This window comes from Virgibacillus senegalensis, assembly GCF_000821245.2.
GTDB classification, from domain to species: Bacteria; Bacillota; Bacilli; order Bacillales; family Amphibacillaceae; genus Sediminibacillus; species Sediminibacillus senegalensis.
The window spans coordinates 950,710-1,007,319 of record NZ_LN611424.1; the positions used below are offsets into that span (position 1 = coordinate 950,710).

At 44.1% G+C, this 56,610-nt stretch carries 53 protein-coding genes and 2 pseudogenes (1 of these 55 only partly in view); 43 read left to right on the forward strand and 12 right to left on the reverse strand.

The window, feature by feature from the left end; all coding sequences use genetic code 11:
• The 10 genes from BN1067_RS08710 to dhaM form a co-directional block, all read left to right on the forward strand.
• Nucleotides 1-431, forward strand: partial view of an LLM class flavin-dependent oxidoreductase gene (locus tag BN1067_RS08710; RefSeq protein WP_053218481.1) — the 3' portion only. The gene continues 949 nt to the left of window position 1, outside the view; the window shows 431 of its 1,380 coding nt (coding positions 950-1,380); its start codon lies beyond the left edge, outside the window; it ends in the stop codon at nucleotides 429-431.
• A gap of 118 nt (nucleotides 432-549) precedes the next feature.
• Nucleotides 550-1,695 (forward strand): trans-sulfuration enzyme family protein, encoded by a 1,146-nt coding sequence (locus tag BN1067_RS08715; RefSeq protein ID WP_053218482.1) that lies wholly within the window; start codon nucleotides 550-552, stop codon nucleotides 1,693-1,695.
• Nucleotides 1,696-1,717: 22 nt separating this feature from the next.
• On the forward strand, nucleotides 1,718-2,107 hold the full coding sequence (locus tag BN1067_RS08720) for a hypothetical protein (protein WP_053218483.1): 390 nt from the start codon (nucleotides 1,718-1,720) through the stop codon (nucleotides 2,105-2,107).
• A gap of 437 nt (nucleotides 2,108-2,544) precedes the next feature.
• Entirely contained in the window at nucleotides 2,545-3,093 is a 549-nt protein-coding gene (locus BN1067_RS08725; protein ID WP_053218484.1) for a glycerol-3-phosphate responsive antiterminator, read from the forward strand.
• 104 nt (nucleotides 3,094-3,197) lie between these two features.
• Complete coding sequence (locus BN1067_RS08730; protein ID WP_053218485.1) at nucleotides 3,198-4,037, forward strand: MIP/aquaporin family protein; 840 nt, start codon at nucleotides 3,198-3,200, stop codon at nucleotides 4,035-4,037.
• A 263-nt stretch (nucleotides 4,038-4,300) separates the two neighbouring features.
• The gene (locus BN1067_RS08735) at nucleotides 4,301-5,131 is read left to right on the forward strand and encodes an MIP/aquaporin family protein (protein ID WP_053218486.1); all 831 of its coding nucleotides are present in this window, start codon (nucleotides 4,301-4,303) and stop codon (nucleotides 5,129-5,131) included.
• Nucleotides 5,132-5,144: 13 nt separating this feature from the next.
• Nucleotides 5,145-6,638 carry a glycerol kinase GlpK gene (gene glpK / locus BN1067_RS08740; RefSeq protein ID WP_053218487.1) on the forward strand — a complete coding sequence of 498 codons (1,494 nt, stop codon included), beginning with the start codon at nucleotides 5,145-5,147 and terminating at the stop codon, nucleotides 6,636-6,638.
• Nucleotides 6,639-6,875: 237 nt separating this feature from the next.
• Nucleotides 6,876-7,871, forward strand: coding sequence for a dihydroxyacetone kinase subunit DhaK (gene dhaK / locus BN1067_RS08745; RefSeq protein ID WP_053218488.1), 996 nt, complete (start codon nucleotides 6,876-6,878; stop codon nucleotides 7,869-7,871).
• 19 nt (nucleotides 7,872-7,890) lie between these two features.
• Nucleotides 7,891-8,511 carry a dihydroxyacetone kinase subunit DhaL gene (gene dhaL, locus BN1067_RS08750; RefSeq protein ID WP_053218489.1) on the forward strand — a complete coding sequence of 207 codons (621 nt, stop codon included), beginning with the start codon at nucleotides 7,891-7,893 and terminating at the stop codon, nucleotides 8,509-8,511.
• A 6-nt stretch (nucleotides 8,512-8,517) separates the two neighbouring features.
• Nucleotides 8,518-8,892, forward strand: coding sequence for a dihydroxyacetone kinase phosphoryl donor subunit DhaM (dhaM, locus tag BN1067_RS08755; RefSeq protein WP_053218490.1), 375 nt, complete (start codon nucleotides 8,518-8,520; stop codon nucleotides 8,890-8,892).
• A 276-nt stretch (nucleotides 8,893-9,168) separates the two neighbouring features.
• Here dhaM and BN1067_RS08760 read toward each other — a convergent pair whose 3' ends face one another.
• On the reverse strand, nucleotides 9,169-10,014 hold the full coding sequence (locus BN1067_RS08760; RefSeq protein WP_053218491.1) for a C40 family peptidase: 846 nt from the start codon (nucleotides 10,012-10,014) through the stop codon (nucleotides 9,169-9,171).
• Between the two features lie 360 nt (nucleotides 10,015-10,374).
• Between BN1067_RS08760 and gloA2 the strand changes: the two genes are divergently transcribed.
• Both gloA2 and BN1067_RS08770 read left to right on the forward strand, forming a co-directional pair.
• Nucleotides 10,375-10,758 (forward strand): SMU1112c/YaeR family gloxylase I-like metalloprotein, encoded by a 384-nt coding sequence (gloA2, locus tag BN1067_RS08765; RefSeq protein WP_053218492.1) that lies wholly within the window; start codon nucleotides 10,375-10,377, stop codon nucleotides 10,756-10,758.
• A gap of 120 nt (nucleotides 10,759-10,878) precedes the next feature.
• The gene (locus tag BN1067_RS08770; protein ID WP_234400656.1) at nucleotides 10,879-11,331 is read left to right on the forward strand and encodes a hypothetical protein; all 453 of its coding nucleotides are present in this window, start codon (nucleotides 10,879-10,881) and stop codon (nucleotides 11,329-11,331) included.
• Between the two features lie 45 nt (nucleotides 11,332-11,376).
• Here BN1067_RS08770 and BN1067_RS08775 read toward each other — a convergent pair whose 3' ends face one another.
• Nucleotides 11,377-11,844 carry a nucleoside deaminase gene (locus BN1067_RS08775; RefSeq protein WP_053218493.1) on the reverse strand — a complete coding sequence of 156 codons (468 nt, stop codon included), beginning with the start codon at nucleotides 11,842-11,844 and terminating at the stop codon, nucleotides 11,377-11,379.
• Nucleotides 11,845-12,019: 175 nt separating this feature from the next.
• On the opposite strand from BN1067_RS08775, the gene BN1067_RS08780 reads away from it, so the two are divergent.
• Nucleotides 12,020-12,826, forward strand: a complete 807-nt coding sequence (locus tag BN1067_RS08780; protein WP_053218494.1) for an alpha/beta fold hydrolase — start codon at nucleotides 12,020-12,022, stop codon at nucleotides 12,824-12,826.
• Nucleotides 12,827-12,978: 152 nt separating this feature from the next.
• Here BN1067_RS08780 and BN1067_RS08785 read toward each other — a convergent pair whose 3' ends face one another.
• On the reverse strand, nucleotides 12,979-13,836 hold the full coding sequence (locus BN1067_RS08785; RefSeq protein ID WP_053218495.1) for a MurR/RpiR family transcriptional regulator: 858 nt from the start codon (nucleotides 13,834-13,836) through the stop codon (nucleotides 12,979-12,981).
• Between the two features lie 245 nt (nucleotides 13,837-14,081).
• On the opposite strand from BN1067_RS08785, the gene gntK reads away from it, so the two are divergent.
• The 8 genes from gntK to BN1067_RS08825 all read left to right on the forward strand — a co-directional run bounded on the left by gntK (nucleotide 14,082) and on the right by BN1067_RS08825 (nucleotide 23,145).
• Nucleotides 14,082-15,638: a gluconokinase gene (gene gntK, locus BN1067_RS08790; RefSeq protein WP_053218496.1), complete on the forward strand. Its 1,557-nt coding sequence runs from the start codon at nucleotides 14,082-14,084 to the stop codon at nucleotides 15,636-15,638.
• Nucleotides 15,639-15,766: 128 nt separating this feature from the next.
• Nucleotides 15,767-17,116, forward strand: a complete 1,350-nt coding sequence (locus BN1067_RS08795; RefSeq protein ID WP_053218497.1) for a GntP family permease — start codon at nucleotides 15,767-15,769, stop codon at nucleotides 17,114-17,116.
• A gap of 28 nt (nucleotides 17,117-17,144) precedes the next feature.
• Nucleotides 17,145-18,041 (forward strand): phosphogluconate dehydrogenase (NAD(+)-dependent, decarboxylating), encoded by an 897-nt coding sequence (gnd, locus tag BN1067_RS08800; RefSeq protein WP_053218498.1) that lies wholly within the window; start codon nucleotides 17,145-17,147, stop codon nucleotides 18,039-18,041.
• Nucleotides 18,042-18,069: 28 nt separating this feature from the next.
• Complete coding sequence (locus tag BN1067_RS08805; RefSeq protein ID WP_234400657.1) at nucleotides 18,070-18,708, forward strand: bifunctional 4-hydroxy-2-oxoglutarate aldolase/2-dehydro-3-deoxy-phosphogluconate aldolase; 639 nt, start codon at nucleotides 18,070-18,072, stop codon at nucleotides 18,706-18,708.
• Between the two features lie 24 nt (nucleotides 18,709-18,732).
• Nucleotides 18,733-19,743 (forward strand): 2-dehydro-3-deoxygalactonokinase, encoded by a 1,011-nt coding sequence (locus tag BN1067_RS08810; protein ID WP_053218499.1) that lies wholly within the window; start codon nucleotides 18,733-18,735, stop codon nucleotides 19,741-19,743.
• 16 nt (nucleotides 19,744-19,759) lie between these two features.
• Nucleotides 19,760-20,908 carry a galactonate dehydratase gene (dgoD, locus tag BN1067_RS08815; protein ID WP_053218500.1) on the forward strand — a complete coding sequence of 383 codons (1,149 nt, stop codon included), beginning with the start codon at nucleotides 19,760-19,762 and terminating at the stop codon, nucleotides 20,906-20,908.
• Between the two features lie 435 nt (nucleotides 20,909-21,343).
• The gene (locus BN1067_RS08820) at nucleotides 21,344-21,997 is read left to right on the forward strand and encodes a ThuA domain-containing protein (RefSeq protein WP_053218501.1); all 654 of its coding nucleotides are present in this window, start codon (nucleotides 21,344-21,346) and stop codon (nucleotides 21,995-21,997) included.
• Between the two features lie 20 nt (nucleotides 21,998-22,017).
• Nucleotides 22,018-23,145: a Gfo/Idh/MocA family protein gene (locus BN1067_RS08825; protein WP_053218539.1), complete on the forward strand. Its 1,128-nt coding sequence runs from the start codon at nucleotides 22,018-22,020 to the stop codon at nucleotides 23,143-23,145.
• Nucleotides 23,146-23,328: 183 nt separating this feature from the next.
• On the opposite strand, the gene BN1067_RS08830 is transcribed toward BN1067_RS08825, so the two are convergent.
• A complete protein-coding gene (locus BN1067_RS08830) occupies nucleotides 23,329-24,519 on the reverse strand; it encodes an ROK family transcriptional regulator (protein ID WP_053218502.1) in 1,191 nt (396 codons plus the stop codon).
• Nucleotides 24,520-24,665: 146 nt separating this feature from the next.
• Here BN1067_RS08830 and BN1067_RS08835 point away from each other — a divergent pair, with 146 nt between their 5' ends.
• The 3 genes from BN1067_RS08835 (at nucleotide 24,666) to BN1067_RS08845 (ending at nucleotide 28,017) form a co-directional block, all read left to right on the forward strand.
• Nucleotides 24,666-25,967 (forward strand): extracellular solute-binding protein, encoded by a 1,302-nt coding sequence (locus BN1067_RS08835; RefSeq protein ID WP_053218503.1) that lies wholly within the window; start codon nucleotides 24,666-24,668, stop codon nucleotides 25,965-25,967.
• Between the two features lie 328 nt (nucleotides 25,968-26,295).
• A complete protein-coding gene (locus BN1067_RS08840; RefSeq protein ID WP_053218504.1) occupies nucleotides 26,296-27,174 on the forward strand; it encodes a carbohydrate ABC transporter permease in 879 nt (292 codons plus the stop codon).
• Between the two features lie 21 nt (nucleotides 27,175-27,195).
• Nucleotides 27,196-28,017 (forward strand): carbohydrate ABC transporter permease, encoded by an 822-nt coding sequence (locus tag BN1067_RS08845; RefSeq protein ID WP_053218505.1) that lies wholly within the window; start codon nucleotides 27,196-27,198, stop codon nucleotides 28,015-28,017.
• Between the two features lie 969 nt (nucleotides 28,018-28,986).
• On the opposite strand, the gene BN1067_RS08850 is transcribed toward BN1067_RS08845, so the two are convergent.
• On the reverse strand, nucleotides 28,987-29,589 hold the full coding sequence (locus BN1067_RS08850) for a YesL family protein (RefSeq protein WP_053218506.1): 603 nt from the start codon (nucleotides 29,587-29,589) through the stop codon (nucleotides 28,987-28,989).
• Nucleotides 29,590-29,864: 275 nt separating this feature from the next.
• Here BN1067_RS08850 and xylA point away from each other — a divergent pair, with 275 nt between their 5' ends.
• The 6 genes from xylA to BN1067_RS08880 all read left to right on the forward strand — a co-directional run bounded on the left by xylA (nucleotide 29,865) and on the right by BN1067_RS08880 (nucleotide 36,244).
• On the forward strand, nucleotides 29,865-31,190 hold the full coding sequence (xylA, locus tag BN1067_RS08855; protein WP_053218507.1) for a xylose isomerase: 1,326 nt from the start codon (nucleotides 29,865-29,867) through the stop codon (nucleotides 31,188-31,190).
• A 39-nt stretch (nucleotides 31,191-31,229) separates the two neighbouring features.
• Entirely contained in the window at nucleotides 31,230-32,729 is a 1,500-nt protein-coding gene (gene xylB / locus BN1067_RS08860; protein WP_053218508.1) for a xylulokinase, read from the forward strand.
• A 280-nt stretch (nucleotides 32,730-33,009) separates the two neighbouring features.
• Nucleotides 33,010-33,192 (forward strand): cold-shock protein, encoded by a 183-nt coding sequence (locus tag BN1067_RS08865; RefSeq protein WP_053218509.1) that lies wholly within the window; start codon nucleotides 33,010-33,012, stop codon nucleotides 33,190-33,192.
• Between the two features lie 232 nt (nucleotides 33,193-33,424).
• Entirely contained in the window at nucleotides 33,425-34,945 is a 1,521-nt protein-coding gene (gene adh / locus BN1067_RS08870) for an aldehyde dehydrogenase (RefSeq protein WP_053218510.1), read from the forward strand.
• Between the two features lie 30 nt (nucleotides 34,946-34,975).
• Entirely contained in the window at nucleotides 34,976-35,332 is a 357-nt protein-coding gene (locus BN1067_RS08875) for a DUF779 domain-containing protein (protein ID WP_053218511.1), read from the forward strand.
• 177 nt (nucleotides 35,333-35,509) lie between these two features.
• Nucleotides 35,510-36,244: a SurA N-terminal domain-containing protein gene (locus tag BN1067_RS08880; protein ID WP_053218512.1), complete on the forward strand. Its 735-nt coding sequence runs from the start codon at nucleotides 35,510-35,512 to the stop codon at nucleotides 36,242-36,244.
• Nucleotides 36,245-36,302: 58 nt separating this feature from the next.
• Here the strand turns inward: BN1067_RS08880 and BN1067_RS08885 are convergent, their stop codons facing one another.
• The 4 genes from BN1067_RS08885 to BN1067_RS08900 form a co-directional block, all read right to left on the reverse strand.
• Nucleotides 36,303-37,055, reverse strand: a complete 753-nt coding sequence (locus BN1067_RS08885; protein WP_053218513.1) for a 5-oxoprolinase subunit PxpA — start codon at nucleotides 37,053-37,055, stop codon at nucleotides 36,303-36,305.
• Nucleotides 37,052-38,020, reverse strand: a complete 969-nt coding sequence (locus BN1067_RS08890) for a 5-oxoprolinase subunit C family protein (protein ID WP_053218514.1) — start codon at nucleotides 38,018-38,020, stop codon at nucleotides 37,052-37,054. The genes BN1067_RS08885 and BN1067_RS08890 overlap by 4 nt, the downstream gene beginning before the upstream one ends.
• The gene (gene pxpB, locus BN1067_RS08895; protein WP_053218515.1) at nucleotides 38,011-38,727 is read right to left on the reverse strand and encodes a 5-oxoprolinase subunit PxpB; all 717 of its coding nucleotides are present in this window, start codon (nucleotides 38,725-38,727) and stop codon (nucleotides 38,011-38,013) included. Before pxpB ends, BN1067_RS08890 begins: the two co-directional genes overlap by 10 nt.
• Nucleotides 38,728-38,840: 113 nt before the next feature.
• The gene (locus BN1067_RS08900; RefSeq protein WP_053218540.1) at nucleotides 38,841-39,878 is read right to left on the reverse strand and encodes an aromatic acid exporter family protein; all 1,038 of its coding nucleotides are present in this window, start codon (nucleotides 39,876-39,878) and stop codon (nucleotides 38,841-38,843) included.
• Between the two features lie 364 nt (nucleotides 39,879-40,242).
• Here BN1067_RS08900 and BN1067_RS08905 point away from each other — a divergent pair, with 364 nt between their 5' ends.
• Nucleotides 40,243-40,698, forward strand: a complete 456-nt coding sequence (locus tag BN1067_RS08905; RefSeq protein ID WP_053218516.1) for an IDEAL domain-containing protein — start codon at nucleotides 40,243-40,245, stop codon at nucleotides 40,696-40,698.
• Nucleotides 40,699-40,888: 190 nt separating this feature from the next.
• On the opposite strand, the pseudogene BN1067_RS20170 reads toward BN1067_RS08905, so the two are convergent.
• Nucleotides 40,889-41,164 (reverse strand): annotated as a pseudogene (locus BN1067_RS20170) (Lrp/AsnC family transcriptional regulator); the annotation flags it as partial.
• A gap of 287 nt (nucleotides 41,165-41,451) precedes the next feature.
• On the opposite strand from BN1067_RS20170, the gene BN1067_RS20615 reads away from it, so the two are divergent.
• The 5 genes from BN1067_RS20615 (at nucleotide 41,452) to BN1067_RS08935 (ending at nucleotide 44,963) form a co-directional block, all read left to right on the forward strand.
• Nucleotides 41,452-41,748: a gamma-glutamyltransferase gene (locus tag BN1067_RS20615; RefSeq protein ID WP_407701365.1), complete on the forward strand. Its 297-nt coding sequence runs from the start codon at nucleotides 41,452-41,454 to the stop codon at nucleotides 41,746-41,748.
• A gap of 37 nt (nucleotides 41,749-41,785) precedes the next feature.
• Nucleotides 41,786-42,373, forward strand: coding sequence for a chromate transporter (locus tag BN1067_RS08920; RefSeq protein ID WP_053218518.1), 588 nt, complete (start codon nucleotides 41,786-41,788; stop codon nucleotides 42,371-42,373).
• The gene (locus BN1067_RS08925) at nucleotides 42,370-42,900 is read left to right on the forward strand and encodes a chromate transporter (RefSeq protein ID WP_053218519.1); all 531 of its coding nucleotides are present in this window, start codon (nucleotides 42,370-42,372) and stop codon (nucleotides 42,898-42,900) included. Before BN1067_RS08920 ends, BN1067_RS08925 begins: the two co-directional genes overlap by 4 nt.
• 311 nt (nucleotides 42,901-43,211) lie before the next feature.
• Nucleotides 43,212-44,003 carry an SDR family oxidoreductase gene (locus tag BN1067_RS08930; RefSeq protein WP_053218520.1) on the forward strand — a complete coding sequence of 264 codons (792 nt, stop codon included), beginning with the start codon at nucleotides 43,212-43,214 and terminating at the stop codon, nucleotides 44,001-44,003.
• A gap of 96 nt (nucleotides 44,004-44,099) precedes the next feature.
• Complete coding sequence (locus BN1067_RS08935) at nucleotides 44,100-44,963, forward strand: aldo/keto reductase (protein WP_053218521.1); 864 nt, start codon at nucleotides 44,100-44,102, stop codon at nucleotides 44,961-44,963.
• 179 nt (nucleotides 44,964-45,142) lie between these two features.
• Here BN1067_RS08935 and BN1067_RS08940 read toward each other — a convergent pair whose 3' ends face one another.
• Nucleotides 45,143-46,765 carry an SLC13 family permease gene (locus tag BN1067_RS08940; protein ID WP_053218522.1) on the reverse strand — a complete coding sequence of 541 codons (1,623 nt, stop codon included), beginning with the start codon at nucleotides 46,763-46,765 and terminating at the stop codon, nucleotides 45,143-45,145.
• A gap of 255 nt (nucleotides 46,766-47,020) precedes the next feature.
• Here BN1067_RS08940 and BN1067_RS08945 point away from each other — a divergent pair, with 255 nt between their 5' ends.
• From BN1067_RS08945 to BN1067_RS08975, 7 genes are all read left to right on the forward strand, one after another.
• Nucleotides 47,021-48,019, forward strand: a complete 999-nt coding sequence (locus BN1067_RS08945; protein WP_053218523.1) for a sugar-binding protein — start codon at nucleotides 47,021-47,023, stop codon at nucleotides 48,017-48,019.
• Nucleotides 48,016-49,497 (forward strand): sensor histidine kinase, encoded by a 1,482-nt coding sequence (locus BN1067_RS08950; protein WP_053218524.1) that lies wholly within the window; start codon nucleotides 48,016-48,018, stop codon nucleotides 49,495-49,497. The genes BN1067_RS08945 and BN1067_RS08950 overlap by 4 nt, the downstream gene beginning before the upstream one ends.
• Complete coding sequence (locus tag BN1067_RS08955) at nucleotides 49,469-50,899, forward strand: response regulator (RefSeq protein ID WP_110943394.1); 1,431 nt, start codon at nucleotides 49,469-49,471, stop codon at nucleotides 50,897-50,899. The genes BN1067_RS08950 and BN1067_RS08955 overlap by 29 nt, the downstream gene beginning before the upstream one ends.
• A gap of 148 nt (nucleotides 50,900-51,047) precedes the next feature.
• Entirely contained in the window at nucleotides 51,048-52,337 is a 1,290-nt protein-coding gene (locus tag BN1067_RS08960) for an ABC transporter substrate-binding protein (RefSeq protein ID WP_053218541.1), read from the forward strand.
• 167 nt (nucleotides 52,338-52,504) lie between these two features.
• On the forward strand, nucleotides 52,505-53,500 hold the full coding sequence (locus BN1067_RS08965) for a carbohydrate ABC transporter permease (protein ID WP_110943395.1): 996 nt from the start codon (nucleotides 52,505-52,507) through the stop codon (nucleotides 53,498-53,500).
• A 50-nt stretch (nucleotides 53,501-53,550) separates the two neighbouring features.
• The gene (locus BN1067_RS08970) at nucleotides 53,551-54,321 is read left to right on the forward strand and encodes a carbohydrate ABC transporter permease (protein ID WP_407701366.1); all 771 of its coding nucleotides are present in this window, start codon (nucleotides 53,551-53,553) and stop codon (nucleotides 54,319-54,321) included.
• Nucleotides 54,322-54,384: 63 nt separating this feature from the next.
• The gene (locus BN1067_RS08975; RefSeq protein WP_324777886.1) at nucleotides 54,385-55,368 is read left to right on the forward strand and encodes a Gfo/Idh/MocA family protein; all 984 of its coding nucleotides are present in this window, start codon (nucleotides 54,385-54,387) and stop codon (nucleotides 55,366-55,368) included.
• 137 nt (nucleotides 55,369-55,505) lie between these two features.
• Here BN1067_RS08975 and BN1067_RS08985 read toward each other — a convergent pair.
• Nucleotides 55,506-56,610, reverse strand: a pseudogene (locus BN1067_RS08985) (transposase); the annotation flags it as partial.

The following is a 56,610-nucleotide window of genomic DNA, read 5'->3' on the forward strand; positions in this document are numbered from 1 at the left end:
CCGGCATCGACCTTTCAGAATACGCACCTGATGAAAGCTTGCGTTATGTGGAAAACAATGCGATTCAATCGGCGGTCGAGAATTTTACAAGAATTGATCCGGATAAACAATGGACCATGGAGGAAATTAAGGAGTTTATCGGGATTGGCGGTCTTGGGGCTTATACAGTCGGTTCTCCTGAACAGGTAGCCGATACAATGGAAGAATGGGTCCAGGAAGCAGGCGTGGATGGTTTCAATATTGCCTACGCTATTACTCCGGGAACATTCCAGGATTTCATAGATTTGGTTGTGCCGATTTTACAGCAACGTGGATTAGTACGAACCAGTTATCAAGGTGACAGTTTGCGAGATAATTTGTTCGGATCAGGTTCCCGTCTTCCAGAAAATCATCCGGGGAAAAAATACAGCTGGGGAACTCAAACAGTGTAATCCGGGAGAGGTGGAGGAAGCCTCTCCTGTTTCTTTTTAAAAATGGTTGCGCTTTTCGGTCGTGATGCGTTAGATTAGGTATAATTATGTGAAGGTTGGTAAAAGGAGAGCAAATTATATGGGCAAACACTTTGATACGAAATCTGTACATCTTTCTAGCATTCAGGATAAAAAAATTAATAGCAAGTCTACGCCAATTTACCAGACGTCAGCGTTTAAGTTCAAAAATCTGGAGGAGTTAGAAAGCTTTTATCAAGGGAAGAACGACTATTTATATACTCGAGTAGGGAATCCGAATACGGACGAGTTGGGAACGGCTGTTGCACAGCTGGAAGGAGCTCCAAGCGGTGTGGCTGCTGCCTCCGGAACAGCAGCAATATTGGCAGGAATCCTCAGCGTGGCCAAACAAGGAGACCACATCATTGCCGCGACCGACATTTACGGAGGTACATACCAATTGCTGGCTAATGAATTGCCGGATTTAGGCATAGAAGTTTCGTTTGTCGATTTTGCCGAAGGAGAGGAAATCGCGGGACACATTAAAGGCAATACAAAAATGATTTACTCCGAATCGGTATCGAATCCATTACTGCGTAAGGAAGATTTACAAGCACTCTCTGTACTGGCTAATGATGCGCAGCTTGTTTTGATGATCGATAATACGTTTGCCACTCCTTACTTATCCCGACCATATGAATACGGTGCAGATTTGGTTGTCCACAGTGCTACCAAGTATATCGGAGGTCATAGCGACATTACAGCCGGTGTACTGGTCGGTCATGAAGAATTGATTGAGAGGGCGAAACAAAAAGTGGTCAATCTCGGGAGCAGTTTAAGTCCCTTTGAGGCGTGGCTTACGTGCCGGGGCTTGAAGACGCTAAGTGTCAGGATGGAGCGGCATGTAGCCAATGCGCAACGACTTGCCGATGAATTGCGTAAGCATGACGCGGTAGAAAAAGTATATTATCCGGAAGATGTTTCACCACTGGGAAATGGAGCAATCGTGACAATTGATATTACCGGAACATGTGATGTGGATGTTTTCTTTCAATCGCTTGGTTGGATTAAAATCGTTCCTACTCTGGCTGGTGTGGAGACGTCTGTCTCTTATCCACTGGCAACTTCTCACCGCGCTCTCCCTGAAGAAACCCGGGAGAGATTGGGTATTACGGAAGGACTGATCCGGATATCTGTAGGTATTGAAGCGGCAGATGATATCATTGCTGGCTTCAACGAGGCGCTGAAGCAGTCTAAGCGCAGATGAAGGCAGGATGGGAGGCGGGAATATGAAAGAATTTATTCTACTGCTCGCTGAAATGGTTAATAGCATCCATGATGCGCTGTTCGAGCGTTTTGGTTTGACGATGACCGATAAACAGCTGCATTTTTGGGTCATTGGCATAATCGGTATTGTTGCCTTTTTTGTTGTCTACTTCTTCTTTAAGTTGATTGCTCAAATGAAGTGGAGTATTACGATTCTTTCTTTTATCTATACCTTCACGATGATGATTGTGTTGGTTTTTGCAATTGAAATACAGCAGGCTCTGACAGGTGGGGACATGGAGTTTGCTGATGCAGTAGTCGGACTTTGGGGGTTTATTGTGTTTTTCCTTATCTATGCTGTGCTTGCTTTGATTATCCTTGCTATTGTAAAGTTCATGCGTCGAAAGAAATAAATTCTCCTCATGAAGCTGTCCTACGTAAAAAGCGGTAGGACAGCTTTTTTTAGGAATTTTTCTCTTTTTGTTTATGCGTATGGTATCTCTCCATAAAAAAACCATGCTGCGATAACACCTGTCATATCTTTAACCAAGTCAAGCTGCCCACAGTACGTTCAATCCCATGGTAGAACCTCCTGAAGAAAGCTTACCAATGTATCATGCAAATCACTTGATTGAATCCAAATAAGCAAAGCATATAAGATAGGAAGCAGCGAAATCAAAACTCTTTTCATCGTCCTCACACTTCTCTTGAAGGCCTTTTAACTCTTCCCGCCGGGTTAAGCTGGAAAACCTTCATTTGTAGAAGGAAAAACGGATATATTAACCTTTAGTTCGGCGGTATGATAGAATGAATAACTATCAGTAAAATAACGGAATTAGGTGATAATAAAATGACGGAACTCCAAGGAATTTTACCGGCAATCCGCGATATGAAAGATTTTGAAAAACTGCTTGAAAGTAATTATCCGTACGTAATCTTTTTGGAAACGAGAATTTCGCAGCTTGTCTCGTTAATGAAGTATGCGAAAAGAAAGCAGAAAAAAGTGTTTGTCCATGCCGATTTAATCCAAGGATTAAAAACAGACGAAGCGGGCATCGAATTTTTAGTTCGAAATTTAAAACCAGACGGGATCATTACTACAAGAGGGAACGTTATTTCATTTGCTAAAAAACATAATGTTTTAGCTGTCCAACGTTTGTTTGCCCTGGACTCCCATGCATTGGAGAGTAATATTAAAATCATTAATAAAGTGAAACCGGATTATATCGAGGTGCTTCCCGGGATTGTTCCCAAGTTAATCGGAGAAATTTTTGAACGGACAGGCATTCCGGTAATTGCCGGTGGACTGATACGCAGTCAGGAAGATGTAGCCAATGCATATGAAGGTGGAGCAAGAGCGGTAACGACTTCCCGATCTGCTTTATGGAATTTAAGCTGAAGTTTTACCAGCGATCAGCAATTCTCTAAAAGCAGCTGGGTAAAAGGTTTGAAGTTTCCGATTTATGTTAATTAGATTTAAAAAATCGGAAGGAGTGCGTTTTCATGTCAGAGTTTTTAGCTGAAATCATAGGAACGATGATACTGATTATTCTCGGGAACGGTGTAGTTGGCGGAGTCGTTTTGAAAGGAACAAAATCAGAAGGTGCAGGCTGGGTGGTCATTACAATTGGATGGGGACTCGGCGTGGCAATGGGGGTTTATGCGGTAGGGAATGTGTCCGGAGCCCATATCAACCCTGCCGTTACCCTTGGCTTTGCGTCAATTGGCGAGTTTCCTTGGGAGAAAGTGCCGTTGTATATTTCGGCCCAGCTGATTGGGGCAATAATTGGTGCAGGGATTGTCTTTTGTAACTATTTACCTCATTGGAAAGCGACGGATGACCCAGGCGCAAAGCTCGCGGTATTTTCGACAGATCCGGCGATTCGCAGTCCCTTTTCGAACCTTATCAGTGAAATAATTGGCACTTTTGTTCTGGTAATGGGACTGCTTTTTATCGGGGCCAATGAATTTACGGAAGGGTTGAATCCGATGATTGTAGGGCTGTTGATTGTGGCAATTGGTATGTCATTGGGAGGAGCGACCGGTTACGCCATCAACCCTGCCCGTGACCTGGGACCGCGGATTGCCCATGCATTGCTTCCGATTCCAGGAAAGGGGTCTTCTGATTGGGGCTATTCCTGGATTCCATTAGTCGGCCCGCTAATAGGCGGAGTTTATGGTGCCTTGTTTTATCGGGCATTGTTTACAGGTAATTATTCTATATTATTCTGGGTGATCAGTGCCATCATGGTTCTTCTGTTGATCGCAGCTGCCAGCAAAGAGGTGAAACACGGCCACTCCACTGCAGAAGAATTGGAGGAAAAAATGGTAGGTGATGAGTGAGGAAAACAGCGTCATCATAAAGATGGGGGAAAGCAGTCCTATCATGCAGCAAAGAAAATGCTTACAAAAATAGTGAAAAAGTCATTGACAGCGTTTGCATCTGGGTGTATGGTTAAGTTAACAAGTTAAACGATGTGATGGAGATTCGGAGACCCACACTACAATGGTACTTCTTGGGAGAAGTGCGTCAATTGGAGTGTGGGTCTTTTCCATACGAAAAACACATCGTTTACTAGGTTAATAAAGGTAAAGGGGTGCTTTAAATGTCCGAATTTTTAGCAGAACTGATTGGTACAATGATTTTAATTATTTTCGGCGGCGGTGTTGTCGGGGGAGTCGTTTTGAAAAGTACAAAAGCGGAAGGCGCTGGCTGGATTGTTATTACAGTTGGATGGGGTCTTGCCGTAGCGATGGGGGTTTATGCAGTCGGAAATGTATCAGGAGCGCATATTAACCCGGCGGTAACGTTAGGCTTTGCATCTGTCGGCGAATTTCCTTGGTCTAAAGTGCCGATGTATCTCACAGCACAAATGTTAGGAGCATTTATTGGCGGTATTATTGTATTTTTAAATTACCTTCCGCATTGGAAAGAGACAAAAGATACTGGCGCAAAGTTGGGCGTGTTCGCTACTGATCCGGCTATTCGCAGTCCATTTTCCAACCTTGTCAGCGAGATTATCGGTACATTTGTATTGGTAATGGGTCTTCTATTTATTGGTGCAAACGAATTCACTGAAGGGCTGAATCCATTAATTGTCGGTGCTTTGATTGTGGCAATTGGTATGTCGCTGGGTGGTGCAACCGGTTATGCCATCAATCCTGCAAGGGACCTTGGTCCTCGGATTGCCCATGCATTGCTTCCGATTCCTGGAAAAGGCGGATCTGACTGGGGTTACTCCTGGATACCTGTGGTCGGCCCGATCTTCGGCGGTATCTACGGCGCAGTTTTTTACCGGGCAATTTTTGTAAGCGATTTTTCCGTATTGTTCTGGGTATTGAGTGCTATTGTGGCGGTCATCTTGATCGGGGCAGCCAATGCAGAATTGAAAAAAGGGCAAACCACTGCTGATAAAGTGGAAGAAAAAATATCTTAAGGGGGAATGAATGATGAGTGAAACGTACATTTTATCATTGGATCAAGGAACAACGAGTTCAAGAGCAATCCTATTTAACCACCAGGGGGAAATTGTTGAGACTGCCCAAAAAGAGTTTGAGCAATTTTTTCCTCAGCCAGGCTGGGTGGAGCATGATGCAAATGAAATCTGGACTTCAGTACTAGCTTGTATATCAGAAGTCTTGCGCAAGGCGGATGTGGAACCTTCTCAAATATCCGGAATCGGCATCACTAACCAACGGGAAACTGCAGTTGTCTGGGATAAAAACTCTGGAAAGCCGATTTACAAAGCGATTGTCTGGCAATCCCGTCAGACACAGGGGATTTGCAATGAGCTGAAAGAGCAAGGGTATAATGATTTGTTTCGCGAAAAAACCGGCCTGTTGATTGACCCTTATTTCTCAGGTACTAAGGTAAAATGGATTTTGGATAATGTGGAAGGAGCCCGGGAAAAGGCTGACAATGGCGACTTGCTGTTCGGAACGATTGATTCCTGGCTTGTCTATAAATTATCCGGTGGAAAAGCCCATATTACTGACTACTCGAACGCTTCCAGAACACTGATGTTCAATATTTATGACCTTCAATGGGATGAAGAACTGCTTGATATTTTGACGGTGCCGAAAAGCATGCTGCCGGAAGTGAAGCAATCCTCAGAGGTATATGCAAAAACAGTTGATTACCATTTCTTTGGCGAAGAAGTACCGATCGCCGGTATCGCCGGTGACCAGCAGGCGGCATTGTTCGGGCAAGCATGTTTTGAAGAAGGAATGGCGAAAAACACCTATGGAACCGGCTGTTTCATGCTAATGAATACTGGTGAAAAGGGGGTAGTTTCTGAACATGGTCTGTTGACTACACTTGCCTGGGGTGTTGACGGTAAAGTCGAGTATGCCTTGGAAGGTAGTATCTTTGTAGCAGGCTCTGCCATTCAATGGCTGCGTGATGGATTGAAAGTGATCAACGACTCCCCGGAGAGTGAAGCTTATGCCGAAAATGTAGATTCGACCGATGGTGTTTACTTTGTACCTGCTTTTGTTGGTCTGGGTACTCCATACTGGGACAGCGATGCTAGAGGAGCGGTCTTTGGATTGACCCGCGGTACAACGAAGGATCACTTTATCCGGGCGACATTGGAATCTCTTGCCTATCAGACAAAGGATGTAGCAGATGTGATGAGCAAAGATTCCGGTATCGACATGACCACACTCCGGGTCGACGGTGGTGCTGTGAAGAATAATTTCTTGATGCAATTCCAGAGTGATGTTTTGAATGTCCCGGTAGAGCGTCCTGTCGTGCAAGAAACAACGGCTTTGGGAGCAGCTTATTTGGCCGGATTGGCAGTCGGTTACTGGAAGGATAAGCAGGAAATCGCCAAACAATGGCAGAATGAACGTACTTTTGACCCAGCGTTACCAGAGGAGCAAAGCAAGAAGCTTTATGATGGCTGGAAGAAAGCGGTTGAAGCCACACGAACATTTAAATAAACCACTTTCCGTTTTTCGTCAACATTGAGAAGGACGGATGCTGATACATTACAGTGGCGGGACCGGTGATCGAATTGAATTTGTTTCAATCATAATGGTCCCGCTTTAATTTACAAATAATGTCGAAATAACTCGGAAATTGACGAAGAAATCTTTTTACAGAAAAGGATTTCCGGTGAAAAATAGCGAAGGTTTATTAATAGCTATTTTTGATGAAAAATTAAGGGAGTGAAAACATTGAAAAAAATTATTAATGATCCAAATCAAGTAGTGCAGGATATGGTGAAGGGGATAGCCGCAGCCTACCCGGATAGCTTGAAGCATCTTCCGGAGACAACAGTGCTTGCCAGGAAACAGAAATCTGCTGCTAACAAAGTAGGATTGGTAAGTGGTGGAGGCAGTGGACATGAACCAGCCCACGCTGGCTATATCGGTGAGGGAATGCTGGATGCTGCTGTTTCAGGTGAAGTTTTCACTTCCCCGACTCCTGACCAGGTATTTGAAGCAATCAAAGCGGTCGACAATGGAGCGGGGGTTTTCCTGGTTATTAAAAACTATACGGGAGACGTGCTTAATTTCGAAATGGCTGCGGAGCTTGCTGAAGCTGAAGGAATCAGTGTCGAACATGTGGTGGTCAATGATGATGTAGCGGTGGAAGATAGTTCTTTTACCTCTGGACGCAGAGGAATTGCCGGAACCGTTTTTGTCCATAAAATTGCCGGGGCGAAAGCGGAGGCAGGCGGCACGTTGGAAGAAGTAAAAGCAGTGGCGGAGAAAGTGGTCGCCAACGTACGCTCTATGGGAATGGCGCTCACCTCCGGTACTGTACCAGCTGCAGGCAAACCCGGATTTCAATTAGAAGACAACGAAATGGAGATTGGAATCGGTATTCATGGGGAACCTGGAATAGAGAGAAAACCAATAACTACTGCAGATGAGATTGCCGAAGAACTAACCAATAAAATCTTGGCTGATATTGATTATGCCAACGGGGACGAGGTTGCTGTCATGATCAATGGTCTTGGTGCGACTCCTGAAATGGAATTGTACATCTTGAATACAAAGGTTCAGGAATTGCTTGCAGATAAAAACATACAAGTATATAAAACCTTTGTTGGTGAATACATGACTTCTTTGGAAATGGCAGGATGCTCGGTAACCTTGTTAAAGCTGGATGACGAGTTGAAGGAGTTACTGGACGCTCCTTCACAAGCACCGGCATTCAAGATGTAAACAGGAAGGAGAATGAAGGATGGAGCTACAACCGCAGGATATAAAACAATGGCTTTTACATGCTAATCAAACGTTTCAGGAAAACAAGGGTTATTTGACTTCGCTTGATCAGGCAATTGGCGATGGGGACCACGGCATCAACATGGCCCGGGGATTTCAGGAGGTAGAAAAAAAGCTGGAATCCACTGAATATACCAATGTCGGGGACGTGTTGAAGGATACGGCCATGACGTTGATGTCCAAAGTCGGAGGTGCTTCCGGCCCATTGTTCGGTACTGCGTTTCTAAAGTTATCTACGAACTTAAAGGGACAGGATAATGCCGATTTTAAAGGCTTTGCAGAAGGAATAACTGCTGCAGCAGAAGGATTGAAGCAAAGAGGAAAAGCGGAGAAGGGCGAGAAAACGATGGTCGATGTCTGGCAGCCAATGTCAGAGTTCCTGCAGGCGCAGGCTGATTTTTCCGGGGATGATATCGAAACAGAGGCAAAAAAGGCTATGGAAACGACAAAAGATATGTCAGCTAAAAAAGGAAGGGCTGCCTATTTAGGGGAACGTTCAGTAGGGCACTTGGATCCCGGATCGGTTTCCTCTTACTATTTATTTTCAGCGTTGGCAGAGGTAATCAATAAAGGAGCGTAATAATCAATGGATCAAGTAGGTATTGTATTAATCTCCCACAGTCCCAAAATTGTGGAAGGAGTCCGGGACATTATCCGCCAGGTGAATACCGAGGTTCCGATAGAATTGGCAGGAGGCACGGACCAAGGGGAAATCGGCACAAGCATCGAGAAAATCCAGTCTGCCATTGAAAATGCGAAAACATCAAAAGGTGTACTGCTTATTTTCGATATAGGCAGTGCGAAAATGAATGCGGAAATGGCAGTGGAAATGTCCGAATACGAGCAAATTGAAATTGCCGATATCCCAATTGTAGAAGGGGCGTATGTGGCAGCTGTTGAATCGGGAATGGGCAAATCGCTGGCGGAAATAACCGAGACACTAAAGAAAAACTTTGGATAGGCTTTTCTAAGGTTGAGAAACGTGCGTCACCTTTTAATCGGCACCCTGTGTAGTAGACACACAAGTAAAGTCTATTGCGCAGGGTGTTTTTATGTACCAGAAAATAAAGTCAGGAAGGAGAATCCCAGGAGCAAGAACTTTTCAAAAAAATTTTTTAAAAAAGGTGTTTAGGTTATGGGAAGAGGGGAATAAGTGTTGTAACCTGCTTTTTTCGAACAAGAATGACCGCGAGGAAAATAAAAAACAGACCGGAAGATTCCGATCTGTTTTAACCAATTACATACGTCCGTATCCAGCAAAGTGGCTGTTCCAGTAAGGATTGCTGATGCTGGTGATTTGTACGCCGCTTGAGCTGGCATGTACGAACTGATTGTTACCGGCATAGAAACCAACATGGGAAATGCCAGGCTTGTACGTACCTTCAAAGAAGACTAAATCGCCAGGTTGTGGATTGCTCACCTTTGTGGATTGATTATATAAGTTAGCCGCAGACGTACGACCGAAGCTGTTACCAGCTTGCTTGCTTACATAATAGATAAATCCGCTGCAGTCAAATCCGCTAGGAGACGCGCCGCCCCATACATAAGGAGTGCCAATATGCTTTTTGGCTTCATTGACAATGGCAGAACCGTTGTTGCCACTAGTTGAAACGCTGGCCGACTTTACTTTCGTTTCTTTTGCGCTGACTTTTTCACTTGTGGTTGATGTCGATTGACTGGAGCTGGATCCGCTCACTTTCAACGTTTGTCCGGTAACAATCAAATCAGAAGAAAGGTTGTTCCAGCTTTTCAAATTGCTTACCGATACACCGTGATTCTTACCAATCGCCCATAACGTATCACCTGATTTTACTTTATACGTGGATACGCTGGACGATGGAGTACTGGAATTGCTAGTTTGGCCATCACCAGTTTCGATTACTTGGTCCGGGTAGATGATATTGCCGGATATATTATTAATAGATTGTAAATTTTGTACAGTCGTGTTATATTTTTGCGAAATGCTCCACAGTGTGTCCCCGCTTTGTACTTTATAGGAAGAAGCTTCTACGCTTGTTGTAAATGCTGATGCCAAAACCACAGTTGCCGCTACAGAAAATAATGTTTTATTAGACTTTCTCAATTCTTCCACTCCCTGAAAATGTTTAAGATAAATTTCTATCTGCTATTTGCAAAAGAAATAAAGAGTCACAAAGCAAAGTTACGTGGTTACTATTTTTTCTCTCTTTTGGAGAACTGGATACAGTATAGCATGGATTTACCAGTTGAGAAGGGTTGTAATAGATTTGTAAAGGATCTTAATCTAGCTGTTAAATAAGGAAATAATAGATAGTGTTACCAAATCCTGAAAATTCAAGGGTTATCACGGGTTGAAGCCGCAGCCCGTGATATCTCTTTAATCTGTTTGTAACCTAATTTCCCCTTTTTTGATAGAATTGGACCAAGAAATAGACATCCAATTATCTATCGGGGAGGAAAGGAAATGTTTAATCGGATTCATCATACCGCCATCATTTGTTCAGACTATAAGCGGTCCAAGCAATTCTATACGGAGAAGCTGGGATTGCAGATTATCAGGGAAACCTATCAATCGGAGCGGGGTACCTATAAGTTGGATTTGTCGCTGAACGGAGAGTATGTAATCGAACTATTTGGCTTTTCCGATGCACCTGAAAGGCCCAATTACCCTGAAGCTTGTGGTTTGCGGCATTTGGCATTTGAAGTGGAATGTTTTGAACGGACGATCGATGAACTGCTTGCAAAGGGAATCGAATTGGAAAAAGCTCGTACAGACCCGACAACTGGTAAAAGATTTACCTTCTTCACCGATCCGGATGGACTTCCCATCGAAATCTATGAAAAATAATGGGACAGTGCATGATACTCTTTTCAGTACAAAGGGAATCAGTCTCTGTTTCCTGTCATAATTGCTGCCGACCAAGAATAATTATGCTCTATATGGTTGTTCAAGGGAGAAGGGGTTTCAGTGCGCAGAGGAATAAACCCGCTGATCATACTGGGGCTTGTCATTATTTTAATCGTTTGTATAACTGGAATGGTGTATTTTTCGCCGAATCGGCAAGCAAAGGCTGTCGTGGATAGCTTTTACAGCTACGAACAACAGGGGATGTTTGCACAGTCTTATGACTTGTTCCATCCATTGATGAAGGAGAAATTTGAAAAAGGAGCCTACTTACAGGATCGTGCCCATGTGTTTATAAATCATTTTGGTGTTGAAACATTTACTTACTCTTTAGGAAAAACAGATAAAATGAAGCAATGGCAAATCGAAAAGGATGCAGAACCGCTTGGTGTTGTGTACAAAGTGACCGTCACACAAAAATACAAAGGAAAATATGGGAATTTCAGTATTGTGCAGGATGTTTATGCCGCAAAAGATGATGGAGAATGGAAGGTTCTATGGAATTACCGAAAATAATCAATGCGTGCTTTAGACGGATTCGGGCAGGAAAGCGCGGTTTCGTCAATATTCTGTCTTGTCCGGATGTTTTTTCCACTCTTCAAACGGCCGGTTTCTTCCCTCTAAGGGGATCTCTTGAAAAGGCAGCTGCCTCTCATGAGAAGGTTTTTGCATTTCTTCATATATATAAGCATCATCAAAACCTCCAGCAGCCGCCATTGTCTGGTCGGCAGCATAGTAAACCTTTTGGAGCTTAGCCCAGTAAATAGCCCCGAAACACATTGGGCAAGGTTCACAGCTAGTATATAATACGCAATCAGACAATTGAAAGCTTTCCTTAGCCTGACAAGCCTGGCGTATCGCTTGTATCTCAGCATGTGCGGTAGGGTCGTTGGTTTTGGTTACTACATTGGCACCTTTTCCGATAATCTTGCCATTATGATCTACGACGATTGCTCCGAATGGTCCTCCATTCTTTTTAACATTGTCGATGGCCATTTGAACCGTTTGATTCATATAGGTTGTATTCATCTTATGCCTCCGATTTTTATGTCAACTTGAAATGTTATGTATGTCTTCATGATAGGTCAAACATGATACATACCATTTTACATAGAAACAGTCAGAAAGGCCATTGGTCGAGGTGTTGTTTATAGAAGGTCCGTAACATATGCGAATAATTAATAAGCAGAAAAGGGGAGTTGGTATGCCTTATATCAAGGTAGATGAAGAAACAAATTTGTATTATCAGGACCAGGGGGAAGGCCAGGCTGTTATTTTTGTTCACGGTGTGATGATGAGCAGCAGATTTTTTGAGAGGCAATTTGATTTTTTTAAAGAAAAGTATCGAACGATCACATTTGATTTGCGGGGTCATGGTCAATCCAGCAAGGTACCTTATGGCCATACTGTCGCGAATTATGCCAAGGACTTAAAAATGTTCATTGAAAAACTCGGCCTCGATGATGTCATCCTTGTCGGCTGGTCCATGGGGGCATTCGTCATCTGGGATTATTTCAATCAATTCGGCGATGAACATATCAAAGCGGTTACTATCGTTGATCAGTCTCCTTCTGACTACCTTTGGGATGGCTGGGAATATGGAGCTTTTCATTTTGAAGCAATTAAAGGGGTCATGCAGGCAATACAGGAGGACCAGCGTTCCTTTAACAGTGAGTTCATTTATGGAATGTTTAAGGAAAAACCAGATCCTGTTCAGCACCAATGGATCCTGGAAGAGATGATGAAGCTGCCTGCGGCGATTGCGAGTACCATCGTATTTAACCAAACGGCGGTCGATTACCGGGAGACACTATCGAATGTTACCGTGCCAACGCTTATTTGTTTTGGACGAGATGACACCTTTTTTCCGGTGGCAGCAGGTGAATATATCCAGCGAAGAATTCCTGGTTCAAAGCTGATTGCCTTTGAAAATAGCAGCCATTGCTTGTTTTTAGAAGAAACGGACACTTTTAACCGGGAACTTGATACATTTTTTCAATCGTTGAATTAAAAAATTGCTAAAAGGAATGCCGCTTACGTGTCGGCATTCCTTTTTCATGGAATCTTCAGAGTAGTACGGCTGGAACGAATGGTACACTCCGTCCAATCTGTACGGAAAGCGCTTTTCCTAACGAGTCATTTAATGTTTCCTGGTTTTTCTGATCACATACGTTTTCGGGAAATGGCATTACGGATATGAGTAAGCGCCTGTTTTGATTGATCCGCTTTTTGGATACTGTAATTGACATACAAAGCGTCAATTAAAGATAATTCAGCGATTCGCGATGATAAAGCTTCTGAACGAAATTCGGTTTCTTGTGAAGCAGTATAGAGGCAGACGTCGACCAATTTATTTAATGGAGACTTTGCATAATTGGTAATTCCGATGGTCTGTACCCCGCTTTCTTTAGCCAATTCGGCTACTTCGAGTAAATCTTTATTGGTACCTGTATGCGAGATGAAGACAGCGGTGTCGTGCATGGTCAACTGGGACACCGCCATCAGTTGCATGTGAGTATCCGTATGTGCATAGCTTGGAAGACCCGTCCTCATAAATTTATGCTGCCCGTCCATTGCGACAATTCCGGATCCGCCATTTCCGTAAAAATGGACTTGGTTCGATTGGACGAGCAGTTGTACCGCTTTTTGAAAATCGACTGACTCCTGAATTTCCCTTGTATATTCCAATGCATTAATATTCGATTGAAAGACCTTTTGGACGATTTCCAATGCGGAGTCCTCGACATTAATGGTTTCATGAATATCTTTTATCGGGTTGACGATTTCAGAAGCGAGGGCGATTTTCAAAGCCTGATATCCCTTGAACCCAAGCCGCTTACAGAATCGGAAAACGGTTGCATCAGCTACATTCAAATCATCCGACACCTGATTGATGGTCGAGTGGATGATGCCGGCAGGATGCTTTAGTATATAGTCTGCGATTTGTTTTTCTTTATCACTGAACTGCTGGTAGATCGATCGGATTCTTCTGGTTACGCTTACATTTTGGGTTTTAGCCACGGCCGTTTCCCCCTGTTCATTTTCTTTTATTTTATATTAAAGGAATTTTTTTTAATAATAAAGCAAAAAATCCGAAAAAAATTTTCTTTCAACGGCTTGATAGGAAAAATATTTCATGTATAATTGGTAACCGAGAAAAATATTTTCTTGAACACACCGATGCTTGTTCAGGGAGATAGGAAACATAACAACAAATTGAAAGCGCTCTAAAGGTTGAAAGTTTTTGTAAGAATGGAGGGAATCCGATGAGTGAGCAAGTAGTCATAGCCATAGATATCGGGACAACGAGTACAAAAATCCTCGCCTATGATAAAACAGGAAATACCTGGGCGGAAGAGGAACAGGAATATCCTCTGTACACCCCGCATCCTGGTTGGAAAGAACAAGACCCGGAGGAAATTTTCCAGGCGTTGAAGGCTGCTTTAAAACGAGTTTTGAAAGCGGTTGACGAAAAGGGCGGAATTCCGGCAGGGGTCGGCTTCAGTGCAGCGATGCATAGTCTGATAGCAATGGACGATGAGGGCAAACCGCTGACAGGCTCGCTGACTTGGGCAGACCAGCGTTCAGTAGAAGAGTCCGAGGCATTGAAAAAGGGAGAGGGACATGCGATTTATTTGCGGACAGGCACTCCGATCCATCCGATGTCGCCACTGACCAAATTGCTTTGGTTCCAGAAACATGACAAGGATATTTTTGAAAGGGCTTCAAAATGGATTTCCATTAAAGAATTTGTTTTTTACCGACTGTTTAACCGTTACATTGTCGATTATTCGATTGCTTCTGCAACTGGCTTGTTTAATTTGGAGCAGCTCGATTGGGACGAGAAGTCACTTGAACTGACTGGAATAAGCAAAAATCAGCTTTCTGACCCGGTTCCGACAACACATCAAGTCAGCGGCATGGATGCGGACCTTGCGAAAGAATTTGGACTTCCAGTGGACATCCCGTTTGTAATCGGTGCCAGTGACGGTGTATTGGCAAACCTGGGGGTAGGAGCGATTGAGCCAGGTTCTATAGCGTGTTCGATCGGTACTAGCGGTGCTATTCGAACGGTTGTTTCCAAGCCGTCTGTCGACCCTAAAGGAAGGATATTCTGTTATGCATTGACAGATGATCAGTGGGTGATCGGGGGACCGATCAATAATGGGGGAATTACCTTCCGTTGGGCAAGGGACAACCTGTTTCCGGATGTAAAACAACAGGCGAAACAAGCGGGGAGAGATGCTTACGATGACCTGGCGGAAATTGCATCTAAAGTTCATCCAGGATCAGATGGCCTGCTGTTTTTCCCTTACTTGACAGGAGAGAGGGCTCCTTATTGGAATGCTGACACGAAAGGTGTATTTTTTGGATTGACATTGGACCATGGCAGGGACCAAATGATCCGCAGTGTGTTAGAAGGCGTTATGTTTCAAATGTACACGGTGGTGATCGCCCTGATTGAAGCCGGAGTTGAACCTGTGGAATTCCGTGCCAATGGTGGTTTCGCCCGCTCGGAGTTATGGCGGCAAATAATGGCAGATATTTTTGAAACCGAAATCATGGTTCCGGAAAGCCATCAATCCTCTTGTATGGGGGCAGCATGGCTGACCATGTATGAGCTGGGTATGGTGGAACAACTTTCGGATATCAAAGATCTTGTCAAAACCACAGTGAAACATGAGCCCATCAAGGCGAACAGCGACGCATATAACAAATTGAAACCGTTGTTTATTCGTCTGGCTCGTGATTTACAGGATGATTTCGGCGTCATGGCTGATATTCAGCGTCAATTTGCCAAAGAACAATCCGCAGGTAGTTAAAGGGGAAGGAACTGCAAAGAATCTGCCGGGTCAGAGGAATGTCCCGACAGATTCTTTCTGAAAGCAATCGTAAACGCTTCCTTTTTTGAGGAGAAGGGAAGCAACACTACATGAAAAGGGGAATGGTTATGACATCTACATCAGGATTAATTATTGTAGCAGTATTAGCAGTCGTATTATTGTTGTTTCTAGTGATGCGTACGAAACTGCAAGCGTTTATCGCACTTTTGGTCGTCAGTTTGCTAGTAGGTTTGGCGGTGGGCATGTCGCCTGCTGACATTATTTCTACCATTGAAGAGGGCATGGGAGGAACGCTTGGATTTATTGCTGTCATTATCGGGCTTGGTGCTATGTTCGGAGAAATGCTTCGTGTTTCTGGGGGAGCAGAACGACTGGCTCTGACATTGATGGATAAATTCGGTGAAAAAAATATTTCCTGGGCTTTAGGTTTAACCGGATTTATTGTATCGATACCTGTATTTCTTGACGTCGCACTCGTTATTCTTGTACCGATTTTATATAGTTTAACGCAAAAAACAAAGAAATCATTGCTCTATTTCGGTATTCCACTGATGGCAGGGCTGGCGGTAACACACTCTTTTATTCCACCAACCCCGGGACCGATATCCGTGGCATCCCTGTTGAATGCTGATTTAGGATGGGTCATTCTGTTTGGTGCCCTTGCAGGTCTGCCGGCAATGATCCTTGCCGGACCGGTGTTTGGTAAGTATATCGCCAACAAAATTCATGTCGGCGTACCGGAATATATGATGGAACAAATGAAACAAGTTGACTATGATCGTGAATTGCCAAGTTTTAAAAGCGTTGTCTCTATTATTTTACTTCCACTGATTTTGATTTTGGTGAATACCACAGCGGATTTGGTACTTGCGGATGATAGCACACTAAGGGAAATATTGACGTTTGTCGGTCACCCGTTTGTCGCTTTAACGGTCGCCTCTCTGTTGACGTTTTATATTTTTGGCTATAAAAGGGGATACAAAAAAGAAGAGATACAGCAAATTACGACAAAAGCGCTTGAACCGGCCGGTATCATCATCCTTGTTACCGGTGCCGGCGGTGTTTTTGGTGAAATGCTGATTCAATCCGGAATTGGCGACATTTTAGCCGATGCGATGAAAGATGCTAATATGCCGTTGATCGTGTTTGCTTTTATTACGGCTACGGTTGTCCGGATCGCACAAGGTTCTGCAACAGTTTCCATGATAACGGCTGCAGGTTTGGTTTCTCCATTGCTTGATTCCTTTAATGTAAGTGAACCAATGCTTGGATTATTGGTTATCGCCATTGCATCAGGTGCAACAGTAGTTTCCCACGTTAATGATTCTGGTTTCTGGCTCGTCAATCGTTACTTTGGTTTGACAGAGAAGCAAACATTGAAATCGTGGACAGTGATGGAAACCATAATCGGTTTGGTCGGCTTTGGAGTAGCTCTGTTAATTAGTTTGTTTGTGTAATCTGAATCGAATGAAGGAGGAAAACACCATGAAAATTGGCCTGATCGGACTTGGAAAAATGGGTTTTGAGATAGGGGCTCACATGCTTGAAAAAGGTCATGAAGTCACAGCTTATGATGTGGTCGAAGAACAAGTCGATAAATTTCAACAGGAAGGCGGGCGAGGGGCCGACTCCTTGGCTGGATTGATAAACAGCCTGGAAACTCCGAGGACAATTTGGGTAATGGTACCAGCGGGTGATATTACCAATAGTGTGCTTGATGAATTAAAGCCTTTGCTTGCCAGTGATGATATCGTCATCGATGCAGGTAATTCCCATTATAAAGATACGCTTGCCCAATACGAAAGTTTTAAAGAAAATGGAATTCACTTTTTTGATTGCGGAACGAGCGGTGGTGTATCCGGTGCCCGGAATGGGGCGTGTTTCATGGTCGGTGGAGATCAGCCAGCATTTGAACGTGTTGAGCCATTATTCAAAGAGCTCGCTGTCGAAAATGGATATCTGTATGCAGGAAAAGGCGGAAGCGGTCATTTTTTGAAGATGGTCCACAATGGGATAGAGTACGGGATGATGGCTGCCATCGGAGAAGGATTTGAGATACTGGAAAAAAGTCCTTTTGATTATGACTATCAGGCTGTTGCCAAGGTATGGAACAACGGTTCTGTCATCAGAAGCTGGCTGATGGAATTGATGGAAGACGCTTTTGCCAAGGATGCCAAACTTGATGATATCCGCGGAGTCATGAATTCTTCCGGAGAGGGTAAATGGACAGTAGAATCGGCCTTGGATTTTGAAACGGCTGCACCGGTTATCGCCCTTTCGCTGATGATGCGTTATCGTTCTCAGGAAACTGATACGTTCACCGGAAAGGTTGTTTCCGCATTGCGCCATGAGTTCGGCGGCCATGCAGTCGAAAAGAAGTAACGCAAATCGGTGATGAGGAGGAAATAAAGTGAATGATGTAATGGATGTGATAAAACAGGAAAAGCTTGTATCAATCATCAGGCTGGAAGGTGCAGACCATGTCGAAGAGGTAGCTAAAAGTCTCTACCAGGGCGGCATCAAAGTGATCGAAGTCACGATGAACACGCCAGGTGCTTTGGAAGCAATTCGTAAAATCAATGAAATGCCGGAGCCGATTTTAGCTGGAGCGGGAACCGTTTTAGATGCTGCTTCCGCAAACGCTGCAATCCGTGCGGGGGCCAGTTTTTTGCTGGCTCCTACCTTGAATACGGAAACCATTATAATGGGTAGCCGTTATGGTGTACCGGTAATTCCGGGAGTGATGACGCCTACTGAAGCGTTGACAGCTTATGAGGCTGGTGCCCGTATGGTCAAGGTTTTTCCAGTCCGTTCGCTCGGACCGGCTTTTGCCAAGGATCTCAAAGGACCTTTACCACAAATAGAGTTAATGGCAGTTGGTGGCGTTTCAGAAGAAAATGCGGGAGCATTTTTTACAGCTGGCTGGGATGCCATCGGTATAGGAGGTTCTCTGGTGAATTCTAAGTTAGTCAAAGAAAAGCAGTTTGACGTGATCGAAACAGCAGCCCGGAAATTGGTAGAAGCAAGAGACAAAGCGGTTAATTCTTAGCAATAGAAAGTGAGGTGGGACACTTTGCATAGCATATTTATCGACACAGGAACCACCAACTCACGAATTAGGCTGTTGGATGAATCGAATGGAAGTATTCAAGATACATGGAAGCTAGCGGTCGGGGTGAAAAACTCAGCCGTCGAGGGGTCTAATCAAACGTTGAAGAAGAAATTGGCGGAAACCATCAAACAGCTGCTGGAAGAGAATCGGCTACAACCAGATGATATCAGCTACATAGCTGCTTCCGGTATGATCACTTCAGGACTGGGTCTTCATGAGGTTAACCATGTTGAAGCTCCGGCATCGTTAGCTGATTTTGCTTCTAAGTCAGAAATAGTTCGGGAGAAAGAATTTTATTCGATACCGACAGTGTATATCACCGGTATGAAAAACAGGGTTAACGATGATCGGCTTGGTGGGCCGCTATCCATTAATCCATATGATGTGATGCGCGGAGAGGAAGTGGAAACGTTTGGCCTGCTGCACCAGATAAAACCGGAAGGAAACGGTCTGATGATTTTGCCTGGTTCTCATACCAAGTATGTGTTGGTTGATGACCATAACACCATCCGTTCTTGTATGTCGACACTAGGCGGAGAACTGCTTGAGGCTGTAAGTAAGCAAACTATCCTTTCAAGTTCCCTGGAAAATCGGTTAATAGAGAATGTTGATGCCGAAAAATTGGAGCAAGGTTTTCAGGCGGCATCTTCCTACGGATTGACACGGAGTTTGTATCATGTCCGATTGCTGGATTTATTTACCGGCTGGAGCAGCAATCAGCGTGCTAACTACCTGGCTGGTGCAGTCCTTCATGAGGATGTACAGGCCCTCCATGCTGTTGATCAAGAAGATTTCGAGCTCGACTGGGTGATAGTCGGCGGTTCTAATCCGCTGCGGACAGCATTTTACCAGCTGCTTACTGCCCATTTTTCAAGCTGGAATGTCATAGAAGCAACGGATGAACAGGTGGATCATTCGCCTGTCGCAGGTGCCAGGGAAATCGGTTCTATAAAATTTTCGTTGTCTGATTAATAGAGGAGGAATCATGATGAAGATAACAGATTTTGAATTGTTTCAAGTGCCGCCACGCTGGCTGTTTTTGAAAATCAGCACAGATGAAGGCATCGTTGGATGGGGAGAACCTGTGATCGAAGGAAGAGCACACTCCGTAAAAGCGGCAGTAGAGGAATTGATGGAATACTTAGTCGGAAAAGATCCACTGCAGATTGAAGACCATTGGAACGTGATGTACCGGGCTGGTTTTTATCGCGGAGGTCCGATTTTGATGAGTGCCATCGCAGGCATCGACCAGGCGTTATGGGATATAAAAGGAAAATATCACAACGCCCCGGTTCACCAGCTAATGGGAGGGCGCTGCCGGGATACCATCAAGGTATATTCCTGGATTGGCGGCGACCGGCCCTCTGATGTGGGAACAGCTGCCAAACAGGCAATCGATACAGGATTCACCGCTGTGAAAATGAATGGGACGGAAGAATTACAATACATCGATTCCTATGAAAAAATTGATGAAGCTGTCGAACGGGTGGCTGCAGTAAGAGAGGCAGTGGGAAACGGAGTCGGCATCGGAATCGATTTTCACGGCAGGGTACATAAACCCATGGCGAAGATTTTGGCCAAAGAGTTGGAAACCTATCGTCCGATGTTCCTTGAAGAACCAGTCCTGTCGGAAAATGAAGAAGCATTCAAGGAAATTGCCCGGGCTACCCACATTCCGATTGCAACAGGTGAGCGAATGTTCTCCCGCTGGGACTTTAAAAATTTATTGGCCGCTGGCTATGTTGATATTATCCAGCCTGATTTATCGCATGCAGGAGGTATAACCGAATGCAAAAAAATTGCCTCGATGGCAGAAGCATATGATGTCGCACTGGCCCCGCATTGCCCGCTAGGCCCAATCGCCCTGGCAGCATGTCTCCAAGTCGATGCAACCTCCCATAATGCTTTCATTCAGGAGCAAAGTCTTGGCATTCATTATAATAAAGAGAATGATATTCTGGATTATATCAAGGACCGTAGTGTGTTTGCTTATGAAGATGGCTATGTCGCTATACCGGACGGTCCCGGTCTCGGCATCGAAGTCGATGAAGATTATGTGCGTCAGCGGGCTGAAGAAAGCCACAACTGGCGTAACCCTGTTTGGCGCCATAAGGATGGCAGCCTTGCCGAATGGTAACATACTTGACCTGAACATTCAGGAGGATAGTCTCACTGCAGCAATGTTTGCTGCAGTGAGTTTTTTGTATCCATAGATTAGAAATGGATAATGCAAGACACGTGGTAGATTTTATTTTCTTTGATGGGCAGAGAACGTCATAAAAAGGAAAATGGTTGCTAAATAGAAAGAAAAGTTGGTAAGATATAAGTAGTTAGTTCACTCGACAAACAAAGATCACTCTTATTTTTGTAAGCGGTTTCTGTAAAGGGAGGTAACTTGGCTTTAAATTAATCTATTAAAAGGGAATTTCGGGAAGTTACTGGCTTTATGCACGATAAAGAAAAAACCTAACAAAGCGAAATAGACTAGCAGACAAGCACACCATGAAATCCAACCTACTGTATTGAAGTGGATCCGGTGTGTTTTTTATTGTTGGAAGAGAGGAGATAGCATATGAAAAAAGCGCTGATTTTTCAAGGCGGATGGGAAGGTCACGAACCTGCAGAGGTTGCCCGAATACTAGCGGATATACTGAAGGAAGAAAACTTTGACGTAAAGGTGTCTGACACATTGACTACATTGGAAGAGGACGACTTAAGTCGCTATGATTTGATCGTTCCGAATTGGACGCAAGGAGAAATTACAAATGACCAGCTAACCCCTCTGATGGAAGCTGTAGCATCAGGGACAGGGCTTGCGGGTCTGCATGGCGGGATGGGCGACTCTTTCCGAATGGCGACAGATTACCAATTCATGGTCGGTGGTCAATGGGTTGCCCATCCTGGCAATGATGGAGTAAAGTATAGCGTCCATATCAAGGATAAAAACAATCCGCTGACGAAGGGAATGGAGGATTTTACTGTCGTTTCGGAACAGTATTACATGCATATAGACCCGGCGGTTAATGTCCATGCAGTCACTACATTTCCGGTGGCAGATGGCCCACACTTAAGTAATGGAGAAGTAGACATACCGGTTGTATGGACGAAGATGTGGGGAAGTGGAAGGGTATACTACTGTTCTTTAGGACATGTAGCAGAAATTGTCCGGATGCCGGAAGTGATGACACTCATGCGAAACGGGTTTAACTGGTCTGCTAGACAATAGGGGAAGGGAAAGTGATTCGGATGGAAAAATTGTCAGCTGGAATCATTGGCTGTGGCAACATCAGTAGTATTTATTTTGAGAATTTGAGAATGTTTGATGTAGTGGAAGTGACTGCTTGTGCCGACTTGGATATCGAGCGAGCGAAGGCGAGGGCGGAGGAGTATCATATTCCACATGCCTATACACCGGAGGAACTCCTATCGGATCCTTCCATAGACATTGTCATCAATCTGACGATTCCAGCTGTTCATGCCGAAGTGGCACAAAAGGGCCTGCAGGCTGGAAAGCATGTCTACGGAGAAAAGCCGTTTGCCGTCAAAAAAGAAGACGGCAAGGCAATCTTGGAAACAGCCAGACAAAAAGGACTGTATGTTGGCAATGCACCTGATACGTTTCTGGGAGGGGGCCTGCAGACTTGTCGCAAGCTGCTTGACGACGGCTGGATTGGCAAACCCGTTTCTGCTTCTGCGTTTATGATGGTACCTGGACACGAACGATGGCACCCAGATCCGGCTTTTTATTATCAGGAGGGCGGGGGTCCGATGTTCGATATGGGCCCATATTATCTGACAGCATTAGCTTTCCTATTAGGTCCGGTTAAGAGGGTGACGGGATCGGTCAATATAACTTATCCGGAAAGGACGATTACAAGTCAGCCGAGATATGGCGAAAAAATTAAAGTAGAAACGCCTACCCAGATAAACGGGGTGATGGATTTTTGCAATGGAGCAGTTGCGTCAATCATTACTAGTTTCGACACCTGGCACCATCAGCTGCCTCATATCGAAATTTATGGCACGGAGGGGAGCATAGTTGTTCCAGATCCCAATACGTTTGGTGGTCCTGTTTATCTTCGGCGTCATGATCACAGCGAGTGGACAGAAGTGCCACTGAGCCATGGGTTTACAGAAAACAGCAGGGGAATTGGTGTGGCAGAAATGGCTCATGCTATTCTGACGGGGAAAGAACCGCAAGCAAATAGCAGACTTTCCTATCACGTTCTGGAAGTAATGCATGGTTTTCTTGAGTCATCCAAAAAGGATCAGCACATTTATATGACTAGCAGCTGTGATCAGCCGGATGTACTCCCGACGGGTATTTCAAAGCAAAATTTTGATGCGGTTATGACTAGAGAAGGCGGTAGATGATAAAATAAGGAAGAACCCGGACATTTCTTTGACGATTGTGGTGGACAAGCCTGATCTGCAAGGGTTCTACATGATTTGTAGCTTTCGTCCAGGCGATTATCCTTTTTCTTCTATAGGAAACAGAAAATGAAAAAGCAGTACAACGGATTCCGTTTAGGCCGTTGCACTGCTTTTGTTAACGATTTAAGCACCTTTACTTTGCAAATCCACCTTGAAAAAGTTTTCGACAGAGAAAGCTGCGACTCCAAGTGCAGCAGAATGGGTGGACAACTCGGAAAATTGAATTTGTAAGTCCTTTTGTTGAAACCAGAGCGTTTGGTTGACCATTCTGTTGATCAACGGGTCGCGCAGCCATTTTTTTGCCGAAGCCATCCGGTTGCCGATAATAACCTGTTGCGGATTGAAAATATTGATAATGTTGTTTAATCCGACACCTAAATAATCGCCAATCTGTTCAAAAAGTCTGATCACCTGTTCTTCGCCATCATCAGCCATCTCGGAAAGATTTTCAAGGGAGGGCTGTTCCGTTCCATCTGTTAGTTTAGCAGCATTCCTTAGCAGTGCCTGCTCGGAGGCGTAAAGCTCCCAGCAGCCTTTATTCCCGCAACGGCATTCTTTACCATCGACTTCAATGGTCATATGACCGAGTTCACCGGAAAAACCGTTGTTCCCTTTATAGAGAGAACCATTCAGGATTAATCCGACACCTATCCCGATCCCTGCACTGATATAAATGATGTCCTCTAAATCTTTTCCTGCTCCGAATTTCTTCTCTCCATAGGCACCAGCATTGGCTTCATTTTCAATCACAACCGGTACCTGATACTTCCTTTCGAGTACTGCCTGCAAATGAATATTTTTCCACCCTAAATTTGGGGCGAGCAGAATTTCCCCTGTATTGCTGACAGTCCCCGGAACACCTACTCCGATTCCGACGATTCCATAGGGGCTTGGCGGTGCGGCGTTGATCAAGTAGTCAATCATGTCAAACAGCTTCGCTTTGATTTCTTCATAAGTTAATGCCGTGTAGGATTCCCGTTTTTCATCAATAATATTGCCTTGCAAGTCGGTCAATACTCCTAACAGATAATTGACACCGATATCAATACCGATGGAGTAGCCGGCAAGCTGGTTGAACAGCAGCATTACCGGTCGTCTGCCACCGCTTGATTCTCCAGGTCCTGACTCTGAAATCATTTGTTCTTCTAGTAATTCACTTACCAAGGAGGAAACCGTTCCTTTATTCAAACCAGTGATGTTAGCGGTTTCAGCCCTGGAAATAGGGGAATGATCTTTGATGGTTTCCAGGACAAGCGATTTGTTTCCTTTTTTTACTACATGTTGGTTCCACGTCTGATTTATTGTCGTTTTCATGTCATCATCTCATTCTTCCTTTTCTTTTCAGTTTATCACATTTCCATAAGAAAAATAAACTTAGTTTATTCAGTAGACAAACAAGGTTAGTTTTGGTATGATTGATTTCAGAAGTTGTTAATATTTAGAAATGAGGGGGTTTACTAATGGTAAAAAAGAAAGCGGTTTCACTAATATCTGCTGCTTTTGCTTCTGTTCTACTGTTGGCTGGCTGTTCTGGTTCCGGGGATTCTGCAAGTGGCAATTCTGATGAAAAAACGATTGAATTCATGCACTTGTGGCCGGAAGGGAGCTCAAAGGATCACTACGAGATTGTAAACGAAATCATTTCCGAATTTGAAGAGGAAAATCCAGATGTCACCGTGGATTTAGAGGTGTTAAGCAACGAACAATATAAAGATAAGATTAAAGTGTTGTCATCTTCTGGAGAACTGCCTGACGTCGGGATGACATGGCCGGCAGGATACTTAGAACCATATGTAGAAGGAGAAATGTTTTCTCCGCTTGATGAGATACTGGATGACGGCTTGAAGGATGAATTCGTTTCAGGCACTACTGAAGCCTACCAGGTAGATGGGAGTACTTACGGACTTCCACTGGAACTCAATATTGCAACCGTTTTCTATAACAAAGCGATTTTTGATGAATACGGACTGGAGCCGCCAGAAACGTATGAGGAGTTCCAAAGTGTCGTGGACACACTTGTAGAGAATGGTGTCGCTCCTGTCGCATTGGGCAACAAAGACCGTTGGACAGGTTCCCTTTGGTACATGTATCTAGCTGACAGGATCGGCGGTGCTGATGTATTGAACAAGGCAATCGATCGTTCCGGCAGCTTTGAAGACCCTGCATTAGTGGATGCAGCAGCAAAGACTCAAGAACTAGTGGACAATGATGCATTTATCAATGGGTTTAACGGCCTTGCAGATGAAGAAGCGAAAAGCATGTTTATGAATGAACAGGCTGCCATGTATTTAATTGCCACTTGGGATCTGCCAAACTATACAACCAATGAAGATGTGCCGCAGGAATTTAGGGATTCAGTAGGATTTTTTAACTTCCCGACTGTTGAGGGTGAAGGGGATATGAATAGCTTTGTAGGAGGACCTGGTGTCGGATTGTTCGTAGCCGAGGATTCGGATGTGAAAGAAGAATCGATGGAGTTTGTTAAATATTTCACTGAAAACTGGGGCGAGAAATCCGTTACACAAGCTGGCGTTATTCCTGCCACAAAAGTGAATCCGGATGAAGTAGATTTGCCGGATATGTATTTAGACGTGTTGGATGAGTTGAATAATGCTTCCAATATCACCTTGTTTGCAGATGTTCAAATGAGCCCGGATGTTGCCGAAGTACATCTTGATATGATTCAGTCCCTATTTGGTGGTGAAGTGACGCCAGAAGAATTTGCCAAACAGCACGAAGAAGCACTTTCGAAAGAAGAATAAGCACACTGACAGACATGGCCTCTCCGAGACACGGGGAGGCCTTTTTAACAAGGTCGGAAATCCTATGCGTGAGTGTTACGGAGAAAGAAAATAAATAGGTACTCAAACTTAGTTCATCCACTAGACAAACGAGCTGGAGTCTGCTATTCTGAAAAAGAATCAAGTAAGCGATTACATGTTTGTTTTTGTGAAGTGACATAAAGGGGAAAAAAGTGCTTACAAGGCAAGGGGCAAGCGGATGACATGACTGCTGGTGAAGACGCTGAACGATGGTTTTTCTGCTATGTGTGTTTCCTGTCTATTTATTAAAAAATAGGGGTTGAATGTGATGAACAAAGTGATGTCCAACAAGTTGATGATTGCGCTGTATGTACTGCCTGCGCTTTTGTTGATTGCCATATTGATATTTATTCCGCTGATTCTTACCGGATATTACGGGCTTATGGATTGGAACGGAATCGGGAAAATGGAATTTATCGGACTGGAAAACTACTTAAACGGCCTTCAAGATCCAAAGTTTTGGGAAAGTGCCTATCATTCTTTTTTGTTGGCCGTGTTCTCTGCACTCAGCCTCATTATTTATTTGGCCATCTCGCTTATCTTAGCTTCTAAAATAAAAGGTGCAGACTTTTTGAGAAAAATATATTTGATACCGATGCTGTTATCGTCGGTTGCAATTGCACAATTATGGATCAAAGTCTACAATCCGAACAATGGAATCCTGAACAGTATTCTGACAGGGTTGGGAGTAGAAAATCCTCCTGCGTGGCTGGCGGAACCATCCATTGTGCTTTATGCGATTTTTATACCGATTCTTTGGCAGTACGCCGGATTCTACATACTAATTTACTATGCTGCTTTAAAAAATATCCCAGAATCATTGATTGAAGCGGCTAAAATTGACGGAGCTACTCCGATGCAGATTGCTTATAAGATCAAATTGCCGCTAATCATGGGAGTCATAAAAGTAACGATCGTTCTGGCAATCGTAGGCTCGCTAAAATATTTCGATCTTATTTATGTAATGACCGGCGGAGGACCGAACGGGGCTAGTGAAGTAATGGCTTCGTATATGTATAAATTGGCTTTCTCCACCAATGAATTCGGCTATGGAAGTGCAATTGGATTCCTGTTGCTCATTATCACGCTGATTGTCACAGTCATTATTCGTAAACTGACTGCTTCGGACGATGAATTACAATACTAGGAACCAAAGGAGGAACAACTGATGAACCGCATTGGATACACCGTTCTTTATGTTTGTCTAGGGCTCGTTGCTTTGTTTCAAATATTCCCGATTGTCTGGCTTTTCTTGTTTTCCTTGAAGGACAATAGAGAAATATTCTCCGGTTCCCCATTTGCACTCCCAACAGAACTGAAATGGGAAAACTACGCAAAGGTTTGGGAAGGCGGAATCGGTGTTTACTTTTTCAACAGTGTATGGATAACCGGTCTTGCTATTATCCTCACAGTCCTGCTTGCGAGCATGGCTACCTTTGCCATCACAAGAATGCATTGGAAATGGAGTGGTTTCGTACTCGGACTGTTTATGGTGGGTTTGATGATCCCGATTCATTCTGCATTGATTCCGTTATTCAGCATGTTTCTTAATGTCAACTTGATTGATCATCCGCTTTCGATTGTAATTACCTATACGGCATACAATTTGCCAATAACGATGATGATTTTACTGGGCTTTTATTATACATTGCCTCGTGAAATTGAAGAAGCTGCCATTATCGACGGGAGTTCCATCCATCGGCTGTTTTTCCAGATTATCCTGCCGATGACGATACCGATTATGTCGACGACCGTCATCATCAACATGATCTATAATTGGAATGAATTCGTCTTTGTTAATACATTCATCAGTTCGGATAAATATAAAACCCTTACAGTTGGGATTCAAAATTTCATTGGCCAGTATATGACTGATTGGGGAGCAATTGGCGCAACACTCATCATCAGTGTCCTGCCCATTCTGTTGGCATTTATCTTTTTCAGCAACAAAGTTGTTGAAGGGATTTCTTCCAGTGCGGTGAAAGGCTAAAACGAACAGGCAGGTTCTTTTCAGAAATGACGAGACTGAGACACAAACCATCGTGAACCAATATACAAACCGAGCGTTTCCAATTCGCTCGGTTTATTTCATTAGAAGAAAGTAACCCTTCTCCTCACTTTTTTTATGCAATTTTTCACTCCGGCAAGGTATTACGCTTTCCGTTGGCACGGCTTCAGCTAACTTGGCAAATAATATCGCTTTGGCAAGTGGATCTTCAGCTCGCGCTCGTCCCACTGGGTATGTGTACCTTGCCACCGTTGGCTGGAGGTACTTTCTCTTATGGCATGATTTCCGAGTGGTCTATTGTCGTTATGGGTAGAAAGCGAAGTTACATAGTCCTTTTATGTATATGTCCGCTCCCCTCCCATTTCCGAAGAATGAACGCACCTCATATGCTGATTTTTAGTCTTCATCACTGTTTGGGATCACAATCAGCTAATAGAAGAATAGATTCTATTCGTCTGTTCTTGATCATGTGGAAATCAGACCACGAAAACGTAGCGAAGGCAAGATACGGAGACTCCTACGGGAACAGCACGAGCTGAAAATCCCGCAAGAAAGCGGTTGGTGCTTTCTGAGGAAGTTAAAGCCGTGCCCGTGGAAAGCGTAGTATCTTGCCATAGCGATACGAAACACGCATCAAACAACAGGATAAAAGAAAGTTTATCTAAAGAACACAAAAACCAAATGAGTTCGATTGGCGTTTTTAAACCGTTTGGTTTTTGCTTTGGTGGTCATGTTTTTGTCCCGATCTCGTTTATCGTATTTTGATTCTATAGGTAGATAGTTTGTTACGGCCCTTCGATGTAACAAGCTAATTGAACACCATTTTATCGAAATCAGAGATTAGAAGGGTTCTATTACTTGCTAGCGGGGGAGTCCATATTCCATATTAATCTGCAAAACTAATGAAAGAATGCAACGCTAAGCTTAGTGTATTCGGTATGTCAGACCATGTTATGGTGACTTTGCAGCTAATTTGCGGAAAGCATGCATGCTCATCCACATCGTGATAAAGGCATAAACACTGCCTCCAAAAATGAAAAACAAAGCAGGAAGGTATCGCATCAGGATAAACATGCAGGTTAGGCAAACAACGATAAAGAAAGTAGTGACTGGGTTGACTAACATAATGAGAAAAGTATGACGCAGCAATCCTCCAATTTTTAATTCAAAATGGACAAAAACAGGGAACAAATAGAAGAAGTAAAATAAAACCAATAACATGAAGGAAAACAACGGCACGTAGGTCCATTTCAACTCCGTTGATTGAATGAATTGAATGTCTATAAAAATCAGTACAACAATCAAGCCTATCCACAATCCGAGCAAGTTGGACTTCCAAAAATCTTTTTTATAATAAGACAAGAAAGTAGTCGTTACAGGGAGAGAGCTTCGTCCTAGCAGCCATTGCCGTATCAGAGCGAACATGGCAGTGGTCGCCGGAAACAAGCCGAAAAGTACACCACCAACAAGGGTGAAGAAGATCCACAATAGATTGATATAGGCGAAGCGGGTGATCCATTCCAATATGTTGTAAAGAGTTCCTCCAGGGTGCATGTGCGTTCCTCCTCGAAGTACGTAGACTTTTTCTACCAAAATAACCAACTTTCTTTCATTATCTCAAATTCGGCATCATTTAGCCTGCATAAAACCATTATAAACTTTGTTTATTTAATAGACAAACTAAATTGATATTGCTATAATCAAGTATGAAAGCAGTTACATTTTTAGGGCAACTACATACTATGCTGCTTTGGGCTCTCAAAGAAGGATAATCCTGTTAGTTGTCTTTTCATTCATTATTAGTTCATTGATAATAGGAGGTTTTCGGAATGGCTTATTTCACGGACATCAACAAAATCAATTTTGAAGGGGCAAAATCAACGAATCCATATGCCTTCAAGTACTACAACCCTCAAGAAGTTGTCGGCGGTAAAACGATGGAAGAATATTTGCGCTTTGCGGTGGCATATTGGCATACCTTTACCATGGATGGTTCTGATCCATTTGGTGCGGGAACAATGGTACGCCCATGGGATCAATACAGCGGAATGGATCTGGCGAAAGCACGCGTAGAAGCTGCTTTTGAATTTTTCGAAAAGTTAGGGGTTCCTTATTTCTGCTTCCACGATGTCGATATTGCCCCAGAAGGCAGTACATTGAGAGAAACGAATAAGAATCTTGATACCATCGTAGCGATGATCAAGGATTACATGAAAGACAGCAAAACAAAGCTGTTATGGAATACAGCAAACAATTTTACCCATCCACGGTTCATTCATGGGGCTGCATCTTCGAATAATGCGGATATTTTTGCTTTTTCTGCTGCGAAGGTGAAAAAGGGATTGGAAATTGGCAAAGAGCTTGGTGCTGAAAACTATGTGTTCTGGGGTGGAAGAGAAGGTTATGAGACCTTGCTGAACACCGACATGAAGCTGGAAATGGATAACCTTGGTCGCTTTTTCCATATGGCCGTCGATTATGCTAAGGAAATTGGATTTGATGCCCAGTTCCTTATTGAGCCAAAACCGAAAGAGCCTACGACCCATCAATATGACTTCGATGTGGCGACAGGCTATGCATTCCTGCAACACTATGATCTACAAGATCATTTTAAATTTAATATCGAGGCCAACCACGCAACCTTAGCCGGACATACATTCGAGCATGAGTTGCATTACGCTCGGGTCAACGGGATGCTTGGATCTGTAGACGCCAACCAGGGCGATCCATTGCTTGGCTGGGATACAGATGAATTTCCGACAGACTTGTACTCTACTACACTGGCAATGTACGAAATTATCAAAAATGGCGGACTGGGCAAAGGCGGACTCAACTTTGATGCAAAGGTTAGAAGAGGATCATTCGAACCTGAGGACTTGTTCCATGCACATATTGCCGGAATGGACAGCTTTGCTGTCGGCTTAAAAGTCGCACAAAAGCTGCTCGATGACAACGTGCTCGAAGGTGTACTGGAGGATCGCTATAAGAGCTATACCGAAGGAATCGGCCAAGACATCGTCAATGGAAAGACAGACTTCCATAAGCTGGAGGCACACGTACTTGATAAGACAGAATTTAAGCATCAATCCGGCCGTTTAGAAAAAATCAAAACAACGATCAACCAATATTTGTTACAAACTTTTGCTGACCAATAATATAGAAGAGATCCAATGTCCGAAGCGAGGTGGAAACCGATGAAATATGTCATTGGTGTCGATTTAGGAACCAGTGCAGTAAAAATTTTGCTGGTCGACCAGCAGGGAAACGTCGCGCATGAAGTATCGAAATCTTATCCCTTGATTCAGGAAAAAACCGGATACAGTGAACAGGAGCCGGAAGTATGGGTGGATCAGACAGCCGCAGGGTTGTCTGATCTGCTGCAGGAAACGGGTATAAGTCCAGAAGAAGTGGAAGGGATCAGCTTTTCCGGACAGATGCATGGCCTGGTACTGTTGGATGAAAAGAATCGAGTGCTGCGACCTGCTATCTTATGGAACGATACGCGGACGACGGAGCAATGCAAAAGCATTTATCGGCAGGTGGGTGAAGAGAAGCTGCTGAGTTTAACGAAAAACCCGGCATTAGAGGGGTTCACGCTGCCGAAATTGTTATGGGTAAAACAAAACGAACCGGACATTTATCAGCGGGCTCATAAATTCGTGCTTCCGAAAGATTATTTACGTTACAAAATGACTGGTGAGTTGCATATGGAATATTCCGACGCAGCCGGAACCCTCCTATTAAATATTAGCGAGAAGCAGTGGAGTCCGGAAATTTGTGAAGCGGTAGGGATTGACGTGGATTTATGTCCTCCGCTAGTCGAATCCCACGCGGAGATTGGTACGATTACGGAAGACTTTGCCGAAAGGACCGGAATGCATGCTGCCACGAGAGTTTTTGCGGGTGGAGCGGACAATGCATGCGGGGCGATAGGTTCCGGCATATTGGAGGACGGAAAAACACTTTGCAGTATCGGAACTTCCGGTGTCGTCCTGTCTTATGAACAAGGACCGGAAAAGGACTTTAAGGGAAAAGTCCACTATTTCAATCATGGAGCAGAAAATGCTTACTATACCATGGGAGTCACTTTGTCTGCCGGTTACAGTTTAAGCTGGTTCAAAGAAGTCTTTGCCAGTGACGAAGACTTTGACGATTTACTTGCAGATGTGGGGTCAGTCCCCGTTGGAGCCAATGGTTTGCTGTTCACTCCTTATTTGACAGGAGAACGGACACCACATGCGGATGCGGCTATTCGAGGGAGTTTTATCGGAATGGGCAGCTCACATCAGCGCTCAGATTTTGTGCGGGCCGTTATGGAGGGAATCACGTTTTCTTTGAATGAATCGATCGATATTTTCCGGCAGAGCGGCAAGCAAATCGATACAATCGTTTCCATCGGCGGTGGAGCAAAGAATGAAGTGTGGCTGCAAATGCAGGCCGACATATTCGATGCGAAGATCGTTAAGCTTTCCAGTGAACAAGGTCCCGGGATGGGGGCCGCCATGCTCGCAGCTTACGGATGTGGTTGGTTTGACTCCCTTGCAGACTGTGCCGATCACTTTTTAAAAGAGGCAGCATCCTATGAGCCGAATCAGGAAAATGTGCAACAATATCGTGAGCTGTTCCTGCTATACAAATCAATATATAAGCACACTGCGGACATAAACCATGAATTAATGCGCTATCGTAAATAAAATGGTTCAAAGCCGGCTTGTTTAGCTGGGGGCTGTCTGGAGTTATCCCGGCAGCCTTTTTATATACAAAACTTCATCCATTGTTAAATGTGTGGATAAAAGCTAACCATTGCTTGTCGTGGTCAAACAGGAGAAGTTTTCGTTTCTTGTTGGTTTGTATCCCTTTCTTCATTGGAACTTTGTAGCAAATATAGAAACTTACATGCTGGAACCTCTGTCCTATATTAATTTTCCATTAAATAGGGTATAATAGAAACAGAATCAGAAAGGGGATTAGATTATGGCTTATTATAACAACAAGAAAGAACCAGCCCCGGAAGTAGAAACAAATATTTGGTCTTGCACAAGCGAGGACTGTGCAGGTTGGATGAGAGAAGACTTTACGTTTGAAGAAACCCCGACTTGTCCGCTATGCCAGTCAACGATGGAAAAAGGAACAAAAACATTACCACAAATTAAGTAATACCGGGCTGACTAATCATTGGAAAGCCGGGTTTATTTAATTCGCGGGAAGCTCAAGTTGTAAGGAATAAGACTGCCTAAGAACCCCAGGCAGTCTTATTTCTTTTTTTACGAAGACAATAGTTAGAATATTTGTAATAAATAGTTATCGTTTGATATACTCTATATAGAGAAATTGCCCCAAGAGATAGACCTCAAAATTGAAAGCGATTACAATTCGAGGAGGTTGTGCCATGAAGTATGAAGCACCGAATACCAAGGGAGCAGTCGTGAATTTTAAAGAGCGGTATGGCAATTTCATCGGCGGAGAATGGAGAGAGCCGGTCAGTGGAGAGTATTTCGATAATGTTAGCCCGGTAACGGGAGAAGTTTTTTGCCAGGTGGCCCGTTCGTCAAAAGATGACGTTGAGCTGGCATTGGATGCCGCTCATGCCGCCAAGGACAGCTGGGGGAAAACATCACCTGCGGAACGGGCTGTGATACTTAACAAAATCGCAGATCGTATGGAAGAGAATTTAGAAAAACTAGCGGTCGCCGAAACATGGGATAACGGAAAAGCGGTAAGGGAAACACTTGCTGCAGATATTCCCCTAGCCATAGACCATTTCCGCTATTTTGCCGGTGTCATCCGTGCCCAGGAAGGCAGTCTGAGCCAATTGGATAATGACACGGTCGCTTATCATTTCCACGAGCCGCTTGGAGTGGTCGGCCAGATTATCCCATGGAACTTTCCGATATTGATGGCAACCTGGAAGCTTGCACCTGCATTAGCGGCAGGAAATGCTGTCGTTTTAAAACCAGCGGAACAGACACCAGCGTCCATTCATGTTCTGATGGAACTTATTCAAGACCTGCTGCCGCCCGGGGTAGTTAACATTGTCAATGGTTTTGGCGTGGAAACCGGAAAACCACTGGCGTCGAGCAGCAGAATAGCCAAAATTGCTTTTACTGGAGAAACGACAACGGGGCGCCTGATTATGCAATATGCCTCGGAAAATATTATTCCGGTTACATTGGAGTTAGGCGGAAAGTCTCCTAATATCTTTTTTAAAGATGTAATGGATGCTGAAGACTCCTTCCTTGATAAATCGATTGAAGGATTTACCATGTTCGCACTCAATCAGGGCGAGGTTTGCACCTGTCCTTCGCGCGCGCTGGTTCACGAATCAATCTATGAGCCGTTTATCGAACGGGCTATCAAGCGGGTAAAAGAGATTAAGATCGGTCATCCGCTGGATACGGATACGATGATGGGGGCGCAAGCTTCCATGGAACAAATGGAAAAAATCACTTCTTACCTGGATATCGGTAAGCAGGAGGGAGCGGAAGTTCTTGTCGGGGGTAATAAAAACAGTCTGCCCGGCGAGCTCGCAAACGGATACTATGTCGAGCCAACCATCTTTAAAGGCAATAATAATATGAGGATTTTCCAAGAAGAGATTTTTGGACCGGTTCTGTCTGTCACTACTTTTAAGGATGAGGAAGAAGCCCTTCGGATTGCCAATGACACACTTTATGGACTTGGTGCCGGCGTCTGGTCCCGGAACATCAACACGGCTTACAGGTTTGGCCGTGAAATTGAAGCAGGACGGGTGTGGACGAATTGTTATCATCAATATCCAGCCCATGCAGCCTTCGGCGGCTATAAAAAATCGGGTATTGGCCGAGAAAATCACCGGATGATGCTAGATCATTACCAACAGACGAAAAATTTGCTGGTTAGCTATAGTACGGATCCAGCAGGCTTGTTCTAAACGTATCTGCCAAGGAAAGGAGCGGGAGCCATGGTCGAGAAGGTTACGGCTACCGAGGAAGCGATACAGCTGATCGAGCGCTTAAAGAAACGTCATGGTCCATTAATGTTCCATCAATCAGGGGGCTGTTGTGATGGAAGTTCTCCCATGTGTTTTCCACGGGAAGAGTTTCGTGTCGGGAGCTCGGATGTAAAGCTGGGAATGATCCAGGATACGCCATTCTATATGTCCAGGGACCAATACGAGTATTGGAAGCATACGCAGCTGATCATTGACGTGGTCAATGGGAGAGGAGGGATGTTTTCTCTGGAAGGACCGGAAGGAAAACGCTTTTTGACAAGATCACGCGTTTTTACGGAAGAAGAACGGAAGCAACTGGCCGAGTAAAAAAGAAGCAGCCTAAGCAGGCTGCTTCTTCTGTTTACCTGTAAACAAACTGTAATAAATTGGTTGAATGCCTTCATGGAGAAGGTTTGAGGAGGTCGGCTTCTCTTGATCACTTGCAAAGGGATAAAAAACCATGTATAAAGGGGGAAGAATATTTAAGAAATGAGGCATGAGCGAATGAAGAAACTCACACTTTTACTGATGGCGCTAGTCATAAGTTTGTTAGCTGCGTGTAGTAATGATGAAGAAAATGCTCAAGAAAATGATCAGAATAGCGAACAGCAGCAAGCTCAGGAGGAACTGGCTAAACAACAGCAGGAACAACAGGAGCAAATGGAAGCACAAAAAGTGGACGAGGCTGAACCTGTCGTCGTAGTAAATGGTGAAGAAATCAAGGGTGATGCCTTTAACGAAGCACTGCCACAGGCATTTTCCTCTTTAATGTCTAGCGGCCAGGATACAAGCGATGAGGAACTGGTAAAACAGCAAACGATAGATATGCTGGTCAATCAGGAATTGGTCATGCAAGAAATTGAAAAGCAGGAAATAGAAGCACCAGATGAGCAAGTGGATCAGTCACTTGAAGAATATAAATCTCAATTCGAAGATGAAGAACAATATAAAGCTTCCCTTGAAGAAAATGGTGACACGGAAGAGGATTTGCGTGAATCGTTAGCACAGCAAGTTAAAATGCAAGTTTATTTACAAAACGAAGTTACCGAACCGGAAGTAACCGATGAAGAAGCTAAGGAATATTATGAACAACTTGCTAGCCAGCAGGAAGATATCCAGAATTACGAAGAAGTAAAAGACCAAATTAAAGAGCTGCTCGTACAGCAAAAACAGAACGAGGAAATCAGTGAACTGCTAGCACAATTGAAAGAAAATAGTGAAGTAGAAACAAAAATATAAATGAAGCAAAGCCCCCTTCGAATTCGACGGGGGCTTTTGTTATGGTTGAGTTTGGCTTTTACCGAATTAAAGGGATTCCCTCTTTTTGAAACCGCTCGTTAAGACGATGGGCGAAATCAGGAGCTTGAACATTGTCGCCATGGATACAAACGGTATCCGCATGAATCGGAATGGTTTTGCCGGTATTCGAGGTGACCGACTGAAACTTGACCATCTGGATCACTTGGTCAATGGCCTGTTTTTCCTCTGTGATCAAAGCATTTGGCTCCCGTCTTGGTGTCAACGTTCCATCATCCCGATACGTACGATCTGCAAATACTTCATGCGCCACCGTCAATCCTGCTTGTTCACCTGCTTGTGCCAATTTGCTGCCGGATAGGGCGAAAAGAGTTAAATCAGGATCAAAGTCAGCAACTGCTTTGGCTATGGCATCGGCAATCGATTGGTTTCTAGCTGCTTCGTTATATAAAGCGCCATGTGGCTTCACGTGTGAAAGCCTGGTGCCATAAGCTTGAACAAATGCCGATAAGGCACCTGTCTGATAGAGGATCAATTGATACGCCTCATCGGGTGTCACCTGCATGTTGCGGCGACCGAAGCCGTTCAGGTCAGGAAGGCCAGGATGGGCACCGATTTTCACATGGTGATCGATACAAAGCCGGACCGTTTCGGCCATCGTTGCGGGATCACCAGCGTGGAAACCGCACGCAATATTGGCAGATGTGATCGAGTGAATAACCTTCTGATCATTTCCGATAGTATATATTCCAAAACTTTCTCCCATATCACAATTAATATCGACTGCCTTCATGCTTCCATCTCCCTCCATTTTCTTTCAGCCATGTTTATTAGTAAAGACAATTCCCGGTTTGTATGTTCCCATTCACGAATCGCTTCTTCCAAACTTGTTTTTTGAAAAAAGATAGGTTGTCCCGGTCTTACTTGACTTAATGCCGGCAGGTCTGTTTGGATGACTTGTCCGATTTTAGGGTATCCGCCTGTCGGTTGACTTTCAGCCATTAAGATGATCGGCTGGCCGTCCGGAGGGACTTGTATCGTACCGAATCCTGTCGCCTCTGTAATTAAATCTCCTTCTGTTCTTCGTACAAGCGGAGTTCCTTGCAAGCGATAACCCATGCGATTGGACTGCGGGGTCGATTTATAAGCAGAAGAAGTGAAAGCTGACAATGATTTCCCGGTAAACCACTCGTATTGTCTGCCTTCCAAAAAGCGAATGGTCGTTTGGAAACCAGTTATATAGGTGAACAACTTTGGACTTAAGCGCCAAGGAATAGACTCCATCTTTGTTGGGGTTTGAATGGGTATCGTGTCCCCGGCCTTCAGCCTGCTGTGAAAACGGCCGCCTAATTGATCCTTCAAGGAGGCACTCTTGGAACCAAGGAAATCGGGGATATCAAAACCGCCTTTGACTGCCAAATAACAGTGAAGTCCCCTGCGGGCGGTCCGGAGTTGAAGGGTATCTCCTGATTTAACGTTAATTGGTTTGCCAAGTTGTACAGGTTTCTCATTGATTTTCGCCGCCATGTCAGCACCGGCCAAGGCAATGATCACACCGTCTTCAAACGTTATACTCGGTCCGACATAACTCATTTCCAGTACCGCTTCATCCGGATGGTTATGGACTGCGATATTCGCCAATGCAGCTGCCCTGCTATCCATCGCACCGCTTACAGAAAATCCGACTGCCCGGTAGCCGAACCGGCCGGCATCTTGAATGGATGTTTGTAATCCTTCCTCGATTATCCTTAATGCCATGATGCATCCTCCTGTCTCAGGTATTCCTCTTTGCTTATCGGATAAAATCGGATTTTATCTCCTGGCTGCAACAACGTCGGATTGCTATTGCCGAGGCGTAAAAGCGGTTGGGGGGTTCGACCGATTATTTGCCAGCCACCTGGTATGTCAATCGGATATACCCCAGTTTGTTCGCCGGCGATCCCAACAGAACCTGCCCGGATTTTTCTGCGAGGAGCCTTTTTCCTTGGAGTGGCGATAGCCGGGTCCAGTCCTCCCAAAAATGGAAAACCAGGCGCAAACCCGATGAAATAAATATGGTAATCCTTGTTCGTATGTTTTTCGATTACCTCTTCCTCGGATATGCCGTTATGTGCAGCGACATCCGTGATATCGAGGGCAAATTCCTCATCATAACAGACTGGCAGTTCCACGGTTTTGGTTTCCAGCTTGTGTGGGGAATCTGGAAAGGCGATTTCTTCGATCAAATGGCAAGTTTGTTCATAGGATTGGACGCCGCCACCAGCGGCAAGCGGATTATAATACACGGCCAATGTCGTGTACGCAGGCACCGCTTCGATAAAACCAGAAAAAGGTTTCACTGCCAACCTTGCTGCCAGCTGGTGGATAAACATATTTTTTTCAATGGAGGCTGGTTCTCCAAAATCAAGCAAAACAGCGGATTCACTAAGTGGAAAAAAGGTCCACTTAGGTTGAAAAAAATCCAATATCGTCACCTTCTTAGTTTACATGTCTTTTAACTAGTTTAACGCAAGCGGGTAGGGAGGTTAAGGGAGAAGCCTTTTCAAGAATGGTAAAAAGCAGGCTTTTCATAAGCCTGCTATTCTGGAGTCGAACTGTCGTCCTCATCAAGGAGGTCTTCAACTAAATTATAAATCGATAATATTTCATATAAAATGATGATTTCCGCAGTGAAAAACGTTGGACTATCCTTTTCTTGAGGGTCTGCTGCATCCTTTTTGCTTTTCCAAAACTGGGTCATTAAGGATTGGATTTGTTTACGGTGCGTATCCCGGCTGAATTTGTCGGGGTTTTTCAAGGCTGCCACCAGGCTTTCCACAGTCTGCATTACTTTTTCCTTCTCCTGATCTGTCCATAACAAGGTATGGAGGGGAGTATTGATCAAATTTCCGATATGGTAATGGATCAGTCGTAAGGCAGAAAGCTTTTCTTGCTCGCTATAGAAAACTTTTTTTGATTGTTCATCGAATCGATGGTATTTTGACTCCTCTTTTTGAAAACGTATCAACATCTCGGTTTTATCTAGTTTTTTCTTTAACTGCGCAAAAGTATCACGAATCTGTTGTTGGTCTGGTTTTTGTTCCGCCAACGTAGCCTTCAGGATATTTTCCAATTCTATGCCGGTTGTCCTGGCCATGGAATGGATATTATTGAGAATCAGCTTGGAATAATTGGGCGGAAATACAAACAAATTGACAGCCGTAGAGACCAAAAGTCCAATAGAGGTGGTTCCCAGCCGGATTATGAAGGAAATGAGAAAGTTGCTGTGAATCACTTCGATCATCGCCACTGATGTCAGGGTCGCTACTAGCAGTCCCGAATGCAGTTTTAATTTGAAACAGGTAACGATCGTACATACAGCAGCTGCTGTATACGTAATCGGGGAATTTCCGAACAGGAAAATAAACAAGACAGCATACGCTGATCCAATGGCAGAAGCAGGGAAACGGATCATTCCTTTTCTGATTGAATCGGCTGCTGTCGGCTCAATGGTGACAATGGCTGTTATGACAGCAAAAACAGCTGGCCAGTTCAACCACTGGCAGATTAATGAGGTCAAAAATACAGCGATCCCTGTTTTGATAATACGTCCGCCGAAAAACCTGAATCTTTTCATCAACAATGCACCCTTAATTCCTATAATAAGTAAATTATAGCACACCAACAAAAAATCATTCATGAGCCATAATGGAAAAGCGGGGGTCAGTCCCCCAACCAATTAGAGCGATAAAGCGATTGTGTGGTAATGTGGTGGGGGACTGACCCCAGTACGATGCCCTACGTATGTGCCCATTCTTCCCGTACAAGCTTGGTAAAAAACTGATGAAAGCGTTATCATAATGTGTTATGATGAATAATAATCATTAAATATATTAGTGATTCAAAGCTTTCGGCTTCACTTTTTGATTGCTGCTGACATACAATATGTTAAATACATCAGGATGCAGCTACAGGGTCCATCAAATCAAGGGGGTGTAGGTATGCTGTCTGTTAAACGATTCAAACCATATTACATTAAAGAAGAGCGTGATTGTATTAGGGTGGTACTTGCTTATCAATATTTTTCGCTTCTGCTGGATGACAAGGTTTATCAGTTTGTCCCGCTTGAATCACGCGAAATTATCGTCAACCGGGAAACACGCCAAGTAGAGAATCAAGATGACGTATTCGTCTTCCAAAAAGGGAAGGAATATAATCGCCTGCCACTTTCCGATTTAATCAGATTGAAGGACTTTATTACACAACTAAATACCATTATCCACCCTTACTTAACTAAGTCGTCGATAATCATGGATGAAGCCGAAACGGTCATTGAGCAGCTTGAAGAAGAAAACCTGAAACGGTTGATCGACAAAGCCCTGGAGGCAGGAGATCAGGACACCTTCAAAAAGCTGGCAACCATGCTCAATGCAGAATACGGCCAAGGCAAGTCCTGACTGCTGATCCTTGATTCTAGCCAATGATTTTTAATAGGCAATAACCAAAAAAAAAGGCCCTTTAACCTCCAGAAGGTAAAGTGGCTTTTTTATGTGCGGATAGGTGTATTTTCTCCATTTGTAATGGAAAAGCATCTGTGTATTTGCTTATTCAACCTTTTTCTTCAAATCCTCGCTTTCCCTTTACATGTTATAACTTTAACCCGCTCCGGCTCTTGAAACGTAACAGAATCTGGCTGTCCACCGGGAAATTCCTTCCAAAGCATATAATTCCTTATTGATAAATGACTCCAGTTAAGTAAAATCGTCCACTAGCACATGCATGTGCTGAGTGCTTGGACCGGTCATTTGATAACAGCTTGCGACGCAAGGATTGTTCGCTAAGTTTTCTGCAACTTCAACTAAATTATTCGGAACAATCTACGCCAAAAAATGCAGAAAGATTTTTTCCTGCTATTTCACTACTCCAATCGTACCCTGTCAGATGATATATTAAAGCATTGGTTTGAAACATTCGCTCCAGGCGGAAGACCGCTGGAAATCGAAGAAGTATGGAGGTCGCCCGGACATGCGAATACGTTGAGGGCTATTAAGTGAGACCAATGGAGAATCTTTTTATCAGGGAATTGGCAACAAAACAGCTGCCTTTACTAAGAAGGAAAGGTTTTCTGACAAGAGAAGATCTGGAAGGGTATTTAGCCGGAATGGGTAGACCCGGTTTCTGTTCCGTATCGTGGCTATGATGTATGGGAGATACCACCTAATGAACAGGGGTTAATTGCATTGATGGCGTTGAATACATTAAATGGTTATACGTTTGGTGAAGATGAAAAAGGATCGATCGATACATATCATAAACAGATGAAAGCTATGAAGCTTGTACTCACTGAGGGTAAACAATATATTACGGAAAAACAACACATGACTTATTCTGTAGATGATTTGCTGGCCGAAGCTTATACTAAACAAAGGCGAATGTTACGAAGAAGCATTGATGCCAAAGCCGGGCAATCCACCAAAGGGAGGAACGGTCTATTTGGCGACTGCTGATCAGGAAGGAAACATGCAATAATTCGGAGGTATGCAAATGACACAATGGCATTTATTTTTAGCTTTTTTTCGGGTCGGAATTTTCGGTTACGGAGGGGGACCTGCTTCGATTCCGCTTGTTCAAAAGGAGGTAGTCGATAAATATAAATGGATGGACAATGATGAGTTTGCCAGTATACTGGCCCTTGGCAATTCATTGCCCGGACCAATTGCGACGAAAATGGCCGGTTACATAGGTTACCGTGTTTCCGGTCTGATTGGAATGGTTAATGCTGTATTGGCAACCATCTTGCCGACAATTGTCTTCATGATCATCCTGCTTACCTTTTTGGCGTCCATGAGCAACCGCCCCTGGGTGCAGGGGATGACCAACGCTGTAGTTCCGGTAGTAGGTGTCATGCTTGCTATCCTAACTTATGACTTTTTGAAAAAGGCGAAAGGCGGTCTGGGATGGATGATGACTATCGTTCTTGCGGTTTCCTCTTTGCTTTTGATGGAATGGGCTGGATTGCACCCAGGAATACTGATAGCGGGTTTATTACTTTATGCGCTTTTTGGCCCTATGGATCAAAAGCAGCAAGCCCAGAATTCCGAAAAGGCTAAACAGAGAGGACAATCATCATGATTTACTGGAGAATATTCTTGGCGTTCTTTATACCTGGTATTATTGGTTATGGCGGGGGACCTGCTTCGATTCCCTTAGTGGAAAACGAGGTAGTAGATCGATATCATTGGATGTCTGTCAGTGACTTTAGTGAAATGCTCGCGATGGCGAATGCCCTCCCCGGCCCGATAGCTACCAAGATGGCTGGCTATATCGGATATCAGCAGGGCGGTATCCTCGGATCGACTGTCGGAGTTTTTGCTACGGTGGCGCCTTCACTGCTTTTAATGATAGTGCTGCTGAGCATATTGAATAAATTCAAGAATTCTCCCCGTGTAAAAAAGATGACAGCTTTGATTCGCCCTACAATTGCTGTTTTGCTCGGTATTATGGCCTTCAGCTTTTTTCATACCTCCTATCAGGACACGGGGATTTGGCAGACGGTTTTCTTGATAGTAACGAGTTTTTTATTGCTGGAAAAGTGGAAAGTGCATCCTGCCTTTGTGATCATGGGAACATTGGCATATGGAGCGTTGTTTTTAGGGTAGGCTGCTTTTTTCGAAAAAAAGTGGATCTGCCGCCTAGCTTATACATTCTGTAAAATAACGCTTTTCGTGGGCGGCTGGTGAGCGTGCTCGAAAGAACCCTTGTCATATCTCACCCTTGCTTCTCTCGCTGGCATCTCACGTAAGAGTATGACCAGCTTCCTAATCTTCAAGCTGTAACGGATTGTTTATAGGATTTTTCGGGTCGACAGGCGCATGAGTCTGTCGATTTTTTATGGGCAAACACTTTGATTGCTGAATGAAAAGGAAAAGGTATAAGCTACAAACAAATGGATGAACAGGAGAGGATAAACATGGATCTTCAGTTAACAGGAAAAACAGCGGCTGTAACAGCTTCCAGCAAGGGACTTGGCAAGGCAGCTGCGCTTGAGCTGGCGAAGGAAGGGGCAAATGTCCTGATTTCCAGCCGGGATGAGCAGGAATTGCAAAAAACTGTAGAGGAAATTAAACAAAAATCAAACAATGATAAGGTCGCCTATGTGGTCTGTGATATGAAAAATCCAGCCGATATCAAAAAGATGGTGGAACAAGCGGCTGGTTTTACCGGAACAATCGATATCCTCGTGAATAATGCCGGAGGTCCCCCATCCGGAGCTTTTCTTGACTTTTCTGACGAAGATTGGCAGCACGCATTTGAGCTCAATTTATTAAGCTTTGTCCGGACTATTCGTGAGGTGGTGCCTTATATGAAAAAGCAGCAAAGCGGAAGAATTGTCAACATTGCTTCTTCATCGATCAAATCGAGTTTGGACAACCTTATTCTTTCCAATACAATGCGGCCTGGGATTGTAGGACTTGCCAAAAGCCTTTCTCAAGAGCTGGCACCCGATAATATATTGATCAATACCATTGGACCTGGCAGGATCGAGACGGGAAGAATAATGGAATTGAATAAAAAAACAGCAGAGAACAAAGGAATATCTCTGGAACAAGCGAAAAAAGAGGCAGACAGACAGATTCCGATAAACCGCTTGGGGCAACCGGAGGAGTTTGCGAAAACAGTAGTATTTTTAGTATCGGGAGCCAATACTTATATAACCGGCCAATCGCTACTAGTGGATGGAGGCCTGGTCAAAGCTTTATAGCGACCAGTAAAATCGGGGAAACGTAATAATATAAGGAAAATAGGACATAAATGAAACATAAAGGATGTTTTCGCAATTGGAAGGATGGGTGCACAAATGGAAAAAGCATTGCAAAAACGGTTTATAACAAAAATGGATGCAAGTCCTGCTTTTTTTGGTGTCCGTTACCGTTCGCAGCCTTTCCAAGAAGCGGAAACGGATGAACAGGCGAAGCACAGACTGGAAGCAATGCTTGAAAAAGGAATAAATGTCATCGAAGCAACAACTATTACTTCGGTCAAACAAATCAGTACCCTTTTTCCTATGCGTCAGGAGGAGATTATCGTTTGTTTGACATGTGGTTTATCCTCGCTTTCTTTGAGAGAAGAAGACATAATTTCCTCCCAGGTGATTAAGCAATCAATCGATAAAGTTTTGGACCAATTGCCACTGAAAACAGTCGACATCCTTTTTTTTGATTATGCAGACGTACCTGCAGCGGTGATCGAAAATGGTGAAATCTTTCAAGCGATGAGAGCCGTTCGGGATGAGGGGAAAGTAGAATTCTTAGGTGCATGCATCCGTAACCATCCTGGTGAGCAATTTATTTTATCCAACACATTTGACGTGATTCAGCTTGAATATAACTTGATTAATCAAACGAATGAATCGAGTATCAGGCTGGCCAACGAAAAAGGTATCGGTGTTTTTGTCTGGAACGGCCTTGCTGACGGTTTACTGGACATGAATGATCCGGCTTCTCCGAAAAGCAGTGAATTACAGCAACTGATGGAAATGGTGGATGATGATCAAGAGAAGCTTCATCGGCTTGCACTTCATTTTATTCACCGGAATAAAGCCATTCATTCAATTCTCCTAAAACCAAATGGAGTGGCTGAATTGCAGAAAAGCATTGATTTATTGGAAGAAGAGGTGGATGAGTGGCTTCTCCAACGTGTGGCGGCTTTGTATCAACCATAAAATATTTATCCCCCCGTGTTAAATAAACGGGGGGATATTTTGTCTAATAGGAAAAGCCTGGAGATCCCTGGCCGAATCTTGGCAACAACCTGCTACCAGAAATATTGAATCTACCAGAAATGAGATAAATACCGCTTTGTTTTGTTACGGCACAAAGCGCTCCAAACTGCCAGTTTTCATTATTGCCATCTTGTTGGAAACGACTGCATATCGATTCCCCAGACTGCCGGAAGCAGGTAAAAAACAGCAAGTGTGATGACCGCAATTGCTGCAATATTAAGAGAGATCCCTGCTTTCGCCATATCAGGTATTTTTAAATATCCCGACCCAAAGACAACCGCATTCGGCGGGGTAGCGACCGGCAGCATGAATGCACATGAGGCAGCAATTGCAGCAGCAGCCATTAGGACATACGGATGAACGTCGATGGCCATGGCAAGAGACGACATAATGGGCATCATCATCGTACCTGTAGCTGTATTGGAAGTGATTTCGGTCAGGAAAATAACCATGGCAGTTGCCAGCAGGACAATGATGAATAAATGAACATTTCCTAGTATGGTCAATTGTTCCCCCATCCATCTCGCAAGTCCGGATTCAGTGAAACCGGCAGCGATGGCAAGACCTCCACCGAAAAGAAGCAGGATCCCCCATGGCAGCCGCTTGGCTGTTTCCCAATCCATTATGGCACCGCCATGCCTTTTCCCGGCAGGAATGAGGAACAAACAAATGGCTGCTGCAATAGCGATGATTGCATCATTTATCCCTGGAACGTAATTACTGAGAAGGAAGGAGCGCGTAATCCAGGCTGTTGCCGCCAGTACAAATACAATCGAAACCGTTCGCTCTTCCCGCGTCATTGCACCTAGAGACTGTTTTTGACTTCGGATAACTTCTTTTCCACCGGGAAGCTGCTTAATACCTGGAGGATAAGCAATCTTGATCAAATAATACCAAGCCAACGCCAATAGAACGAGAACAAGCGGAACACCGAACGTCATCCACAGTGCAAACGAAATGTCGATTCCGTAAGTTTCCTTAATGAAGCCGACCATGATGGTATTTGGCGGGGTGCCGATAATGGTTCCCAGCCCTCCTATGGAAGCGGAATAAGCAATCCCGAGCATTAGTGCTTTCCCGAATGTGAAATTCTCCGGATCGACGCTACCGGGTCTTTCTGCATTCATCGAATCGGACACCTGATAAATGATGGCTAAACCGATTGGGACCATCATCATGGCGGTAGCGGTATTGGAAATCCACATTGATAAAAATCCGGTTGCTACCATGAACCCCAGAATGATTTTTTCCGTGCTTGTACCGATTGCGGAAATGATCGATAAAGCGATCCGTTTATGCAAATTCCACTTTTCCATTGCCAATGCAATGATAAATCCGCCCATAAAAAGAAAAACTGTATCAGAACCGTACGCAGAAGTTGTCGTGTCGATATCCATTCCGCCAGTCAAGGGGAATAATACAATTGGCAAAATGGAGGTAGCGGGAATCGGAATCGCTTCAGTGATCCACCAGACAGCTATCCAAAGTGTACTTGCTAATATCGCAACGCCCGACTGGTCAAGCCCTGACGGGTGAAAAAATAATAAGACGACTAAAAAAAGTAATGGTCCGGTAAGCAGACCAATCCGCTGCCGTTTACCTGGCCTGTCGGGTGCTTTTCCTTCAGGCATTCCGGTGGGTGAACCACCGCTTATTCCTTTTGCGAAAAATTGAAGCAGGTTATCCAGTTGTTTGTGTTGCATCCATAATCCTTGCCAGCTCCAACGCAATAATGCTTTCATTGCTATCATCCTTTCAAGTGTTGTACATGCTGTAATGGTTTAATTAGTCATTCCAGGGTGCAGAAAAGATCCAAAATACAGGAAAGAAATGAACCGTTTTATTTGGTCTGCAACCAAAACTAGCAAACATTCATTACCATTGATTGGACAATGGACTGGTGAAAAACACGATGGAATGAGATAATCTAATAGAAACAGTTGTATTCGATTACCGCTTTTTATTAACCGCTTACAAGGCGGCGCAGGAGGATAAAAATGAAGAAACTGCCAAAACGTATTTTATTCACCATAGTACTTGCGCTATTCCTTGCCAGTTTTTTTCTTATGCTGTACTTCGGTAAAGAAACTTTCTACGTCGAAAAGCAAATTTCCTCCCAGCAAATCTATGATTATCATTTTGCTCTTATTACGGAGGAAGTCGGAAATGATTATTGGAGGGAGATAGAAAACGGTGCAAAGGAAGAGGCAGCGAAGCATAACGTTTATTTAGAATATATTGGTCCACGAAAAAGCGATAAAGAAGAAAAACTGCAAACCTTTGACCGGATGATCTCGTCGAAGGTGGACGGCATCATTACCCAGGGGATACCAGGAGAACGATTTAAAGCGCTTGTCCATAAAGCAGTGGAAAGAGGAATAAAAGTAATCACGGTTGATACCGATGTCCCCGACAGTGAGCGGCAGCTGTATGTCGGAACGGACAATTACAAGGCGGGCTACTCGGCAGGACAGGCAATCATTAAAGATACCGAAGGGGAGATCATGGTCGGAGCGGTTATCGGAATGTTCGATGCGTTGAATCAGCAAGAACGGCTTCAGGGCTTTAAAGATGCAATAGCCGAATCCGACCGGATAGAATTGGTGGAAGTGATGGAGTCAAATATCACCGAGATAGGGGCAGCCGAAGCGACTTATTCACTGTTAAAACAGTATCCGCAAATCAATGCGTTAGTCGGAATGAGTGCCTTGGACGGAGTGGGAATTGTGCAGGGAATTGAGGAAATCCACCTCGACCATACTCCTTACGTACTAAGTTTCGATATTTTACCACAGACTTTGGAAATGATCGATCAAGGAAAAATTGCAGCGACAGTGTCACAATATCCTGCACAAATGGGAAAACAGGCAGTCAGCCGATTACTTGACCTCCAGAACGGCAGAAAGGTGGAGCAGATGCAATATACCGGGACCGGCATTATTCGGGCCAGGGATATCCGTAACGGGGAAATCATCCGGAAGGGTGAGCGCTCATGAAATCGATTCGCACGAAATTGATCTTTTATTTTTTTGTATTTGTCATTCTGTTCAATATCGTATCGATTTCCATTTATGTCAGCTCCAATACGCTTGCCAATTCCTATCACTCTAGTTTTGAACGCTTTTTGTTATTGAATTCGATTTCCCAGTCGGCAAATAAACTCTATGAAAATACCAAAGCCTATGTCATGGAACAGTCAGAAGAAAATCAAGCTGCCTATTATCAATCACGCCGTTCGATGATGCAAGAGGAAGAACGTCTGCAGAATATGCTTAGTAGCGAAGAACAAATACATACGAGAAACTATATCAATTTGATTGATAACATTATCTATGAAAGTGAAATCACTACCGGTTTTGTCCTTCGTGATGATATTGAAAGGTACACAGCTCATTTGAAGGAAACCGAAAGTACTGCTTCTTATATTCAGGAAACCACCCTGCATTTGATCGATCTGGAATTGACGGAGTATCAAACCTTGTACCAGGATCTACAGGAGCGTAATGAAGCGTTTCGCTGGTTTAGCTTTTTCGTGTTCACGACAACCGTGATGCTTGCCGTATTTTTTGCCATCTGGTTTTCCAACGGTATCAATAAGCCGATACAAACATTGACACGAGCGGCAAGAGAGGTTTCCAGCGGTCGTTTTGATGGAGAACCTGTCGAGGTCCGCTCCAATGATGAATTAAAGTTGCTTGGCAGCTCCTTCAACCAGATGCGGGCCAGTATCCATGAATTGATTGAAGAAATAAAGGATCAATCAGAACAGGAACGGCTGATGAAAGAATTGGAGCTAAAACATTTGCAAAACCAAGTCAATCCACACTTTTTGTTTAACACCTTGAACACTATTTCAAAAATGGCTTACCTGGAGGAAGCCAAGTCAACCTCCAATTTGATTGATTCGACAGCCGCGCTTTTGCGCTATAGCCTCGGAGATATTGAGAAATTTGTACCGCTGCGTGAAGAAGTGCGTGCGGTGAAAGAGTATTTAACGATACAAAAAACGCGATTTACGGAAAGGATCACTTTTATTGTCGAGGTTGATGACGAGTGCCTGGATTTCCCAATCCCTCGGCTGACATTGCAGCCGCTTGTCGAAAATGCGTTTATACATGGGGTAGAGGAGCAAGAAGAGGGCGGTGAGATAAAACTATTCATCTATCAACAAGAAAAGGAAATCATCGTGGAGATTGCCGATAATGGAAAAGGGATGACTTCAGATAAAATTTCCAGCATCCTTAATTTTTCAAAGGAAAAGCCGGAAGGTCATATCGGCCATTCTACAGGTTTGGGAGTTACCAATGTAATCCGCAGGCTCCAACTGTTTTATCGTACAGAGCATGTCATCGAAATCGATTCACAGCCAGGTAAAGGGACGCAAATCAAACTGCTGCTGCCTAAGCAATTTTCATTAGCTGACAACGGGAGCCGGGAAGGAGGAAATGATGCGAGTACTGATAGCCGAAGATGAACTTTTGGAACGAAAAGCGATGCGTAAATTTCTCGAAGATAATTTTTCTGATTTAACCGTAGTTGGAGAGGCTGCAAACGGCAGAAAAGCAATCGAAATGGCAGAAGCTTTGCAGCCGCAAGTAGTGCTAATGGACATAAAAATGCCCGGCATCAATGGATTAGAAGCAATAGAAAAAATTCATCAGCGGGATCCACACATTAAATTTATTCTTGTTTCTGCTTATGATTCTTTTGATTATGCCAAACAGGCGATGAAAATGGGAGTGAAAGAGTACATTCTGAAGCCCAGTAAAAAAGAAGAAACGATCCGTGCAATTTTGCGGGTGAAAAAAGAAGTGATGGAAGAATCGGCACGAGCTGAAGAATATCGGCATTCCAGTCTCATCGCCAGAGAACTATTCTTGACCCGGTTGATCAAACATGAAGTCGGTAAGGATACAGTCGAGCTACAGGAAACCCTGTTTCCACATTTGCAGTCAGCATACTTTCTAGTGGTCAAGCATCAGCAGCTAAGTGAAAAGGCTGCCGCCGGTTGGGCCAGTTACTTTGGGGAAGACGATTATATATACCGGATGGAAGATGATCAGCTGGTTATCGTCGTGTTATCGCAAGCCAAAAAGGAGAAAGGAGCAGTATTAAAACTTGCGCGGAAGCTGCAAATGCTGCTTGGTCACAAAGCATATATAGGGGCCGGTTATCCGAAAGAGAAACTGGAAGATTTACCTGACTCCTACCATCAGGCAATGCAGGCAGCCAGACACCTAGAACTAAACGGTCACAGCAATTTTGGATTTCCGCCGGCTGAACAGCGCCAGAGCAGTAACTTTCTGGAAGACATCCTGTTGGAAGTGATCAGCGGCAATCAATCCAATGCCGTCCACTTCTTTTCCGAGTTGTGGAAGAACGAAGAAGCTAGTGCCGAATTGCTCCATGAATTATATTTTCGATTGAAACAGGAGCTCCAACAGCGCAATATCCAGACACCGGAAACAGGACTCCCAACTGAGAGCGACTATTATGAGTGGGTGGATTTTTTGAAACTTTCGAGCTTGAATGTACAACACCATTATCATTCACAAGATAAGATTGAACGGGCAAAAAAATATATTCACGACCACTTTCATGAACCAATTAGTTTGGAGGATGCCGCTGAGCGTTCCGAGCTAAGCCCGAACTACTTTTCTAACCTGTTCAAAGCATCAACGGGTGAAACATTCATCGATTATTTAACCCATGTCAGGCTGCAAAAAGCAAAAGAGTTTTTGCATTCCAACCGCTATACGTTGAAAGAGATTTGTTTTATGGTCGGCTACAAGGATCCTAATTATTTCAGCAGGGTATTTAAGAAATACTTTTCGCTGTCTCCGAAGCAATATCAGAAAGAAATCTTAAAAAAGTGAAGAAAATCATAAAATAGTACAGAAAATTGTCCCCCTTTTTTCGGGAGACAATTTTATAATGGTAAATGTAAGCGTTAACTGAAAACGCTTTATAGCAAAAGAAAAGGGGGATTTATAAGTGAAAAAGCTGTTTGGCATTCTTTTATTAATGGTTATGGCACTTGTAATTGCAGCTTGTAGCTCTGATTCTTCATCTGAAGATGGAGATGACGCCAACGCGGAAGGCGGAGATTCAAATGAATCTGCTGAGTCTGGTGGAGGCGGCGAAGGAACAGTGGAGATCTTCAGCTGGTGGACTGGAGCCGGTGAAGAAGATGGACTGTTGGCATTGATCGACTTGTTCGAACAGGAGCACCCTGATATCACTGTGGACAATGCTGCTGTTGCCGGTGGAGCCGGAACAAACGCAAAAGCGGTACTGGCTACCCGGATGCAAGGGGACGATCCACCTTCTACTTTCCAGGTCCATGGGGGCGCTGAGCTGAATGAAGGCTGGGTGGCAGCCGATAAAATGGAGCCGTTGAATGACTTTTATGAAGAACAGGAATGGATGGATAAATTTCCTCAGGATTTAATCGACATGGTTAGCAAGGACGGTAACATTTATTCTGTCCCTGTCAATATCCATCGCGGCAATGTTATTTTCTACAATAAAAAAGTATTTGAAGATAATGGTTTGGAAGTACCTACTACTTACGACGAATTTGTTGAAGTAGCTGATCAATTACAGGATGCCGGTGTCACTCCGCTTGCGCTTGGTGACAAAGAGGCTTGGACAGCTACCCAGATTTTTGAAAACATTCTGCTTGGCGAGCTCGGTCCTGATGACTACAAGAGCTTATGGGCAGGCGATATTCCATTCGATGACGATCGTGTTGTGGCTGCCGCTGAGAAATTCAAAACTGTTCTTGGCTATGTAAACGATGATCACGCGTCCCGTAACTGGCAGGATGCTGCACAGTTGGTCGGTGACGGTGAAGCTGCGATGATCAATATGGGTGACTGGGCGAAGGGCTATTTCTCCAATGACCTTGATTTAGAAACAAACGTGGACTTCGGATACTTTGCATTCCCGGAAACAGATGGCGATTTTATGGTTATCACAGATACCTTCGGCTTGCCTAAAGGTGTAGAAAATCCGGATGAAGTAAAAGAATTTTTGAGCGTGCTTGGTTCTGTGGAAGGTCAGGATGCATTCAACCCGCTGAAGGGTTCGATTCCAGCCCGTGTTGACGCGGACGAATCCAAGTATGATGAATATGGTAAGGATGCAATGGAAGATTTCAATAATTCCAACTTGACTCCGAGTCTGGCACACGGTTCCGCGGCTGCAGAAGGCTTCGTAACCAAGGCGAACCAGGCAGTGAATATCTTCGTCACCCAGCTTGACGTCGATAATCTGATTAACACACTGAAAAATGCTGCATCTGAATTGTAAGAACTAAACAGGGTAATGCAACATTAATCAAAAAGCGGCTGACTCCGAAACAATGGTTGAAGCTTCTCTCCCTTGCCAGTTTACTGGTGGTGAAGAGTACGGCTCCGTCGTGAGGAGTCGGCCTCTTTCTTGATTGAGACTCTACCCTCTGACAGGAGGTTGATGACATGGCAGAACAAGCAGTTAACAGACAAGAACAGGATTATCCGGAACCAAGTCGGCAGCCGGCAGTGCATAAAGAAAAGAAACCGAAGAAAAAAATCTCCGGTGACCAGTGGGTGGCTGTCGGATTTTTAGCACCTTCTTTCTTATTGGTCCTCGTATTCGTGTACGGTTTCATAGGCTGGACCGGCTGGGTTTCCGTGAGTAACTGGAATACCCTTGTTCCGGATTTTTCATTTGCAGGATTGAAAAATTACATTTATTTGTTCAATGATTACCGCTTCCAGGCAGATTTGCGTAACACGGTATTTTTTACGATTCTTTTTATCGGATTGGTCATCGTGATGGGGCTTGGTTTATCCATTTTGATCGACCAGAAACTGAAGGGTGAATCCCTTTTTCGGAATATCTTTTTGTTTCCCATGGCCTTATCCTTTGTTGTTACCGGGGTTGTATGGCAATGGCTGCTCAATCCGTCGACTGGTTACAATCAGTTTCTGGCGCTGTTCGGAATCCAGCCGAAATGGTACACAGACACCAATATACTGGCAGGCTTTGAATGGGGAAGTATCGAATTCGGACTTCCTGTCGCCATCATTGCAGTCGTAATTGCAGCTGTCTGGCAAATGACCGGTTTTTCGCTGGCAATGTACCTGGCAGGTTTACGCGGTATTCCGGACGAATTGCGGGAAGCCGCCCGAATGGATGGTGCCTCTGAATTCCAGATTTACAAAAAAGTGATTTTACCGATGTTGATGCCGATTACGGTCAGTGTCATCATCATTATGGCGCACATATCGCTGAAAATATTTGATCTCATCTATGCGATGACTGGTTCTGGTGCAAACTTTGTCACCGACGTACCAGGTGTCTATATGTTTGAAACGACCTTCCGGGGCAACTACTATGCCAATGGTGCGGCAATCGCGATCATCATGCTGCTTCTGGTAGCTGTATTTATTGTCCCTTACTTACTGGCCAACAGAAGGAGTGATGGATAATGGCTACGTTCAACGTTTGGAAACCAATCAAATACTTGATCTTAATTGTGATGGCCATTATTTTCCTGACACCGGTTTACGTTATTCTCGTAACCAGCTTAAAACCATTAGATGAAGTATCGTTATCGAATATGTGGGCTTTGCCTTCTGCGATTGACTTTAGCAGCTATTCCCATGCATTCTCGGAACTCGCTCCGAATTTCATGAACAGTGTGTATCTGGTTGTTCCGGCGACCTTGTTGTCCGCATTACTAGGAGCGATGAACGGATACGTTTTGTCTAAATGGAGATTTAAAGGGTCGGAAGTGATTTTTACGATTATTTTGTTTGGGATGTTCATCCCTTATCAAAGTATCCTGATTCCGCTGATACAGTTTTTACGCAATATTGAATTGTACAACTCCATTGGCGGACTCATCCTGACTCACGTTGTTTATGGATTGCCGATTACAACCTTGATGTTCCGCAACTTTTATGCCAACATTCCTGATACCATGCTGGAAGCGGCTAAGATTGACGGGGCCAATTTCCTTGGAATTTTCCGCCACATTATTATTCCTTTATCGATTACCGGATTTGTGGTCGTGGCAATTTGGCAGTTCACGAATATTTGGAATGAATTTCTGTTCGCCGTGACTATTACCAACTCGGACAGCCAGCCAATCATGGTTGCCTTGCAAAACTTGTCCGGGAGCCAGATCGTCCAATGGAATGTCCAGATGGCTGGAGCATTGCTGGCAGCACTGCCGACATTGCTCGTCTATATTTTGCTCGGTAAATACTTTGTCCATGGATTACTTGCTGGATCTGTCAAAGGCTAATCCGACATTAGGGACTTGACGGGTAGTAAGGAACAGTAGAGAGGACGGATAATCGTGAAACATATGAATTGGGGTGTACTCAGCACAGCGGGCATTGGCAGACAACAACTGATCCCGGCGATCAAGCGCTCAATCAATGGGAGGGTTTCCGCTATTGCCAGCAGGGGAGATAAAGCTAAGCAGATTGCAGCAGAATTAGATATTGGCAGGGCTTATACCAGTTACGAGGAGCTGCTGGCAGATCCGGATATCCAAGCAGTCTACATCCCGCTGCCAAACAGTCTTCATAAACAATGGGTAATGGAAGCAGCGAAGCATGGTAAGCACATACTTTGTGAAAAGCCTGCTGCACTCAATGAAAATGAGCTTCAGGAAATGCTGGACACTTGTAAGACACATGGTGTTAGATTTATGGAAGCTTTTATGTATCAATTTCATCCACAGCATCAAAAAGTCCGGGATTTAATCACACAGGGAGAAATTGGAGAAGTTTCCCTTATCAGAGCAAGCTTCTCTTTTCTGCTTCAAGATGATCCAGAAAATATCAGGCTCAATAAGCAGCTGGGCGGCGGAGCGATTTACGATGTCGGCTGCTATTGCCTCCATTCCATACGGGAGATTTTGCAGGAAGAGCCAATTCGGGCTTACGCGCATGCCAGGCATAATGCTGCACACGTTGACACGACAGTTGCCGGGACATTGTCCTTTGCCAGCGGTGTGGAAGCGACCTTTGACTGCAGCTTCGACCAGTTTCCAGTAAACCGTTATGAAGTAATAGGTTCTACTGGGAAAATAGAGGTGCTGAACGCATACCGTCCAGACAAAAACCTTGATGGAGCAGGTTTGTTGCGCATATCGAAATCGAACGGGGAAACGCACGAAATGCATATCGAAGGGGATCAGTACAAGCTGCAGGTCGAGCATTTTGCTGAAGCCGTGTTGGAAAACAAGCCGCTGTTTTATACGGAAGAGAAAATGCTGAACAATATTAGAGCGATTGATGCCTGCTATAAGTCGATAGAGACTGGCGAAGCAGTGCGGTTGTAAATGTTGAAAAACCATCCTTTTGAGAGGCCACTGAAAAACTGAAGGTCTTCGAAAAGTAGAATTTTAATAAAGCGGTCTGTATGGAATTTGATTTCCATACAGACCGCTTTTTATCTAATTTCAATGATTTGTGCCCTCTATTCCTTCATTAGTTTAACGATTCGTTTCACATTAGCTGTGAAAATCGCCATCGCACTTTGCATGCGCATGCCTTCGAGACCCGAAGATGAGGCGACCTCATATCGGTGTCTGTGTTTCCATTCGCTATTCTTCGCTTCAATCTTATATCGTTCCTTCGCCCTTTCTTTAAAGGCATCACTGTTTTGAAAGGTGAGTTGATCGATATGTTCTTCGGATTTTAAGCTGACCGAATAACTTTTGGTTTTGGCACCAGGTTTATACTTTCTGAAGGGGACACCGTTTACACTTTTCGAAAAGTCATATGACCAGCCGGACAAACGTACAAGCCAGTGTCTTTATTAAATTCAAACTCTTCTTTTTTCTTACGATAACTATGAGAAACCGAAGGGTTCAACTTGGAAATGAGTTCGATCTCATTCTCTTTGGCATAATTGATAGTTTCCTTTGCCGAATAAGCTGTATCTCCAATGACTTCCTTCACTTCTAACCCAGCGTCTTGGCTTTTCTTCACTAACTCAAGTAATTGCTTTCCGTCCGTTTTTTCTCCGGTAGTCACTGTGGCTACAGTAATGATACGTTCCAGAGACATGCCGAGATCCGTCTTATATCCAAAGAAAGCAGAGTCAGCAGATTTGTGCCCCAAACAGGCATCAGGATCTTGAGACTCTTGTAATTCCAGTTGGTCATCTGTAATCGTCTCTTTCAGTAAGTTCAGAGGTTCTTTGATTTTGGGGATAAAAACGAGCTTTGGTTCCTTTTCAATGACTTCGACAAGACGTTCTGAATAGTCCAGCTCAGCTTCAAGCGTATCTTCGGTTGGTTTCAGGAAATTTTTCTTCATGGATTCATCGAGAGAATAAATCATTTTACGGACGTTCTTGGAACGGCTACGCAATACTTCTTGAGGGGATGTTTGATTGTATCGAGCCTTTGTGTGTGTCGCATTAAGGATGAGAGACTTCGATTGGATCACGCCTTTCTCAAGCGCGACCTCTACGGTTTTTCCAATCAGGAAATCTAAAAGGTTTGGATCTTTCAGACGTTTACGACGGAAGTAAGCTAATAAGCTGGGATCAATGACGTCATCTTCCGGTGCCATTT

Excerpts from the sequence above, each read along its gene's own strand:
- BN1067_RS08715 (WP_053218482.1), top strand. The coding sequence starts at position 550 with ATGGGCAAACACTTTGATACGAAATCTGTACATCTTTCTAGCATTCAG.
- BN1067_RS08720 (WP_053218483.1), top strand. The coding sequence starts at position 1,718 with ATGAAAGAATTTATTCTACTGCTCGCTGAAATGGTTAATAGCATCCAT.
- BN1067_RS08725 (WP_053218484.1), top strand. The coding sequence starts at position 2,545 with ATGACGGAACTCCAAGGAATTTTACCGGCAATCCGCGATATGAAAGAT.
- BN1067_RS08730 (WP_053218485.1), top strand. The coding sequence starts at position 3,198 with ATGTCAGAGTTTTTAGCTGAAATCATAGGAACGATGATACTGATTATT.
- BN1067_RS08735 (WP_053218486.1), top strand. The coding sequence starts at position 4,301 with ATGTCCGAATTTTTAGCAGAACTGATTGGTACAATGATTTTAATTATT.
- glpK (WP_053218487.1), top strand. The coding sequence starts at position 5,145 with ATGAGTGAAACGTACATTTTATCATTGGATCAAGGAACAACGAGTTCA.
- dhaL (WP_053218489.1), top strand. The coding sequence starts at position 7,891 with ATGGAGCTACAACCGCAGGATATAAAACAATGGCTTTTACATGCTAAT.
- dhaM (WP_053218490.1), top strand. The coding sequence starts at position 8,518 with ATGGATCAAGTAGGTATTGTATTAATCTCCCACAGTCCCAAAATTGTG.
- gloA2 (WP_053218492.1), top strand. The coding sequence starts at position 10,375 with ATGTTTAATCGGATTCATCATACCGCCATCATTTGTTCAGACTATAAG.
- BN1067_RS08775 (WP_053218493.1), bottom strand. The coding sequence starts at position 11,844 with ATGAATACAACCTATATGAATCAAACGGTTCAAATGGCCATCGACAAT.
- BN1067_RS08780 (WP_053218494.1), top strand. The coding sequence starts at position 12,020 with ATGCCTTATATCAAGGTAGATGAAGAAACAAATTTGTATTATCAGGAC.
- gntK (WP_053218496.1), top strand. The coding sequence starts at position 14,082 with ATGAGTGAGCAAGTAGTCATAGCCATAGATATCGGGACAACGAGTACA.
- BN1067_RS08795 (WP_053218497.1), top strand. The coding sequence starts at position 15,767 with ATGACATCTACATCAGGATTAATTATTGTAGCAGTATTAGCAGTCGTA.
- gnd (WP_053218498.1), top strand. The coding sequence starts at position 17,145 with ATGAAAATTGGCCTGATCGGACTTGGAAAAATGGGTTTTGAGATAGGG.
- dgoD (WP_053218500.1), top strand. The coding sequence starts at position 19,760 with ATGAAGATAACAGATTTTGAATTGTTTCAAGTGCCGCCACGCTGGCTG.
- BN1067_RS08820 (WP_053218501.1), top strand. The coding sequence starts at position 21,344 with ATGAAAAAAGCGCTGATTTTTCAAGGCGGATGGGAAGGTCACGAACCT.
- BN1067_RS08825 (WP_053218539.1), top strand. The coding sequence starts at position 22,018 with ATGGAAAAATTGTCAGCTGGAATCATTGGCTGTGGCAACATCAGTAGT.
- BN1067_RS08830 (WP_053218502.1), bottom strand. The coding sequence starts at position 24,519 with ATGAAAACGACAATAAATCAGACGTGGAACCAACATGTAGTAAAAAAA.
- BN1067_RS08835 (WP_053218503.1), top strand. The coding sequence starts at position 24,666 with ATGGTAAAAAAGAAAGCGGTTTCACTAATATCTGCTGCTTTTGCTTCT.
- BN1067_RS08840 (WP_053218504.1), top strand. The coding sequence starts at position 26,296 with ATGAACAAAGTGATGTCCAACAAGTTGATGATTGCGCTGTATGTACTG.
- BN1067_RS08845 (WP_053218505.1), top strand. The coding sequence starts at position 27,196 with ATGAACCGCATTGGATACACCGTTCTTTATGTTTGTCTAGGGCTCGTT.
- BN1067_RS08850 (WP_053218506.1), bottom strand. The coding sequence starts at position 29,589 with ATGCACCCTGGAGGAACTCTTTACAACATATTGGAATGGATCACCCGC.
- xylA (WP_053218507.1), top strand. The coding sequence starts at position 29,865 with ATGGCTTATTTCACGGACATCAACAAAATCAATTTTGAAGGGGCAAAA.
- xylB (WP_053218508.1), top strand. The coding sequence starts at position 31,230 with ATGAAATATGTCATTGGTGTCGATTTAGGAACCAGTGCAGTAAAAATT.
- BN1067_RS08865 (WP_053218509.1), top strand. The coding sequence starts at position 33,010 with ATGGCTTATTATAACAACAAGAAAGAACCAGCCCCGGAAGTAGAAACA.
- adh (WP_053218510.1), top strand. The coding sequence starts at position 33,425 with ATGAAGTATGAAGCACCGAATACCAAGGGAGCAGTCGTGAATTTTAAA.
- BN1067_RS08875 (WP_053218511.1), top strand. The coding sequence starts at position 34,976 with ATGGTCGAGAAGGTTACGGCTACCGAGGAAGCGATACAGCTGATCGAG.
- BN1067_RS08880 (WP_053218512.1), top strand. The coding sequence starts at position 35,510 with ATGAAGAAACTCACACTTTTACTGATGGCGCTAGTCATAAGTTTGTTA.
- BN1067_RS08885 (WP_053218513.1), bottom strand. The coding sequence starts at position 37,055 with ATGAAGGCAGTCGATATTAATTGTGATATGGGAGAAAGTTTTGGAATA.
- BN1067_RS08890 (WP_053218514.1), bottom strand. The coding sequence starts at position 38,020 with ATGGCATTAAGGATAATCGAGGAAGGATTACAAACATCCATTCAAGAT.
- BN1067_RS08900 (WP_053218540.1), bottom strand. The coding sequence starts at position 39,878 with ATGAAAAGATTCAGGTTTTTCGGCGGACGTATTATCAAAACAGGGATC.
- BN1067_RS08905 (WP_053218516.1), top strand. The coding sequence starts at position 40,243 with ATGCTGTCTGTTAAACGATTCAAACCATATTACATTAAAGAAGAGCGT.
- BN1067_RS08920 (WP_053218518.1), top strand. The coding sequence starts at position 41,786 with ATGACACAATGGCATTTATTTTTAGCTTTTTTTCGGGTCGGAATTTTC.
- BN1067_RS08925 (WP_053218519.1), top strand. The coding sequence starts at position 42,370 with ATGATTTACTGGAGAATATTCTTGGCGTTCTTTATACCTGGTATTATT.
- BN1067_RS08930 (WP_053218520.1), top strand. The coding sequence starts at position 43,212 with ATGGATCTTCAGTTAACAGGAAAAACAGCGGCTGTAACAGCTTCCAGC.
- BN1067_RS08935 (WP_053218521.1), top strand. The coding sequence starts at position 44,100 with ATGGAAAAAGCATTGCAAAAACGGTTTATAACAAAAATGGATGCAAGT.
- BN1067_RS08940 (WP_053218522.1), bottom strand. The coding sequence starts at position 46,765 with ATGAAAGCATTATTGCGTTGGAGCTGGCAAGGATTATGGATGCAACAC.
- BN1067_RS08945 (WP_053218523.1), top strand. The coding sequence starts at position 47,021 with ATGAAGAAACTGCCAAAACGTATTTTATTCACCATAGTACTTGCGCTA.
- BN1067_RS08950 (WP_053218524.1), top strand. The coding sequence starts at position 48,016 with ATGAAATCGATTCGCACGAAATTGATCTTTTATTTTTTTGTATTTGTC.
- BN1067_RS08955 (WP_110943394.1), top strand. The coding sequence starts at position 49,469 with ATGATGCGAGTACTGATAGCCGAAGATGAACTTTTGGAACGAAAAGCG.
- BN1067_RS08960 (WP_053218541.1), top strand. The coding sequence starts at position 51,048 with ATGGTTATGGCACTTGTAATTGCAGCTTGTAGCTCTGATTCTTCATCT.
- BN1067_RS08965 (WP_110943395.1), top strand. The coding sequence starts at position 52,505 with ATGGCAGAACAAGCAGTTAACAGACAAGAACAGGATTATCCGGAACCA.
- BN1067_RS08970 (WP_407701366.1), top strand. The coding sequence starts at position 53,551 with ATGGCCATTATTTTCCTGACACCGGTTTACGTTATTCTCGTAACCAGC.
- BN1067_RS08975 (WP_324777886.1), top strand. The coding sequence starts at position 54,385 with ATGAATTGGGGTGTACTCAGCACAGCGGGCATTGGCAGACAACAACTG.